This is a genomic window from Bacillus sp. FMQ74 (genome assembly GCF_001875785.1).
GTDB classification, from domain to species: Bacteria; Bacillota; Bacilli; order Bacillales; family Bacillaceae; genus Bacillus; species Bacillus stercoris.
This window is the reverse complement of sequence record NZ_MOEO01000016.1, coordinates 1-55,222: the sequence shown is the minus strand read 5'-3', so window position 1 is coordinate 55,222 and position 55,222 is coordinate 1. Positions and strand designations below refer to the sequence as shown.

72 protein-coding genes, 1 rRNA gene, 1 pseudogene and 2 other annotated features (1 of these 76 cut by a window edge) are annotated in these 55,222 nt (G+C 42.5%); of the genes and pseudogenes, 72 read left to right on the top strand and 2 right to left on the bottom strand.

The genetic code is table 11. From position 1 onward, the window contains the following. The 70 genes and pseudogenes from clpC to salA form a co-directional block, all read left to right on the top strand. Positions 1-235, top strand: the end of a protein-coding gene (gene clpC / locus BLL41_RS20560) for an ATP-dependent protease ATP-binding subunit ClpC (RefSeq protein WP_014475592.1). Its footprint begins 2,198 nt before the window's first position; the window shows 235 of its 2,433 coding nt (coding positions 2,199-2,433); its start codon lies beyond the left edge, outside the window; it ends in the stop codon at positions 233-235. A 91-nt stretch (positions 236-326) separates the two neighbouring features. Next, positions 327-1,703 carry a DNA repair protein RadA gene (gene radA, locus BLL41_RS20555; protein WP_015252992.1) on the top strand — a complete coding sequence of 459 codons (1,377 nt, stop codon included), beginning with the start codon at positions 327-329 and terminating at the stop codon, positions 1,701-1,703. A 3-nt stretch (positions 1,704-1,706) separates the two neighbouring features. Further along, positions 1,707-2,789, top strand: coding sequence for a DNA integrity scanning diadenylate cyclase DisA (disA, locus tag BLL41_RS20550; RefSeq protein WP_003225736.1), 1,083 nt, complete (start codon positions 1,707-1,709; stop codon positions 2,787-2,789). A gap of 115 nt (positions 2,790-2,904) precedes the next feature. Continuing rightward, on the top strand, positions 2,905-4,005 hold the full coding sequence (locus tag BLL41_RS20545; RefSeq protein WP_071579240.1) for a PIN/TRAM domain-containing protein: 1,101 nt from the start codon (positions 2,905-2,907) through the stop codon (positions 4,003-4,005). Positions 4,006-4,019: 14 nt separating this feature from the next. Beyond that, entirely contained in the window at positions 4,020-4,718 is a 699-nt protein-coding gene (gene ispD, locus BLL41_RS20540) for a 2-C-methyl-D-erythritol 4-phosphate cytidylyltransferase (protein WP_071579239.1), read from the top strand. Further along, complete coding sequence (ispF, locus tag BLL41_RS20535; protein WP_071579238.1) at positions 4,711-5,187, top strand: 2-C-methyl-D-erythritol 2,4-cyclodiphosphate synthase; 477 nt, start codon at positions 4,711-4,713, stop codon at positions 5,185-5,187. Before ispD ends, ispF begins: the two co-directional genes overlap by 8 nt. Before the next feature lie 90 nt (positions 5,188-5,277). Further along, on the top strand, positions 5,278-6,729 hold the full coding sequence (gltX, locus tag BLL41_RS20530) for a glutamate--tRNA ligase (protein ID WP_071579237.1): 1,452 nt from the start codon (positions 5,278-5,280) through the stop codon (positions 6,727-6,729). A gap of 2 nt (positions 6,730-6,731) precedes the next feature. Further along, positions 6,732-6,962, top strand: a binding site (T-box leader). A gap of 68 nt (positions 6,963-7,030) precedes the next feature. Next, on the top strand, positions 7,031-7,684 hold the full coding sequence (gene cysE, locus BLL41_RS20520; RefSeq protein WP_071579236.1) for a serine O-acetyltransferase: 654 nt from the start codon (positions 7,031-7,033) through the stop codon (positions 7,682-7,684). After that, positions 7,681-9,081, top strand: a complete 1,401-nt coding sequence (gene cysS / locus BLL41_RS20515; protein ID WP_014478619.1) for a cysteine--tRNA ligase — start codon at positions 7,681-7,683, stop codon at positions 9,079-9,081. The genes cysE and cysS overlap by 4 nt, the downstream gene beginning before the upstream one ends. Before the next feature lie 3 nt (positions 9,082-9,084). Next, the gene (locus BLL41_RS20510) at positions 9,085-9,516 is read left to right on the top strand and encodes a mini-ribonuclease 3 (protein ID WP_071579235.1); all 432 of its coding nucleotides are present in this window, start codon (positions 9,085-9,087) and stop codon (positions 9,514-9,516) included. Next, complete coding sequence (rlmB, locus tag BLL41_RS20505; protein ID WP_003225755.1) at positions 9,500-10,249, top strand: 23S rRNA (guanosine(2251)-2'-O)-methyltransferase RlmB; 750 nt, start codon at positions 9,500-9,502, stop codon at positions 10,247-10,249. The genes BLL41_RS20510 and rlmB overlap by 17 nt, the downstream gene beginning before the upstream one ends. Before the next feature lie 6 nt (positions 10,250-10,255). After that, entirely contained in the window at positions 10,256-10,768 is a 513-nt protein-coding gene (gene rae1, locus BLL41_RS20500) for a ribosome-dependent mRNA decay endonuclease Rae1/YacP (protein WP_003225756.1), read from the top strand. A 62-nt stretch (positions 10,769-10,830) separates the two neighbouring features. Then, positions 10,831-11,487: an RNA polymerase sporulation sigma factor SigH gene (gene sigH / locus BLL41_RS20495; protein ID WP_003225758.1), complete on the top strand. Its 657-nt coding sequence runs from the start codon at positions 10,831-10,833 to the stop codon at positions 11,485-11,487. A 92-nt stretch (positions 11,488-11,579) separates the two neighbouring features. Then, complete coding sequence (gene rpmG, locus BLL41_RS20490; RefSeq protein ID WP_003156421.1) at positions 11,580-11,729, top strand: 50S ribosomal protein L33; 150 nt, start codon at positions 11,580-11,582, stop codon at positions 11,727-11,729. Positions 11,730-11,762: 33 nt separating this feature from the next. Then, positions 11,763-11,942: a preprotein translocase subunit SecE gene (secE, locus tag BLL41_RS20485; RefSeq protein ID WP_004399676.1), complete on the top strand. Its 180-nt coding sequence runs from the start codon at positions 11,763-11,765 to the stop codon at positions 11,940-11,942. Positions 11,943-12,120: 178 nt separating this feature from the next. Beyond that, positions 12,121-12,654, top strand: a complete 534-nt coding sequence (nusG, locus tag BLL41_RS20480; RefSeq protein ID WP_003225764.1) for a transcription termination/antitermination protein NusG — start codon at positions 12,121-12,123, stop codon at positions 12,652-12,654. A 167-nt stretch (positions 12,655-12,821) separates the two neighbouring features. After that, entirely contained in the window at positions 12,822-13,247 is a 426-nt protein-coding gene (gene rplK / locus BLL41_RS20475; RefSeq protein ID WP_003156430.1) for a 50S ribosomal protein L11, read from the top strand. Between the two features lie 94 nt (positions 13,248-13,341). Continuing rightward, entirely contained in the window at positions 13,342-14,040 is a 699-nt protein-coding gene (rplA, locus tag BLL41_RS20470) for a 50S ribosomal protein L1 (RefSeq protein ID WP_071579234.1), read from the top strand. A gap of 45 nt (positions 14,041-14,085) precedes the next feature. After that, positions 14,086-14,226, top strand: a sequence feature (ribosomal protein L10 leader region). A gap of 65 nt (positions 14,227-14,291) precedes the next feature. After that, the gene (gene rplJ / locus BLL41_RS20465) at positions 14,292-14,792 is read left to right on the top strand and encodes a 50S ribosomal protein L10 (RefSeq protein WP_014662526.1); all 501 of its coding nucleotides are present in this window, start codon (positions 14,292-14,294) and stop codon (positions 14,790-14,792) included. Between the two features lie 46 nt (positions 14,793-14,838). Then, positions 14,839-15,210, top strand: coding sequence for a 50S ribosomal protein L7/L12 (gene rplL / locus BLL41_RS20460; RefSeq protein WP_003156436.1), 372 nt, complete (start codon positions 14,839-14,841; stop codon positions 15,208-15,210). Positions 15,211-15,299: 89 nt separating this feature from the next. Then, positions 15,300-15,905 carry a class I SAM-dependent methyltransferase gene (locus BLL41_RS20455; RefSeq protein WP_071579233.1) on the top strand — a complete coding sequence of 202 codons (606 nt, stop codon included), beginning with the start codon at positions 15,300-15,302 and terminating at the stop codon, positions 15,903-15,905. A 245-nt stretch (positions 15,906-16,150) separates the two neighbouring features. Beyond that, positions 16,151-19,732 carry a DNA-directed RNA polymerase subunit beta gene (gene rpoB / locus BLL41_RS20450; protein WP_071579232.1) on the top strand — a complete coding sequence of 1,194 codons (3,582 nt, stop codon included), beginning with the start codon at positions 16,151-16,153 and terminating at the stop codon, positions 19,730-19,732. Positions 19,733-19,793: 61 nt separating this feature from the next. Then, positions 19,794-23,393 (top strand): DNA-directed RNA polymerase subunit beta', encoded by a 3,600-nt coding sequence (gene rpoC, locus BLL41_RS20445; RefSeq protein WP_004399688.1) that lies wholly within the window; start codon positions 19,794-19,796, stop codon positions 23,391-23,393. A 177-nt stretch (positions 23,394-23,570) separates the two neighbouring features. After that, positions 23,571-23,819 (top strand): 50S ribosomal protein L7ae-like protein, encoded by a 249-nt coding sequence (locus tag BLL41_RS20440; protein WP_003242012.1) that lies wholly within the window; start codon positions 23,571-23,573, stop codon positions 23,817-23,819. A gap of 113 nt (positions 23,820-23,932) precedes the next feature. Beyond that, positions 23,933-24,349 carry a 30S ribosomal protein S12 gene (gene rpsL, locus BLL41_RS20435; RefSeq protein WP_003225781.1) on the top strand — a complete coding sequence of 139 codons (417 nt, stop codon included), beginning with the start codon at positions 23,933-23,935 and terminating at the stop codon, positions 24,347-24,349. 41 nt (positions 24,350-24,390) lie between these two features. Beyond that, positions 24,391-24,861, top strand: a complete 471-nt coding sequence (rpsG, locus tag BLL41_RS20430) for a 30S ribosomal protein S7 (protein WP_003225784.1) — start codon at positions 24,391-24,393, stop codon at positions 24,859-24,861. 53 nt (positions 24,862-24,914) lie between these two features. Continuing rightward, the gene (gene fusA / locus BLL41_RS20425) at positions 24,915-26,993 is read left to right on the top strand and encodes an elongation factor G (RefSeq protein ID WP_003235056.1); all 2,079 of its coding nucleotides are present in this window, start codon (positions 24,915-24,917) and stop codon (positions 26,991-26,993) included. A gap of 119 nt (positions 26,994-27,112) precedes the next feature. Next, complete coding sequence (gene tuf / locus BLL41_RS20420) at positions 27,113-28,303, top strand: elongation factor Tu (protein ID WP_003235058.1); 1,191 nt, start codon at positions 27,113-27,115, stop codon at positions 28,301-28,303. 98 nt (positions 28,304-28,401) lie between these two features. Further along, the gene (locus BLL41_RS20415) at positions 28,402-29,358 is read left to right on the top strand and encodes an alpha/beta fold hydrolase (RefSeq protein WP_071579231.1); all 957 of its coding nucleotides are present in this window, start codon (positions 28,402-28,404) and stop codon (positions 29,356-29,358) included. Between the two features lie 236 nt (positions 29,359-29,594). Then, a complete protein-coding gene (gene rpsJ / locus BLL41_RS20410) occupies positions 29,595-29,903 on the top strand; it encodes a 30S ribosomal protein S10 (RefSeq protein WP_003156464.1) in 309 nt (102 codons plus the stop codon). Positions 29,904-29,942: 39 nt separating this feature from the next. Continuing rightward, positions 29,943-30,572 (top strand): 50S ribosomal protein L3, encoded by a 630-nt coding sequence (rplC, locus tag BLL41_RS20405; protein WP_004399671.1) that lies wholly within the window; start codon positions 29,943-29,945, stop codon positions 30,570-30,572. Between the two features lie 27 nt (positions 30,573-30,599). Beyond that, positions 30,600-31,223: a 50S ribosomal protein L4 gene (rplD, locus tag BLL41_RS20400; RefSeq protein ID WP_004399658.1), complete on the top strand. Its 624-nt coding sequence runs from the start codon at positions 30,600-30,602 to the stop codon at positions 31,221-31,223. Beyond that, a complete protein-coding gene (gene rplW / locus BLL41_RS20395) occupies positions 31,223-31,510 on the top strand; it encodes a 50S ribosomal protein L23 (protein ID WP_003156467.1) in 288 nt (95 codons plus the stop codon). The genes rplD and rplW overlap by 1 nt, the downstream gene beginning before the upstream one ends. 31 nt (positions 31,511-31,541) lie before the next feature. Then, complete coding sequence (rplB, locus tag BLL41_RS20390; protein WP_003225795.1) at positions 31,542-32,375, top strand: 50S ribosomal protein L2; 834 nt, start codon at positions 31,542-31,544, stop codon at positions 32,373-32,375. 57 nt (positions 32,376-32,432) lie between these two features. Further along, positions 32,433-32,711 carry a 30S ribosomal protein S19 gene (gene rpsS / locus BLL41_RS20385; RefSeq protein WP_003156472.1) on the top strand — a complete coding sequence of 93 codons (279 nt, stop codon included), beginning with the start codon at positions 32,433-32,435 and terminating at the stop codon, positions 32,709-32,711. Between the two features lie 16 nt (positions 32,712-32,727). Further along, complete coding sequence (gene rplV / locus BLL41_RS20380) at positions 32,728-33,069, top strand: 50S ribosomal protein L22 (RefSeq protein ID WP_003156475.1); 342 nt, start codon at positions 32,728-32,730, stop codon at positions 33,067-33,069. Between the two features lie 3 nt (positions 33,070-33,072). Then, positions 33,073-33,729: a 30S ribosomal protein S3 gene (gene rpsC / locus BLL41_RS20375; RefSeq protein WP_003242001.1), complete on the top strand. Its 657-nt coding sequence runs from the start codon at positions 33,073-33,075 to the stop codon at positions 33,727-33,729. Position 33,730: 1 nt separating this feature from the next. Next, entirely contained in the window at positions 33,731-34,165 is a 435-nt protein-coding gene (gene rplP / locus BLL41_RS20370; protein ID WP_003225801.1) for a 50S ribosomal protein L16, read from the top strand. Next, positions 34,155-34,355: a 50S ribosomal protein L29 gene (rpmC, locus tag BLL41_RS20365; protein WP_003156482.1), complete on the top strand. Its 201-nt coding sequence runs from the start codon at positions 34,155-34,157 to the stop codon at positions 34,353-34,355. The genes rplP and rpmC overlap by 11 nt, the downstream gene beginning before the upstream one ends. 22 nt (positions 34,356-34,377) lie before the next feature. Then, complete coding sequence (gene rpsQ, locus BLL41_RS20360) at positions 34,378-34,641, top strand: 30S ribosomal protein S17 (RefSeq protein WP_003225804.1); 264 nt, start codon at positions 34,378-34,380, stop codon at positions 34,639-34,641. A 40-nt stretch (positions 34,642-34,681) separates the two neighbouring features. Continuing rightward, a complete protein-coding gene (gene rplN, locus BLL41_RS20355) occupies positions 34,682-35,050 on the top strand; it encodes a 50S ribosomal protein L14 (protein ID WP_003225805.1) in 369 nt (122 codons plus the stop codon). Between the two features lie 36 nt (positions 35,051-35,086). Beyond that, positions 35,087-35,398: a 50S ribosomal protein L24 gene (gene rplX, locus BLL41_RS20350; protein WP_003156486.1), complete on the top strand. Its 312-nt coding sequence runs from the start codon at positions 35,087-35,089 to the stop codon at positions 35,396-35,398. A gap of 26 nt (positions 35,399-35,424) precedes the next feature. Further along, on the top strand, positions 35,425-35,964 hold the full coding sequence (gene rplE, locus BLL41_RS20345) for a 50S ribosomal protein L5 (RefSeq protein WP_003225809.1): 540 nt from the start codon (positions 35,425-35,427) through the stop codon (positions 35,962-35,964). A 22-nt stretch (positions 35,965-35,986) separates the two neighbouring features. Then, positions 35,987-36,172 carry a 30S ribosomal protein S14 gene (gene rpsN / locus BLL41_RS20340; RefSeq protein ID WP_003156488.1) on the top strand — a complete coding sequence of 62 codons (186 nt, stop codon included), beginning with the start codon at positions 35,987-35,989 and terminating at the stop codon, positions 36,170-36,172. Positions 36,173-36,203: 31 nt separating this feature from the next. Beyond that, positions 36,204-36,602, top strand: coding sequence for a 30S ribosomal protein S8 (gene rpsH / locus BLL41_RS20335; RefSeq protein WP_003241998.1), 399 nt, complete (start codon positions 36,204-36,206; stop codon positions 36,600-36,602). 29 nt (positions 36,603-36,631) lie between these two features. Then, a complete protein-coding gene (gene rplF, locus BLL41_RS20330; RefSeq protein WP_004399690.1) occupies positions 36,632-37,171 on the top strand; it encodes a 50S ribosomal protein L6 in 540 nt (179 codons plus the stop codon). 32 nt (positions 37,172-37,203) lie between these two features. Beyond that, positions 37,204-37,566 carry a 50S ribosomal protein L18 gene (rplR, locus tag BLL41_RS20325; protein WP_071579230.1) on the top strand — a complete coding sequence of 121 codons (363 nt, stop codon included), beginning with the start codon at positions 37,204-37,206 and terminating at the stop codon, positions 37,564-37,566. Between the two features lie 24 nt (positions 37,567-37,590). Beyond that, complete coding sequence (gene rpsE / locus BLL41_RS20320; protein ID WP_003328273.1) at positions 37,591-38,091, top strand: 30S ribosomal protein S5; 501 nt, start codon at positions 37,591-37,593, stop codon at positions 38,089-38,091. Between the two features lie 13 nt (positions 38,092-38,104). Beyond that, positions 38,105-38,284: a 50S ribosomal protein L30 gene (gene rpmD, locus BLL41_RS20315; protein ID WP_003156497.1), complete on the top strand. Its 180-nt coding sequence runs from the start codon at positions 38,105-38,107 to the stop codon at positions 38,282-38,284. Between the two features lie 30 nt (positions 38,285-38,314). After that, positions 38,315-38,755 (top strand): 50S ribosomal protein L15, encoded by a 441-nt coding sequence (gene rplO, locus BLL41_RS20310; RefSeq protein ID WP_003225819.1) that lies wholly within the window; start codon positions 38,315-38,317, stop codon positions 38,753-38,755. A 1-nt stretch (position 38,756) separates the two neighbouring features. Continuing rightward, on the top strand, positions 38,757-40,052 hold the full coding sequence (gene secY, locus BLL41_RS20305) for a preprotein translocase subunit SecY (protein ID WP_071579229.1): 1,296 nt from the start codon (positions 38,757-38,759) through the stop codon (positions 40,050-40,052). A gap of 54 nt (positions 40,053-40,106) precedes the next feature. Next, entirely contained in the window at positions 40,107-40,760 is a 654-nt protein-coding gene (locus tag BLL41_RS20300; RefSeq protein WP_003241987.1) for an adenylate kinase, read from the top strand. Continuing rightward, positions 40,757-41,503, top strand: coding sequence for a type I methionyl aminopeptidase (gene map / locus BLL41_RS20295; protein ID WP_003225828.1), 747 nt, complete (start codon positions 40,757-40,759; stop codon positions 41,501-41,503). The genes BLL41_RS20300 and map overlap by 4 nt, the downstream gene beginning before the upstream one ends. A 59-nt stretch (positions 41,504-41,562) precedes the next feature. Continuing rightward, positions 41,563-41,837: pseudogene (locus tag BLL41_RS20290) on the top strand (ribosome-binding protein ybzG). Further along, positions 41,815-42,033 (top strand): translation initiation factor IF-1, encoded by a 219-nt coding sequence (infA, locus tag BLL41_RS20285; protein WP_003156508.1) that lies wholly within the window; start codon positions 41,815-41,817, stop codon positions 42,031-42,033. Before BLL41_RS20290 ends, infA begins: the two are co-directional and overlap by 23 nt. A 33-nt stretch (positions 42,034-42,066) precedes the next feature. Beyond that, on the top strand, positions 42,067-42,180 hold the full coding sequence (gene rpmJ, locus BLL41_RS20280) for a 50S ribosomal protein L36 (RefSeq protein ID WP_003156543.1): 114 nt from the start codon (positions 42,067-42,069) through the stop codon (positions 42,178-42,180). 22 nt (positions 42,181-42,202) lie between these two features. After that, a complete protein-coding gene (gene rpsM / locus BLL41_RS20275) occupies positions 42,203-42,568 on the top strand; it encodes a 30S ribosomal protein S13 (protein WP_003235095.1) in 366 nt (121 codons plus the stop codon). 20 nt (positions 42,569-42,588) lie between these two features. Beyond that, positions 42,589-42,984 (top strand): 30S ribosomal protein S11, encoded by a 396-nt coding sequence (gene rpsK, locus BLL41_RS20270; protein WP_009966385.1) that lies wholly within the window; start codon positions 42,589-42,591, stop codon positions 42,982-42,984. 176 nt (positions 42,985-43,160) lie between these two features. Continuing rightward, a complete protein-coding gene (locus tag BLL41_RS20265; protein WP_003225835.1) occupies positions 43,161-44,105 on the top strand; it encodes a DNA-directed RNA polymerase subunit alpha in 945 nt (314 codons plus the stop codon). A gap of 77 nt (positions 44,106-44,182) precedes the next feature. Further along, entirely contained in the window at positions 44,183-44,545 is a 363-nt protein-coding gene (gene rplQ / locus BLL41_RS20260) for a 50S ribosomal protein L17 (RefSeq protein WP_003225836.1), read from the top strand. 129 nt (positions 44,546-44,674) lie between these two features. Next, positions 44,675-45,520, top strand: a complete 846-nt coding sequence (locus tag BLL41_RS20255) for an energy-coupling factor ABC transporter ATP-binding protein (protein ID WP_071579228.1) — start codon at positions 44,675-44,677, stop codon at positions 45,518-45,520. Next, the gene (locus BLL41_RS20250) at positions 45,496-46,365 is read left to right on the top strand and encodes an energy-coupling factor ABC transporter ATP-binding protein (protein WP_071579227.1); all 870 of its coding nucleotides are present in this window, start codon (positions 45,496-45,498) and stop codon (positions 46,363-46,365) included. The genes BLL41_RS20255 and BLL41_RS20250 overlap by 25 nt, the downstream gene beginning before the upstream one ends. Further along, complete coding sequence (locus BLL41_RS20245; RefSeq protein WP_071579226.1) at positions 46,362-47,159, top strand: energy-coupling factor transporter transmembrane component T family protein; 798 nt, start codon at positions 46,362-46,364, stop codon at positions 47,157-47,159. Before BLL41_RS20250 ends, BLL41_RS20245 begins: the two co-directional genes overlap by 4 nt. 9 nt (positions 47,160-47,168) lie before the next feature. Beyond that, complete coding sequence (truA, locus tag BLL41_RS20240; RefSeq protein ID WP_069148834.1) at positions 47,169-47,912, top strand: tRNA pseudouridine(38-40) synthase TruA; 744 nt, start codon at positions 47,169-47,171, stop codon at positions 47,910-47,912. 161 nt (positions 47,913-48,073) lie between these two features. After that, positions 48,074-48,511 (top strand): 50S ribosomal protein L13, encoded by a 438-nt coding sequence (rplM, locus tag BLL41_RS20235; RefSeq protein WP_003241966.1) that lies wholly within the window; start codon positions 48,074-48,076, stop codon positions 48,509-48,511. 20 nt (positions 48,512-48,531) lie between these two features. Continuing rightward, complete coding sequence (gene rpsI / locus BLL41_RS20230; RefSeq protein ID WP_004399691.1) at positions 48,532-48,924, top strand: 30S ribosomal protein S9; 393 nt, start codon at positions 48,532-48,534, stop codon at positions 48,922-48,924. A gap of 476 nt (positions 48,925-49,400) precedes the next feature. After that, complete coding sequence (locus tag BLL41_RS20225; RefSeq protein ID WP_071579225.1) at positions 49,401-50,168, top strand: class I SAM-dependent methyltransferase; 768 nt, start codon at positions 49,401-49,403, stop codon at positions 50,166-50,168. A gap of 184 nt (positions 50,169-50,352) precedes the next feature. Continuing rightward, the gene (locus tag BLL41_RS20220; RefSeq protein ID WP_014662543.1) at positions 50,353-50,796 is read left to right on the top strand and encodes a YbaK family protein; all 444 of its coding nucleotides are present in this window, start codon (positions 50,353-50,355) and stop codon (positions 50,794-50,796) included. A gap of 59 nt (positions 50,797-50,855) precedes the next feature. Then, the gene (cwlD, locus tag BLL41_RS20215; RefSeq protein WP_014662544.1) at positions 50,856-51,569 is read left to right on the top strand and encodes an N-acetylmuramoyl-L-alanine amidase CwlD; all 714 of its coding nucleotides are present in this window, start codon (positions 50,856-50,858) and stop codon (positions 51,567-51,569) included. 94 nt (positions 51,570-51,663) lie between these two features. Then, positions 51,664-52,722, top strand: coding sequence for an iron-sulfur carrier protein/transcriptional regulator SalA (salA, locus tag BLL41_RS20210; RefSeq protein WP_071579224.1), 1,059 nt, complete (start codon positions 51,664-51,666; stop codon positions 52,720-52,722). Positions 52,723-52,759: 37 nt separating this feature from the next. Here the strand turns inward: salA and gerD are convergent, their stop codons facing one another. After that, a complete protein-coding gene (gerD, locus tag BLL41_RS20205; protein WP_014662546.1) occupies positions 52,760-53,317 on the bottom strand; it encodes a spore germination lipoprotein GerD in 558 nt (185 codons plus the stop codon). A 109-nt stretch (positions 53,318-53,426) separates the two neighbouring features. Between gerD and kbaA the strand changes: the two genes are divergently transcribed. Beyond that, positions 53,427-54,023 carry a KinB-signaling pathway activation protein gene (kbaA, locus tag BLL41_RS20200; RefSeq protein WP_071579223.1) on the top strand — a complete coding sequence of 199 codons (597 nt, stop codon included), beginning with the start codon at positions 53,427-53,429 and terminating at the stop codon, positions 54,021-54,023. On the opposite strand, the gene pdaB is transcribed toward kbaA, so the two are convergent. Beyond that, entirely contained in the window at positions 54,024-54,788 is a 765-nt protein-coding gene (gene pdaB, locus BLL41_RS20195; protein ID WP_071579222.1) for a polysaccharide deacetylase family sporulation protein PdaB, read from the bottom strand. It abuts the gene before it with no gap. Positions 54,789-55,139: 351 nt separating this feature from the next. Here pdaB and BLL41_RS20190 point away from each other — a divergent pair. Beyond that, positions 55,140-55,222, top strand: a 16S ribosomal RNA gene (locus BLL41_RS20190); the annotation flags it as partial.

The window sequence follows — 55,222 nt, the reverse complement described above, 5'->3', positions numbered from 1 at the left end:
CCTGAAAGAACAGGATCTTTCTATCGAATTGACTGATGCTGCAAAAGCAAAAGTCGCGGAAGAGGGCGTTGACCTGGAGTACGGAGCCCGTCCGTTAAGAAGAGCCATCCAAAAACATGTAGAGGATCGTTTATCTGAAGAACTCCTCAGAGGAAATATTCATAAAGGACAGCATATTGTTCTTGATGTAGAAGATGGCGAATTTGTCGTAAAAACGACTGCTAAAACGAATTAATATATAAGACAGAAATGAGGCATACAGCATGTAAGTGTATGCCTCACTTTCATATCAAGAAATAGAACAAGGGAGAGGTCTTACACTATATATGGCTAAAACAAAATCGAAATTCATCTGCCAATCCTGCGGCTACGAGTCTCCAAAATGGATGGGGAAATGTCCGGGCTGCGGTGCTTGGAATACAATGGTGGAAGAAATGATTAAAAAAGCACCGGCCAATCGGAGAGCGGCTTTTTCTCATTCTGTTCAAACTGTACAGAAACCTTCACCTATTACATCAATCGAAACATCAGAAGAACCCCGCGTTAAAACCCAGCTTGGCGAGTTTAACAGAGTACTCGGCGGAGGTGTCGTTAAAGGCTCCCTCGTTTTAATCGGCGGTGATCCTGGTATCGGAAAGTCAACGTTATTACTGCAGGTTTCCGCTCAATTATCAGGCTCATCAAACAGTGTGCTGTATATTTCGGGAGAAGAGTCTGTAAAGCAAACGAAGCTTCGAGCTGACCGCCTCGGCATTAATAATCCTTCACTGCATGTTTTGTCTGAAACCGATATGGAGTATATTTCGTCTGCTATACAAGAGATGAATCCAGCCTTTGTCGTTGTTGACTCTATTCAAACGGTATACCAAAGCGATATCACATCGGCACCGGGCAGTGTGTCACAGGTCAGAGAATGTACCGCTGAGCTGATGAAAATTGCAAAAACAAAAGGTATCCCGATTTTTATCGTGGGACACGTGACGAAAGAAGGGTCTATTGCAGGGCCGAGACTGTTGGAGCATATGGTTGACACTGTTTTATATTTTGAAGGAGAACGCCACCATACTTTCCGTATTTTGCGGGCTGTAAAAAACCGTTTTGGATCTACAAACGAAATGGGCATATTTGAAATGCGGGAAGAGGGGCTTACTGAGGTTTTGAATCCTTCAGAAATTTTCTTGGAAGAACGCTCTGCGGGTTCCGCGGGCTCGAGTATCACTGCTTCTATGGAGGGCACTAGACCGATTCTCGTTGAAATTCAGGCGCTCATCTCGCCAACAAGCTTTGGAAACCCAAGGCGTATGGCAACGGGAATAGACCACAACAGGGTTTCTCTGTTAATGGCTGTGTTAGAAAAAAGAGTTGGGCTGCTGCTGCAAAATCAGGATGCTTATTTGAAAGTGGCTGGCGGCGTTAAGCTTGATGAACCGGCAATTGATCTTGCCATTGCGATCAGTATCGCATCAAGCTTTAGAGACACACCTCCAAATCCTGCAGATTGTTTTATTGGAGAAGTGGGATTAACCGGAGAAGTCCGGCGGGTTTCAAGAATTGAACAGCGTGTGAAAGAAGCGGCAAAGCTTGGTTTTAAACGCATGATCATACCCGCGGCTAATCTGGATGGATGGACAAAACCAAAAGGGATTGAGGTTATCGGAGTAGCAAATGTTGCAGAGGCGCTTCGTACTTCATTAGGAGGATAATAGATGGAAAAAGAGAAAAAAGGGGCGAAACACGAGTTAGACCTGTCATCTATACTGCAGTTTGTTGCTCCGGGTACACCGCTCAGAGCGGGGATGGAGAACGTCTTGAGAGCAAATACAGGCGGTCTGATCGTTGTTGGATATAATGATAAAGTAAAAGAAGTGGTGGATGGAGGATTTCACATCAACACGGCTTTTTCTCCGGCGCATTTGTATGAGTTGGCTAAAATGGATGGAGCGATCATTTTAAGTGATTCGGGTCAAAAGATCCTATATGCGAATACACAGTTGATGCCGGATGCCACAATTTCTTCATCAGAAACAGGAATGCGGCATAGAACTGCCGAAAGAGTAGCTAAGCAGACTGGCTGTCTTGTGATCGCTATTTCTGAAAGAAGAAATGTCATAACGTTATATCAGGAAAACATGAAGTATACACTAAAGGACATAGGATTCATTTTAACCAAGGCGAACCAAGCCATTCAAACACTTGAAAAATACAAGACAATCCTCGATAAAACGATTAATGCACTGAATGCGTTAGAGTTTGAGGAGCTTGTTACCTTTAGCGATGTCTTGTCTGTCATGCATCGTTATGAAATGGTGTTGAGAATCAAAAACGAAATTAATATGTATATCAAAGAGCTGGGGACAGAAGGACATTTGATCAAACTGCAAGTCATTGAATTGATTACGGATATGGAAGAAGAGGCCGCTTTATTTATTAAGGATTATGTAAAAGAAAAGATTAAAGATCCGTTTGTTCTTTTGAAGGAGCTGCAGGATATGTCCAGTTATGATCTGCTGGATGATTCCATTGTGTATAAGCTTCTCGGTTACCCTGCTTCTACTAATCTTGATGATTATGTATTGCCTAGAGGATACAGGCTGTTAAATAAGATACCGCGTCTTCCGATGCCAATTGTTGAAAATGTTGTAGAAGCATTTGGAGTCCTTCCAAGGATTATTGAGGCGAGTGCAGAAGAATTAGATGAAGTAGAGGGAATCGGTGAAGTACGAGCCCAAAAAATCAAAAAAGGATTAAAACGCCTGCAAGAGAAGCATTATTTAGACCGGCAGCTGTGATTTCGGTTAAAACCTGGTGAATACGGGTATATTAATGTTGGTTTTTGTTTATTCTGATATTCGTAGGGTGCATAAGACTTTGTGAAATAAAAATGTTTAAAAAGGAGGTGGGGGTATGTTAAAACGAATAGTTCAGGCGTTCTTCATTATTTTTGGCGGCGTTGTTGGTATATTTCTAATACCTGAATTGTTTGTACTGTTAAATATACAGGACATACCTTTAATAACAAACGCATATACGTCTGCGGCAATTGGGGCAATTATTTTTTTTCTCATCAGTATATGGGGTACAGAATACGTTGTGAACTGGATGAAGTGGATAGAGGATTCATTGTTAAAAGCGCCGGTTCCAGATTTGTTATTTGGAAGTCTTGGCCTAGTTTTTGGACTTATAATTGCTTATCTTATCGTAAATGTTATTCCTTTAGACAATATACCTTACCGCATATTCAGCACAATTATCCCTGTATTTTTGGCTTTCTTCCTCGGTTATCTCGGCTTCCAGGTGGGCTTTAAGAAAAAGGATGAATTGATCAGCCTGTTTTCCATTTCCGCCAGAATGCAAAAGAAAAAAGGATCAGCTGAAGAAGAACATGAGGTTCAAGACAAGAAGCTGAAAATTTTGGACACTAGTGTTATTATTGATGGGAGAATAGCAGATATTTGTCAGACTGGATTTTTAGAGGGAGTTATCGTGATTCCGCAGTTTGTCCTTGAGGAATTGCAGCATATTGCCGACTCTTCCGATGTGTTAAAACGAAACAGAGGACGCCGCGGTCTTGATATCCTGAACCGCATTCAGAAAGAATTAGACATTGAAGTTGAAATTTACGAAGGTGACTTTGAGGATATTCAGGAGGTTGACAGCAAGCTCGTCAAACTTGCTAAGCTGACATCCGGGGTCGTTGTGACGAATGATTTTAATTTAAATAAAGTATGCGAGCTTCAGAAGGTAGCAGTATTAAACATTAATGACCTTGCCAATGCGGTCAAGCCTGTTGTGCTTCCTGGCGAGGAAATGAATGTTCAGGTCATTAAGGATGGGAAAGAGCATAATCAGGGAGTTGCCTACTTGGATGACGGTACGATGATTGTCGTTGAAGAAGGACGCAATTATATCGGCAAGCATATTGATGTACTCGTCACAAGTGTGCTGCAGACAGCAGCGGGACGAATGATTTTTGCGAAGCCTAAGCTGTTGGAGAAGGCGCTGTAGAGGGAGAAGAAACAATGAGTTATGATGTGGTGATTCCTGCAGCCGGACAGGGAAAGCGGATGAAGGCAGGGAGAAATAAACTGTTCATTGAGCTGAAAGGAGACCCGGTGATCATACACACGTTAAGAGTGTTTGACAGCCACCGGCAGTGCGATAAAATCATTTTGGTGATTAACGAGCAGGACCGGGAGCACTTTCAGCAATTGCTGTCCGATTACCCGTTTCAAACTTTAATTGAGCTTGTTGCAGGCGGAGATGAGCGTCAGCACAGTGTATACAAGGGGCTGAAAGCCGTAAAGCAAGAAAAGATTGTCCTTGTACATGACGGTGCCCGCCCATTTATAAAACATGAACAAATTGACGAACTGATCGCAGAGGCGGAACAGACAGGAGCGGCCATCCTCGCTGTCCCGGTAAAAGATACGATTAAACGCGTTCAAGATTTACAAGTCAGTGAGACGATTGAACGTTCAAGCTTGTGGGCTGTCCAAACGCCACAAGCTTTTCGTCTTTCTTTATTGATGAAGGCTCATGCTGAGGCCGAGCGCAAGGGATTTTTAGGGACGGATGACGCCAGCCTCGTTGAACAGATGGAGGGCGGTTCGGTCCGTGTTGTAGAAGGCAGCTATACAAATATTAAGCTGACGACGCCAGACGATTTGACGTCAGCCGAAGCTATCATGGAATCAGAAAGTGGGAATAAACATGTTTAGAATTGGACAAGGATTTGATGTGCATCAATTAGTGAAGGGCCGTCCTCTCATTATTGGCGGAATTGAAATCCCGTACGAAAAAGGGCTGCTTGGCCATTCTGATGCAGACGTATTGCTGCATACCGTCGCTGACGCGTGCCTGGGAGCTGTGGGTGAAGGAGACATCGGCAAGCATTTTCCTGACACAGATCCCGAGTTCAAGGACGCAGATTCTTTCAAATTACTTCAGCATGTCTGGGGAATCGTGAAACAAAAAGGGTATGTCCTTGGGAACATTGATTGCACCATCATAGCGCAAAAGCCGAAGATGCTGCCGTACATAGAAGATATGAGAAAAAGAATTGCTGAAGGCCTTGAGGCAGATGTTTCTCAAGTAAATGTAAAAGCAACAACGACAGAAAAGCTTGGATTTACAGGCCGGGCGGAAGGAATAGCGGCTCAGGCGACAGTACTGATACAAAAAGGCTAACTTGTTTTGATGCCGGGTCTATTTGGTGGTAGAATAGATTCATACATTTTTGCCTGAGGCCATACATGACATGAAAGGAAGTATTTGAAAATGGGAAACGAAGTACGCGTCCGTTATGCACCGAGTCCAACCGGACATTTGCATATTGGAAATGCCAGAACGGCGCTTTTTAATTATTTATTTGCCCGCAATCAAGGCGGTAAGTTTATCATTCGAGTTGAGGATACAGATAAAAAGCGCAATATTGAGGGCGGAGAACAAAGCCAGCTGAATTATCTGAAGTGGCTGGGTATTGACTGGGATGAGAGTGTGGATGTCGGCGGAGAGTACGGCCCATACCGTCAGTCAGAGCGTAACGATATCTATAAAGTGTACTATGAAGAGCTCCTTGAAAAAGGGCTTGCTTATAAATGCTACTGTACGGAAGAAGAGCTTGAAAAAGAGCGTGAAGAACAGATTGCCCGCGGAGAAATGCCGCGTTATTCTGGGAAACACAGAGATTTGACTCAGGAAGAAGAGGAGAAATTTATTGCTGAAGGCAGAAAGCCGAGTATTCGTTTCCGCGTGCCGGAAGGAAAAGTCATCGCCTTCAACGATATCGTAAAGGGCGAAATTTCTTTTGAATCAGATGGCATTGGCGACTTCGTTATTGTGAAAAAGGACGGAACGCCTACTTATAACTTCGCGGTAGCTATTGATGACTACTTAATGAAAATGACACACGTGCTGCGCGGTGAGGACCATATTTCTAACACACCGAAACAGATTATGATTTATCAAGCATTCGGGTGGGATATTCCTCAGTTCGGGCATATGACGCTGATCGTAAACGAAAGCCGTAAAAAGCTCAGCAAACGTGATGAATCCATTATTCAATTCATCGAGCAGTACAAGGAGCTTGGCTACTTGCCTGAAGCGCTGTTCAACTTTATCGGGCTGCTAGGCTGGTCACCGGTTGGTGAAGAAGAGCTTTTCACAAAAGAGCAGTTTATTGAAATTTTTGATGTAAATCGTTTATCTAAATCACCAGCTTTGTTTGATATGCATAAGCTAAAATGGGTTAACAACCAATATGTGAAGAAGCTGGATCTTGATCAGGTTGTTGAACTTACGCTTCCGCATTTGCAAAAAGCCGGCAAAGTTGGCACTGAGCTTTCTGCTGAAGAACAAGAGTGGGTTCGTAAATTGATTTCCCTGTATCATGAGCAATTAAGCTACGGTGCGGAAATTGTTGAGCTGACTGATTTGTTCTTTACGGATGAGATCGAGTATAATCAAGAAGCAAAAGCTGTTCTGGAAGAAGAACAGGTTCCTGAAGTGCTCAGCACATTCGCTGCGAAGCTTGAAGAGCTTGAAGAGTTCACTCCAGATAATATCAAAGCATCGATCAAAGCAGTGCAGAAAGAAACTGGCCACAAAGGGAAAAAACTGTTTATGCCGATTCGTGTTGCTGTAACAGGGCAAACTCACGGTCCGGAACTGCCGCAATCAATCGAATTGATCGGTAAAGAGACTGCAATTCAGCGTTTGAAAAATATCTAAATAAACGATTGTTGAGAGGGAAGAGTATAAAGCTTTAGGCCATTACAGAAAGGATCTTCATTGGCTGAGAGAGATCCATGAGCCGGGTTTTAGAAGTGCGCCCTTAAGACCTTTGAAGAACGTTTTTTAAAATCAGTATTCAAAGGCGGCCGCCGCCGTTACAGGCTGAAGTTGGGAGAGCAGAAGTCTGCTTTTCAAACAGAGTGGAACCGCGCGGTTAAAGCGTCTCTGTCATGTTTACATGCAGAGACGCTTTTTTTATTGGGCAGAGGAAATCAGATAGAGAAACGGGGGGAAGCATGTGTTTTTTAGAATGCTCAAAGAAGACATTGATACTGTGTTCGATCAAGATCCTGCAGCAAGAAGCTATTTTGAAGTGATTTTAACTTATTCCGGTTTACATGCTATATGGGCGCATCGGATTGCACATGCTTTATATAAACGAAAATTTTATTTCCTTGCACGCCTTATATCTCAAGTAAGCCGATTTTTTACCGGGATAGAAATCCACCCCGGCGCTACAATCGGGAGAAGGTTTTTCATAGACCACGGCATGGGGGTTGTCATTGGGGAGACATGTGAAATCGGCAATAACGTAACCGTTTTTCAGGGGGTTACCCTCGGGGGAACGGGGAAAGAAAAGGGAAAAAGGCACCCAACGATTAAAGATGACGCATTGATAGCCACAGGTGCTAAAGTGCTCGGTTCTATTACGGTCGGTGAAGGCTCAAAGATTGGCGCTGGTTCAGTAGTGCTGCATGATGTTCCTGATTTTTCAACAGTTGTCGGTATCCCTGGACGGGTCGTTGTACAAAATGGCAAGAAAGTAAGACGCGATTTAAACCACCAGGATTTGCCCGATCCGGTTGCTGACCGCTTTAAGGCTTTGGAACAGCAGATTTTAGAGCTGAAGGCAGAACTTGAAGACAGAAAAGAAAGGATCAATCAAAAATGACAATCACACTTTATAATACATTGACTAGACAGAAGGAAACATTCGTTCCTCTTGAAGAGGGGAAAGTGAAAATGTACGTATGCGGACCGACAGTTTACAATTACATTCACATCGGGAACGCGCGTCCGGCTATCGTTTACGATACGGTTCGAAACTATTTGGAGTATAAAGGCTATGATGTGCAGTATGTCTCTAACTTCACAGACGTAGACGATAAATTAATTAAAGCGGCAAATGAACTTGGTGAGGATGTGCCTACCATTTCAGAGCGTTTTATTAAAGCATACTTTGAAGATGTAGGTGCGCTCGGATGCCGAAAAGCCGACCTTCATCCGCGAGTGATGGAAAATATGGATGCCATTATTGAATTCGTAGATCAGCTCGTGAAAAAGGGCTACGCTTATGAATCAGAAGGTGACGTTTATTTCAAAACAAGAGCGTTTGAAGGATACGGAAAGCTTTCTCAGCAATCAATCGATGAACTAAGATCAGGTGCACGCATCCGGGTCGGCGAGAAAAAAGAAGATGCTCTTGATTTCGCACTGTGGAAAGCGGCAAAAGAAGGGGAAATCTCTTGGGATAGCCCTTGGGGAAAAGGACGTCCGGGCTGGCACATTGAATGCTCAGCAATGGTGAAAAAATATCTGGGTGACCAGATTGATATCCATGCGGGGGGACAGGATTTAACATTCCCTCACCACGAAAACGAAATTGCGCAATCAGAGGCGCTGACAGGCAAAACGTTTGCGAAGTACTGGCTTCATAATGGCTATATCAATATTGATAATGAAAAAATGTCAAAATCACTGGGCAACTTTGTTCTTGTGCATGACATCATTAAACAGCATGATCCGCAGCTTTTGAGATTCTTTATGCTATCTGTTCATTATCGCCATCCGATTAACTATTCAGAAGAGCTTCTGGAGAATACGAAAAGCGCATTTAACCGTTTAAAAACAGCGTACAGCAATCTTCAGCACCGTCTGAACAGCAGTACGAATTTAACGGAAGATGACGATCAATGGCTTGAAAAAGTTGAAGAACACCGCAAAGCATTTGAAGAAGCGATGGACGATGATTTTAATACGGCAAATGCGATTTCTGTCTTGTTCGACTTAGCGAAACACGCCAATTATTATCTTCAGAAAGATCATACGGCTGATCATGTAATTACGGCGTTTATCGAGATGTTTGACCGTATTGTTTCTGTTCTCGGTTTTTCATTGGGTGAGCAGGAACTTCTCGATCAAGAGATTGAAGACTTAATCGAAAAACGAAATGAAGCGCGCCGGAATCGCGATTTTGCATTGTCAGACCAGATTCGCGACCAGCTGAAAAGCATGAATATCATTCTTGAAGATACGGCTCAAGGCACTCGCTGGAAACGGGGAGAATAACGGATGCTTGAATTTGATACGATAAAAGATTCAAAGCAGCTTAACGGTCTTGCGCTTGCTTATATAGGTGATGCCATTTTTGAAGTGTATGTAAGGCATCACCTGCTTAAGCAGGGCTTTACCAAACCAAATGATCTTCATAAGAAATCAAGCCGGATTGTTTCGGCAAAGTCACAGGCTGAGATCCTATTTTTTCTGCAGGATCAATCATTTTTTACGGAAGAAGAGGAAGCGGTGCTGAAAAGAGGCAGAAATGCCAAGTCTGGAACAACACCTAAAAATACAGATGTTCAGACGTACCGCTATAGTACAGCATTTGAAGCGCTTCTGGGCTACCTTTTTTTAGAGAAAAGAGAGGAACGGCTTAGTCAGCTCGTAGCCGAAGCTATACAATTCGGGACGTCAGGGAGGAAAACAAATGAGTCAGCAACATGATTACGTCATAGGGAAGAATGCAGTGATCGAGACGTTAAAATCTGATCGGAAGCTGTATAAGCTGTGGATGGCGGAAAACACCGTAAAGGGACAAGCACAGCAAGTGATTGAGCTTGCGAAAAAGCAGGGAATCACGATTCAATACGTCCCGAGAAAAAAACTCGATCAAATGGTAACAGGACAGCATCAAGGCGTAGTGGCACAGGTTGCAGCGTATGAATATGCAGAACTGGACGATTTATATAAAGCAGCCGAAGAAAGAAATGAACAGCCTTTCTTCCTCATTCTGGACGAGCTTGAAGACCCTCATAATCTTGGTTCCATTATGAGAACAGCGGATGCGGTCGGCGCTCATGGCATCGTCATTCCAAAACGGAGAGCTGTCGGGCTGACAACAACAGTGGCAAAAGCTTCAACAGGGGCAATTGAGCACATTCCTGTAGCAAGAGTCACCAATTTGGCACGGACGTTAGAAGAGATGAAAGAGCGGGGAATTTGGGTTGTCGGAACGGATGCGTCCGCGCGTGAGGATTACCGCAATATGGACGGCAATATGCCTTTGGCTTTAGTCATCGGAAGTGAAGGAAAAGGGATGGGCCGCCTCGTGAAGGAAAAGTGTGATTTTCTCATTAAACTCCCGATGGCCGGAAAGGTAACTTCATTAAATGCATCTGTCGCGGCTGGTCTTTTGATGTATGAAGTCTACCGGAAACGAAACCCTCTGGGAGAATAAAGACCCATGGATATCCTGTTAGTAGACGGGTACAACATGATTGGAGCCTGGCCGCAGCTAAAGGATTTAAAAGCGAACAGTTTCGAAGAGGCGAGAGACGTACTGATTCAGAAAATGGCGGAATATCAATCGTATACAGGAAACAGGGTTATTGTTGTTTTTGACGCGCATCTCGTAAAAGGGCTTGAGAAAAAACAGACCAACCATCGAGTTGAAGTGATTTTTACAAAGGAAAATGAGACGGCTGATGAACGGATAGAAAAGCTCGCTCAGGCTTTGAATAATATCGCGACTCAAATTCACGTTGCGACCTCTGACTATACTGAGCAATGGGCGATTTTCGGACAGGGGGCATTGCGGAAATCGGCCCGGGAGCTTTTGAGAGAGGTAGAAGCGATTGAAAGGCGAATAGAGAGACGGGTAAGAAAAATCACTTCCGAAAAGCCGGCGGGTAAAATTGCTTTATCGGAAGAGGTTTTGAAAACGTTTGAAAAGTGGAGGCGGGGAGACTTAGATTAAGTTGACGCTTTTTTGCCCAATACTGTATAATATTTCTATCTACGTGCGCCGGGGGGATCGGAGTGAATCTACAGAACAACAAGGGAAAATTCAACAAAGAGCAGTTTTGCCAGTTGGAGGACGAGCAGGTCATTGAAAAGGTTCATGTTGGGGACAGTGATGCGTTAGATTACTTGATTACGAAGTACCGAAACTTTGTTCGGGCGAAAGCAAGATCCTATTTCTTAATAGGGGCGGACAGAGAAGATATTGTTCAGGAAGGTATGATAGGCCTCTACAAGTCTATTCGTGACTTCAAAGAGGACAAGCTTACCTCTTTCAAAGCTTTTGCAGAATTATGTATTACCCGCCAAATTATTACCGCAATAAAGACAGCTACTCGCCAGAAACACATTCCTTTGAATTCCTACGTCTCATTAGATAAACCGATTTTTGATGAAGAATCAGACCGAACGCTGCTTGATGTCATTTCAGGGGCGAAAACCTTAAATCCTGAGGAAATGATCATTAATCAGGAAGAATTTGATGACATTGAAATGAAAATGGGAGAACTATTAAGTGATTTAGAGAGAAAAGTACTCGTCTTATATCTCGACGGGAGAAGTTACCAAGAGATTTCCGATGAACTGAACCGACATGTGAAATCGATCGACAATGCCCTTCAGCGTGTGAAACGCAAGCTGGAGAAGTACTTGGAAATTCGCGAAATCAGTTTGTAATAGGAATTTATGCTATATTGACAGTATTTTTCTGACTATGATATGTTACTAAAGATAAGAACTAATGTCTATTTAGAAAAAGGTGTAATGACATGAGAAAAAAGATTACGTTAGCATGCAAGACATGCGGAAACCGTAATTATACGACAATGAAGAGCTCTGCATCAGCGGCTGAGCGATTAGAAGTAAAGAAATACTGCAGTACTTGCAATTCACATACAGCTCATCTTGAAACAAAATAGTTTTTGCGCTTTTAAATTGTGGAGGTCTTTTACATGCGTATTATGAAATTCTTTAAAGATGTTGGGAAAGAAATGAAAAAGGTAAGCTGGCCTAAAGGAAAAGAGTTAACGCGTTATACCATTACGGTAATTTCAACAGTTATCTTTTTTGTTATCTTTTTTGCCCTCCTTGACACAGGAATTTCTCAATTAATTCGTTTAATAGTTGAATAATGATCAGCAATACGTGCTATAATAGATCATAATATTACTTGCCAAAACCCGTTCAGCGGGTTTTTTATTGTGGCTTAAAATGAAAGTTATCATAGGCTTGCCGCCTATTTTTTGAAGCGTTATGGTAATTCACTAAAACCAAATGCGGGGAGGGAAGGACTGGACAGTCCTGAAGAGAATGGAAAAGAATTGGTATGTTGTTCACACGTACTCTGGTTATGAGAATAAAGTAAAAGCCAACTTGGAAAAACGTGTTGAATCAATGGGGATGCAGGATAAAATTTTCCGTGTAGTCGTACCCGAAGAAGAAGAAACGGATATCAAAAACGGCAAGAAAAAAGTCGTGAAAAAGAAAGTATTCCCTGGTTATGTGCTTGTTGAAATTGTAATGACAGACGACTCTTGGTATGTTGTCCGCAACACGCCGGGCGTTACTGGATTCGTAGGATCTGCCGGATCAGGTTCAAAACCGACGCCGCTTCTTCCGGGCGAAGCAGAAACCATTCTAAAGAGAATGGGCATGGACGAACGCAAAACTGATATTGACTTTGAATTGAAAGAGACAGTGAAAGTAATAGACGGACCTTTTGCTAACTTTACTGGATCGATTGAAGAGATTGATTATGACAAAAGCAAGGTCAAAGTTTTCGTTAATATGTTCGGCCGCGAAACGCCGGTTGAGCTGGAATTTACCCAAATCGATAAATTGTAATGTGAAAAAACTTGAAATTGCTATATATAAATGATAATATAGCAAAGGTACGTCTTGGACTTATCCAAGGCAACTAGCATGATATTTCGTCATTCATATAAAGAATGAAACCTTGAGTGGGAGGGTTTACCCTATTACCACATCACGGACTTAAGGAGGTGTGTCTCGTGGCTAAAAAAGTAGTAAAAGTTGTAAAATTGCAAATTCCTGCTGGAAAAGCTAACCCAGCACCACCAGTTGGACCTGCACTTGGTCAAGCCGGTGTTAACATCATGGGATTCTGTAAGGAGTTTAACGCTCGTACAGCTGACCAAGCTGGTTTAATCATTCCTGTTGAAATTTCGGTTTACGAAGACCGTTCATTTACATTTATTACAAAAACTCCACCTGCTGCAGTATTGCTTAAAAAAGCAGCTGGAATTGAGTCTGGTTCTGGTGAACCAAACCGTAATAAAGTGGCAACCGTTAAGCGCGATAAAGTACGCGAAATCGCTGAAACGAAAATGCCTGACTTAAACGCAGCAGACGTTGAAGCGGCAATGCGCATGGTTGAAGGTACTGCCCGCAGTATGGGTATTGTAATCGAGGATTAATTTGTTTCTTGTCGGGTTGCGAGTTTTAACAAGTTCGCAACCCTTATTCGTGGGAGGTTATTCCGCTATAACCACATAAGGAGGAAATTTTAAAATGGCTAAAAAAGGTAAAAAGTACGTTGAAGCTGCTAAGCTTGTAGACCGTTCTAAAGCTTACGACGTTTCTGAAGCAGTAGCTCTCGTTAAAAAAACAAATACAGCTAAATTCGACGCTACAGTTGAAGTGGCTTTCCGTTTAGGGGTTGACCCTCGTAAAAATGACCAGCAAATCCGCGGAGCAGTTGTGCTTCCAAACGGAACTGGTAAAACTCAGCGCGTTCTCGTTTTCGCAAAAGGCGAAAAAGCGAAAGAAGCTGAAGCTGCTGGTGCAGATTTCGTAGGCGATACTGACTACATCAACAAAATTCAACAAGGCTGGTTCGATTTCGATGTAATCGTAGCTACACCTGACATGATGGGTGAAGTTGGTAAAATCGGTCGCGTACTTGGACCAAAAGGTTTAATGCCAAACCCTAAAACTGGTACAGTTACTTTCGAAGTTGAAAAAGCTATCGGCGAAATCAAAGCTGGTAAAGTTGAATACCGCGTTGATAAAGCTGGAAACATTCATGTTCCTATCGGTAAAGTTTCTTTCGAGGATGAAAAACTTGTTGAGAACTTCACAACAATGTACGATACAATCCTGAAAGCTAAACCTGCTGCAGCTAAAGGCGTTTACGTGAAAAATGTTGCTGTAACTTCTACTATGGGACCTGGTGTCAAAGTAGACGCTTCAACTTTTAACGTAAAATAATATTGACATGACATCAACATTCTGATATGATTCAAAATGTTGTAAAATAGAATATCATTTATACCGTAGACAGTAGGGGCCTAACCGCTTAATCATCCTACCGAGGTGTATATTATCACAGCTATTACGTTACGTATGCTTGTATATACAGCCTCCATGTCTCATGGAGGCTTTTTATATGGAATCCGTCGTCTCAGTCGTGATCACCTAACGGTATAAGTGTTACACAAGAATCTACAGGAGGTGTAACCATGAGCAGCGCAATTGAAACTAAAAAAGTTGTTGTTGAAGAGATTGCTTCTAAACTGAAAGAAAGTAAATCAACGATCATCGTTGACTATCGCGGACTTAACGTTTCTGAAGTAACTGAACTTCGTAAACAGCTTCGCGAAGCTAACGTTGAGTTCAAAGTTTACAAAAATACGATGACTCGCCGTGCGGTTGAACAAGCTGAACTTAATGGTTTGAATGATTTCTTAACTGGACCGAACGCGATCGCATTCAGCACTGAAGATGTTGTCGCTCCGGCTAAAGTTCTGAATGACTTCGCTAAAAATCACGAAGCTCTTGAAATCAAAGCTGGCGTTATCGAAGGTAAAGTTTCTACTGTTGAAGAAGTGAAAGCTCTTGCTGAACTTCCATCACGCGAAGGCTTGCTTTCTATGTTGCTTAGCGTACTTCAAGCTCCAGTTCGCAACTTTGCTCTTGCTGCAAAAGCTGTGGCAGAACAAAAGGAAGAACAAGGCGCTTAATCTAATCAGTTTTTCATAAATTAAAACAAAAATGGAGGAATTACAAATGGCTTTAAATATCGAAGAAATCATTGCTTCCGTTAAAGAAGCAACTGTACTTGAATTGAACGACCTAGTAAAAGCAATTGAAGAAGAATTTGGCGTAACTGCTGCTGCTCCTGTAGCTGTAGCTGGCGGAGCTGCTGCAGGCGGAGCTGCTGAAGAGCAAAGCGAATTCGACCTTATCCTTGCTGGTGCAGGATCTCAAAAAATCAAAGTTATCAAAGTTGTACGTGAAATCACTGGTCTTGGCTTGAAAGAAGCTAAAGAACTTGTTGACAACACTCCAAAACCACTTAAAGAAGGTATTGCTAAAGAAGAAGCTGAAGAGCTTAAAGCTAAACTTGAAGAAGTTGGCGCTTCTGTAGAAGTTAAGTAATCTTCACTTACCTGGAGGGGAAGCTCGCTTTTATGAGGCGAGCTTTTTCTTTGCCATTCTTTAAGCCATGAAAAAAGGAGGTTCTAATAATGAGTGAGCACTATTATTCAGAAAAACCTTCAGTAAAAAGCAACAAGCAAACCTGGTCTTTTAGGCTTCGGAATAAAGATTTCACGTTTACCAGCGACAGCGGGGTTTTTTCTAAAAAAGAAGTTGATTTCGGCTCCCGCCTGCTGATTGATTCTTTTGAAGAGCCTGAGGTTGAGGGCAGCTTTCTGGATGTAGGCTGCGGGTACGGCCCGATTGGTTTATCGTTGGCCAGCGACTTTAAAGACCGGACTATCCACATGATTGACGTTAATGAGAGAGCCGTAGAACTATCAAATGAAAATGCGGAACATAACGGAATAACAAACGTTAAGATTTATCAAAGCGATTTGTTTTCAAACGTTGATTCTGCTCAAACATTTGCTTCTATTCTTACAAATCCCCCAATCCGAGCCGGAAAAAAAGTTGTCCATGCTATCTTTGAGAAAAGCGCTGAACACTTAAAAGCTTCAGGTGAGTTGTGGATCGTCATACAGAAAAAGCAAGGCGCGCCTTCTGCCATTGAAAAACTCGGGGAACTGTTCGATGAAGTTTCCGTCGTTCAAAAAAAGAAAGGCTATTATATCATAAAAGCAAAAAAAATTTGACTCGGTATTTTAACTATGTTAATATTGTAAAATGCCAATGTATATATTTTGCTTGATATGATGAATTGTCAATATCTATGTATAAATTATACAAGTATGGAAATGCTAATAAAATCGGTATTTGTTTTTGGATGTGGTTTTCTTAATTAGAAACCCTTTTTTCTTTTGTCTTGTAAAAGTATTTTCTTTCTTTGGAAGAAATGCTTATTACACATATAATACGCATGATTTGAGGGGTGAATCAGTTGACAGGTCAACTAGTTCAGTATGGACGACACCGCCAGCGCAGAAGCTATGCTCGCATTAGCGAAGTGTTAGAATTACCAAATCTCATTGAAATTCAAACCTCTTCTTATCAGTGGTTTCTTGATGAGGGTCTTAGAGAGATGTTTCAAGACATATCACCAATTGAGGATTTCACTGGTAACCTCTCTCTTGAGTTCATTGATTATAGTTTAGGTGAGCCTAAATATCCTGTAGAGGAATCAAAAGAACGTGATGTGACTTACTCAGCTCCGCTAAGAGTGAAGGTTCGTTTAATTAACAAAGAAACTGGAGAGGTAAAAGACCAAGATGTCTTCATGGGTGATTTCCCTATTATGACAGACACAGGTACTTTTATCATTAACGGTGCGGAACGCGTTATCGTTTCCCAGCTTGTTCGGTCTCCAAGTGTATATTTCAGTGGTAAAGTAGACAAGAACGGTAAAAAAGGTTTTACCGCAACTGTCATTCCAAACCGTGGCGCATGGTTAGAATACGAAACTGATGCGAAAGATGTTGTTTATGTCCGCATTGATCGCACACGTAAGTTGCCGGTTACGGTTCTTTTGCGTGCTCTCGGCTTCGGCTCCGATCAAGAGATTCTTGATCTTATAGGAGAAAACGAATACCTGAGAAATACGCTTGATAAAGATAACACAGAAAACAGCGACAAAGCGTTGCTTGAAATTTACGAGCGTCTCCGTCCTGGAGAGCCGCCTACAGTAGAAAATGCGAAAAGCTTGCTTGATTCTCGTTTCTTTGATCCGAAACGATACGATCTTGCCAATGTAGGACGCTATAAAATTAATAAAAAACTTCATATTAAGAATCGCCTCTTCAATCAGAGACTTGCTGAAACGCTCGTTGATCCTGAAACAGGAGAAATCCTTGCTGAAAAAGGTCAGATTCTTGATAGAAGAACACTTGATAAAGTACTGCCATACTTAGAAAACGGAATCGGTTTCAGAAAGCTGTATCCGAATGGCGGTGTTGTTGAAGATGAAGTGACTCTTCAATCCATTAAAATCTTTGCTCCGACTGATCAAGAAGGAGAACAGGTTATTAATGTAATCGGGAATGCTTACATCGAAGAAGAGATTAAAAACATCACGCCTGCTGATATTATTTCTTCAATCAGCTACTTCTTCAACCTGCTGCACGGAGTAGGCGACACAGATGATATCGATCATCTTGGAAACCGCCGTTTACGTTCTGTAGGCGAGCTTCTCCAGAACCAATTCCGTATCGGTTTAAGCCGTATGGAGCGTGTGGTTCGTGAGAGAATGTCAATTCAAGATACGAATACAATTACGCCTCAGCAGCTGATCAATATTCGTCCTGTTATTGCATCCATTAAAGAGTTCTTTGGAAGCTCTCAGCTTTCTCAATTCATGGATCAGACGAACCCGCTTGCTGAATTAACGCACAAGCGCCGTCTGTCAGCATTAGGACCGGGCGGATTGACACGTGAGCGTGCCGGAATGGAAGTACGTGACGTTCACTACTCCCACTATGGCCGTATGTGTCCGATTGAAACGCCTGAGGGCCCGAACATCGGTTTGATCAACTCACTATCATCTTATGCAAAAGTAAACCGTTTTGGCTTTATTGAAACGCCATATCGCCGCGTTGACCCTGAAACAGGGAAGGTAACGGGCAGAATCGATTACTTAACTGCTGATGAAGAGGATAACTATGTTGTCGCTCAAGCGAACGCTCGCCTCGATGACGAAGGCGCCTTTATTGATGACAGCATCGTAGCTCGTTTCCGCGGGGAGAACACCGTTGTTTCCAGAAACCGTGTAGACTACATGGATGTATCGCCTAAGCAGGTTGTATCTGCTGCGACAGCATGTATCCCGTTCTTAGAAAACGATGACTCCAACCGTGCCCTCATGGGAGCGAACATGCAGCGTCAGGCTGTGCCTTTGATGCAGCCAGAAGCGCCATTTGTTGGAACTGGTATGGAATACGTATCAGGAAAAGACTCTGGTGCCGCTGTTATTTGTAAACACCCTGGTATCGTTGAACGCGTAGAAGCGAAAAACGTTTGGGTTCGCCGTTATGAAGAAGTGGACGGTCAAAAAGTAAAAGGAAACCTGGATAAATACAGCCTGCTGAAATTTGTCCGCTCTAACCAAGGTACGTGCTACAACCAGCGTCCGATCGTAAGTGTCGGCGATGAAGTGGTAAAAGGAGAAATCCTTGCTGACGGTCCTTCTATGGAGCTTGGTGAACTTGCACTTGGCCGTAACGTAATGGTCGGCTTCATGACATGGGATGGCTACAACTATGAGGATGCCATCATCATGAGTGAACGCCTTGTGAAAGATGATGTTTATACATCTATCCACATTGAAGAATACGAATCAGAAGCACGTGATACGAAACTTGGACCTGAAGAAATCACTCGCGATATTCCAAACGTCGGTGAAGATGCGCTTCGCAATCTTGATGACCGCGGAATCATCCGTATCGGGGCAGAAGTAAAAGACGGAGATCTTCTTGTTGGTAAAGTAACGCCTAAAGGCGTAACTGAACTGACTGCAGAAGAACGCCTGCTTCACGCCATCTTTGGCGAGAAAGCCCGCGAGGTTCGTGATACTTCTCTTCGTGTGCCTCACGGCGGCGGAGGAATTATCCATGACGTTAAAGTCTTCAACCGTGAAGACGGAGACGAACTTCCTCCAGGTGTTAACCAGTTAGTCCGCGTATATATCGTTCAGAAACGTAAGATTTCTGAAGGGGATAAAATGGCCGGTCGTCACGGTAACAAAGGTGTTATCTCTAAGATTCTTCCTGAAGAGGATATGCCTTACCTTCCTGACGGCACACCAATTGATATCATGCTTAACCCGCTAGGCGTACCATCACGTATGAACATCGGGCAGGTATTAGAACTTCATATGGGTATGGCCGCTCGTTACCTCGGCATTCACATTGCATCTCCTGTATTTGACGGAGCGCGTGAAGAGGATGTCTGGGAAACACTTGAAGAAGCCGGCATGTCTCGTGACGCCAAAACAGTGCTTTACGACGGACGTACTGGAGAGCCGTTTGATAACCGCGTATCTGTCGGTATCATGTACATGATCAAACTGGCTCACATGGTTGACGATAAACTTCATGCACGCTCCACAGGTCCTTACTCACTTGTTACGCAGCAGCCTCTTGGCGGTAAAGCTCAATTTGGCGGACAGCGTTTCGGTGAGATGGAAGTTTGGGCACTTGAAGCTTACGGTGCGGCTTACACTCTTCAAGAAATTCTGACTGTTAAGTCTGATGACGTGGTTGGACGTGTGAAAACATACGAAGCCATCGTTAAAGGCGACAATGTTCCTGAACCAGGTGTTCCGGAATCATTCAAAGTATTAATCAAAGAACTTCAAAGCTTAGGTATGGATGTTAAAATCCTTTCCAGCGATGAAGAAGAAATAGAAATGAGAGATTTAGAAGACGAAGAAGATGCAAAACAAGCTGACGGCCTGGCATTATCAGGTGATGAAGAGCCGGAAGAAACAGCATCTGCAGACGTTGAACGTGATGTAGTAACAAAAGAATAATCTCTAGTTATAAAGGCAAGTGACATCGGTTAATCCGAAGATAAAAAGGGAGGTAGGCCCCTTGCTAGATGTGAACAATTTTGAGTATATGAACATCGGTCTTGCTTCACCGGATAAAATCCGTTCATGGTCTTTTGGTGAAGTGAAAAAGCCTGAAACGATAAACTATCGTACGTTAAAACCTGAAAAGGACGGTCTATTCTGCGAACGCATTTTCGGACCGACTAAGGACTGGGAATGTCATTGCGGGAAGTACAAGCGAGTTCGTTATAAAGGCGTAGTTTGTGACCGTTGCGGAGTCGAAGTAACACGGGCTAAAGTCCGTCGTGAGAGAATGGGGCACATTGAACTGGCTGCCCCAGTTTCTCACATTTGGTATTTCAAAGGTATTCCAAGCCGTATGGGTCTTGTGCTGGATATGTCACCTCGTGCTTTAGAAGAAGTTATTTACTTTGCTTCTTACGTTGTAACTGACCCGGCAAATACACCGCTTGAAAAGAAACAGCTTCTGTCTGAGAAAGAATACCGTGCTTATCTTGATAAATACGGTAATAAATTCCAAGCGTCTATGGGTGCTGAAGCAATTCATAAACTTCTTCAAGATATTGATCTTGTAAAAGAAGTTGATATGTTAAAAGAAGAGCTGAAAACTTCACAAGGACAACGCCGTACTCGTGCGATCAAACGTCTTGAAGTTTTAGAAGCCTTCCGTAACTCAGGAAACAAGCCTTCTTGGATGATCCTTGATGTGCTTCCTGTTATTCCTCCGGAGCTTAGACCGATGGTTCAGCTAGATGGCGGACGTTTTGCGACTTCTGATTTGAACGATCTTTATCGTCGTGTCATCAACCGTAACAATCGTTTGAAACGCCTTTTGGACCTTGGTGCGCCTAGCATCATCGTTCAAAACGAAAAGCGTATGCTTCAAGAGGCTGTCGATGCCTTAATTGACAACGGCCGCCGCGGACGCCCTGTAACAGGTCCTGGTAACAGACCGTTAAAATCTCTTTCTCACATGCTGAAAGGGAAGCAAGGCCGTTTCCGTCAAAACCTTCTTGGTAAACGTGTTGATTACTCCGGACGTTCTGTAATCGTTGTTGGTCCTCATTTGAAAATGTACCAATGCGGATTACCGAAGGAAATGGCGCTTGAACTCTTCAAGCCTTTCGTTATGAAAGAACTTGTTGAAAAGGGTCTTGCACACAACATTAAGAGTGCGAAACGCAAAATTGAGCGCGTACAGCCTGAAGTTTGGGATGTATTAGAATCAGTAATTAAGGAGCACCCAGTACTGCTGAACCGTGCCCCTACACTTCACAGATTAGGTATTCAGGCGTTTGAACCAACGCTTGTTGAAGGACGCGCAATCCGCCTTCACCCGCTCGTATGTACAGCTTACAACGCTGACTTTGATGGTGACCAAATGGCGGTTCACGTACCATTATCTGCAGAAGCACAAGCTGAAGCACGCATCTTGATGCTTGCTGCTCAAAACATCTTGAACCCTAAAGATGGTAAACCGGTTGTAACACCGTCTCAGGATATGGTACTTGGTAACTATTACCTGACACTTGAGCGTGCCGGTGCTGTCGGTGAAGGTATGGTTTTCAAGAATACAGACGAAGCGCTTCTTGCTTATCAAAACGGATATGTTCACCTTCATACGAGAGTAGCTGTTGCAGCTAACTCCCTTAAGAATGTGACATTTACCGAAGAACAGCGCTCAAAATTGTTAATTACAACTGTCGGTAAGCTTGTCTTCAATGAAATTCTTCCGGAATCATTCCCTTATATGAATGAACCAACGAAGAGCAACATTGAAGAGAAAACACCTGACCGTTTCTTCTTGGAAAAAGGTGCTGACGTTAAAGCTGTCATCGCACAGCAGCCAATTAATGCACCGTTCAAAAAAGGTATTCTGGGTAAAATCATCGCGGAAATCTTTAAACGATTCCATATCACGGAAACGTCTAAAATGCTTGACCGCATGAAAAACCTGGGTTTCAAATATTCAACAAAAGCTGGTATTACAGTTGGGGTTTCTGACATCGTCGTACTCGATGATAAACAAGAAATTCTTGAAGAAGCGCAAAGCAAAGTTGACAACGTTATGAAGCAGTTCCGCCGCGGTCTTATCACTGAAGAAGAACGTTATGAGAGAGTCATCTCTATCTGGAGTGCTGCAAAAGACGTTATCCAAGGCAAACTGATGAAATCACTTGATGAACTCAACCCGATCTACATGATGAGTGACTCTGGTGCCCGTGGTAACGCATCTAACTTTACGCAGCTTGCCGGAATGCGCGGCCTGATGGCCAACCCGGCTGGACGTATCATTGAGTTGCCGATCAAATCAAGTTTCCGTGAAGGTCTGACAGTATTGGAGTACTTTATCTCCACACACGGTGCGCGTAAAGGTCTTGCCGATACAGCTCTTAAAACTGCTGACTCAGGTTACCTTACACGCCGTCTCGTTGACGTTGCGCAGGATGTTATCATTCGTGAAACTGATTGCGGAACTGACCGAGGCATTCTTGCTAAGCCTCTTAAAGAAGGAACCGAAACAATTGAGCGCTTAGAAGAACGCTTAATCGGACGTTTTGCACGAAAACAAGTGAAGCACCCTGAAACAGGTGAAGTGCTTGTGAATGAAAACGAACTGATCGATGAAGATAAGGCGCTGGAGATTGTCGAAGCCGGCATTGAAGAAGTGTGGATCCGTTCTGCCTTCACATGTAATACGCCTCATGGTGTATGTAAACGATGCTATGGCAGAAATCTTGCAACTGGCTCCGATGTTGAAGTCGGTGAAGCTGTCGGAATCATTGCTGCCCAATCAATCGGTGAGCCTGGTACACAGTTAACAATGCGTACATTCCATACAGGCGGGGTTGCCGGAGATGATATCACACAGGGTCTTCCGCGTATCCAAGAGCTTTTCGAAGCGCGTAATCCGAAAGGTCAGGCAACAATTACAGAAATCGACGGTACAGTCGTTGAGATCAATGAAGTTCGTGATAAGCAACAGGAAATTGTGGTTCAAGGCGCAGTGGAAACACGTTCTTATACGGCACCTTACAACTCCCGCCTGAAAGTAGCGGAAGGAGATAAAATTACTCGAGGCCAAGTGCTTACAGAAGGTTCAATCGATCCGAAAGAACTTCTTAAAGTGACTGACCTGACGACTGTTCAAGAGTATCTTCTCCATGAGGTTCAAAAGGTTTACCGTATGCAGGGTGTTGAAATCGGTGATAAACACGTAGAAGTAATGGTTCGCCAGATGCTTCGCAAAGTACGCGTAATTGATGCCGGTGACACTGATGTGCTTCCAGGTACATTGCTTGATATTCACCAATTTACTGAAGCGAACAAAAAGGTATTGCTTGAAGGCAATCGCCCTGCTACAGGCCGTCCTGTCTTACTCGGTATTACAAAAGCATCTCTTGAGACTGACTCATTCTTATCTGCTGCTTCCTTCCAGGAAACAACGCGTGTCCTTACAGATGCAGCGATCAAAGGTAAGCGTGATGAGCTTCTCGGCTTGAAAGAGAATGTTATCATCGGTAAGCTTGTTCCAGCTGGTACAGGTATGATGAAATACCGTAAAGTAAAACCAGTATCAAATGTTCAGCCGACTGACGATATGGTTCCGGTTGAATAACTGATTCCATTCTGCTGAAAGACTGCAAAACAGTCTTTCAGCAGATATATTTATTAAAAAGTCACTCTATGAGAAGATAGAAACTAAAAAATGTCATACCTTGTTGACATTCGTCTCCTAGAATGATAATATAACCAAGGTGCTCGAAATAAACCTGTTACTTTGGAGGATATGTTTATGTCTTATGATAAAGTATCACAGGCCAAATCAATTATTATTGGTACGAAGCAAACAGTGAAAGCTCTAAAGCGAGGTTCAGTAAAGGAAGTAGTCGTTGCAAAGGACGCAGATCCGATACTCACGTCAAGTGTTGTTTCACTTGCGGAAGATCAAGGTATCTCTGTCTTAATGGTTGAATCCATGAAAAAGCTCGGCAAAGCCTGCGGAATTGAGGTAGGAGCAGCCGCTGTTGCCATTATTTTATAACGTACTTTTGTTTTTGCGTAAGATTCCATCTTGTGTAAAGACATTGTTTTTTGCCTTTTGATGAACCACCTGGGTATGTGGGTTATAAAACGTAATGAAGGGAGGAAAATATCATGCCTACAATTAATCAGCTAATTCGCAAAGGACGCGTGAGTAAAGTAGAAAACTCAAAGTCTCCTGCACTTAACAAAGGATACAACAGCTTTAAAAAAGAGCACACTAACGTATCTTCTCCACAAAAACGCGGGGTATGTACTCGTGTTGGTACAATGACACCGAAAAAACCGAACTCAGCACTTCGTAAATATGCTCGTGTTCGTTTGACTAACGGAATCGAGGTTACTGCTTACATTCCTGGTATCGGTCACAACCTGCAAGAGCACAGTGTTGTACTTATCCGCGGTGGACGTGTAAAAGACTTACCAGGGGTACGTTACCACATCGTTCGTGGTGCGCTTGATACTGCTGGAGTTGAAAACCGTGCACAAGGCCGTTCTAAATACGGTACGAAAAAACCTAAAGCAAAATAATAAACGAAAATACGCATAATTGATGAAGGGAGGATATTCAGATGCCACGTAAAGGTCCTGTAGCAAAAAGAGATGTTTTACCTGATCCGATTTACAACTCTAAGCTTGTATCTCGTCTAATCAACAAAATGATGATCGATGGTAAAAAAGGTAAGTCTCAAACAATCCTATACAAGTCATTCGATATCATTAAAGAACGTACTGGCAATGATGCAATGGAGGTTTTCGAACAAGCATTGAAAAACATCATGCCTGTACTTGAAGTAAAAGCACGCCGTGTAGGTGGTGCGAACTACCAAGTTCCTGTAGAAGTTCGTCCTGAACGTCGTACGACTCTTGGACTTCGCTGGTTAGTTAACTACGCTCGTCTTCGCGGAGAAAAAACGATGGAAGAGCGTTTAGCTAACGAAATCCTTGACGCAGCTAACAACACTGGTGCTGCTGTTAAGAAACGTGAAGACACTCATAAGATGGCTGAAGCAAACAAAGCATTTGCTCACTATCGCTGGTAGGATTTATAGATTAACAAAACACAATTTCCTAATAAGGAAGGAGAAATTACCCAATGGCAAGAGAGTTCTCCTTAGAAAAAACTCGTAATATCGGTATCATGGCTCACATCGATGCCGGTAAAACGACTACTACAGAACGTATCTTGTTCTATACTGGTCGTATCCACAAAATTGGTGAAACTCATGAAGGAGCTTCACAAATGGACTGGATGGAGCAGGAACAAGAACGTGGTATCACAATCACTTCCGCTGCGACAACTGCACAGTGGAAAGGATACCGCGTAAACATCATCGATACTCCAGGACACGTAGACTTCACAGTTGAAGTTGAACGTTCTCTTCGTGTACTTGATGGTGCTGTTGCTGTACTTGACGCGCAATCAGGCGTTGAGCCTCAAACAGAAACTGTTTGGCGTCAGGCAACAACTTATGGAGTACCACGTATCGTTTTTGTTAACAAAATGGACAAAATCGGTGCAGACTTCCTATACTCTGTAGGAACTTTAAGAGACCGTCTTCAAGCAAACGCTCATGCAATCCAATTGCCGATCGGTGCTGAAGATAACTTCGAAGGCATCATCGACCTTGTAGAGAACGTTGCGTATTTCTACGAAGATGACCTCGGAACTCGTTCTGATGCAAAAGAAATCCCTGAAGAGTACAAAGAGCAAGCTGAAGAGCTTCGCAACAGCCTTATTGAAGCTGTATGTGAGCTTGATGAAGAGCTTATGGATAAATACCTTGAGGGTGAAGAAATCACAATTGACGAGTTAAAAGCAGGAATCCGTAAAGGTACATTAAATGTTGAATTCTACCCTGTTCTTGTTGGTTCTGCCTTCAAAAACAAAGGTGTTCAACTCGTACTTGATGCTGTTCTTGACTACCTTCCTGCACCAACTGACGTTGCTGCAATCAAAGGTACACGTCCTGATACAAATGAAGAGATTGAGCGTCATTCTTCTGATGAAGAGCCATTCTCTGCATTAGCATTTAAAGTTATGACTGACCCTTACGTTGGTAAGTTGACGTTCTTCCGTGTGTACTCTGGAACACTTGATTCCGGTTCATACGTGAAAAACTCTACTAAAGGCAAACGTGAGCGTGTTGGACGTATTCTTCAAATGCACGCTAACAGCCGTGAAGAAATCTCTACTGTATACGCAGGGGATATCGCAGCTGCTGTAGGTCTAAAAGATACAACTACTGGAGATACTCTATGTGATGAGAAGGATCTTGTTATCCTTGAGTCAATGGAATTCCCAGAACCAGTTATCGACGTTGCTATTGAGCCTAAATCAAAAGCTGACCAAGATAAAATGGGTATCGCTTTAGCGAAACTTGCTGAAGAAGATCCTACATTCCGTACTCAAACAAACCCAGAAACTGGCCAAACGATCATCTCTGGTATGGGTGAACTTCACCTTGACATCATTGTTGACCGTATGAAACGCGAATTTAAAGTAGAAGCCAATGTTGGTGCTCCTCAGGTTGCGTACCGTGAAACATTCCGTACCGGTGCAAAAGTTGAAGGTAAATTCGTACGTCAGTCTGGTGGACGCGGTCAGTTCGGACACGTTTGGATCGAATTCGAACCAAACGAAGAAGGCGCTGGCTTTGAATTTGAAAATGCGATTGTCGGTGGGGTCGTTCCTCGTGAATACATCCCAGCTGTTCAAGCAGGTCTGGAAGATGCACTTGAAAATGGTGTACTAGCAGGCTTCCCGCTTATCGACATTAAAGCTAAACTTTTCGACGGTTCTTACCATGATGTTGACTCAAACGAAATGGCATTTAAAGTTGCTGCTTCTATGGCATTGAAAAATGCAGTCAGCAAATGTAACCCAGTTCTTCTTGAACCAATCATGAAAGTAGAAGTGGTTATTCCAGAAGAATACATGGGAGATATCATGGGTGATATCACTTCACGTCGCGGACGCGTAGAAGGTATGGAAGCACGCGGTAACGCTCAAGTTGTTCGCGCTATGGTTCCTCTTGCTGAAATGTTCGGTTACGCTACTGCACTTCGTTCTAATACGCAAGGTCGCGGTACGTTCACTATGCACATGGATCACTACGAAGAAGTGCCGAAGAGCGTTGCAGAAGAAATTATCAAAAAAAATAAAGGCGAATAATTGATTTTGCCGCTTAACTCAAGTATAACTACTATTGTAAGATGAGGAAGTGAAAGCTTTCTTTCACTTCCTATCACTCTATACATTACTAATTAAAAGCTCTTAAGGAGGATTTTAGAATGGCTAAAGAAAAATTCGACCGTTCCAAATCACATGCCAATATTGGTACAATTGGACACGTTGACCATGGTAAAACAACTTTAACTGCTGCTATCACAACAGTACTTCATAAGAAATCTGGTAAAGGTACAGCTATGGCGTACGATCAAATTGATGGTGCTCCAGAAGAACGTGAGCGCGGTATCACAATCTCTACTGCACACGTTGAGTACGAAACTGAAACTCGTCACTATGCACACGTTGACTGCCCAGGACACGCTGACTATGTTAAAAACATGATCACTGGTGCTGCGCAAATGGACGGAGCTATCCTTGTAGTATCTGCTGCTGATGGCCCAATGCCACAAACTCGTGAGCACATCCTTCTTTCTAAAAACGTTGGTGTACCATACATCGTTGTATTCTTAAACAAATGCGACATGGTAGACGACGAAGAGCTTCTTGAACTAGTTGAAATGGAAGTTCGCGATCTTCTTAGCGAATACGACTTCCCTGGTGATGATGTACCAGTTGTTAAAGGTTCTGCTCTTAAAGCTCTTGAAGGAGACGCTGAGTGGGAAGCTAAAATCTTCGAACTTATGGATGCGGTTGATGAGTACATCCCAACTCCAGAGCGCGACACTGAAAAACCATTCATGATGCCAGTTGAGGACGTATTCTCAATCACTGGTCGTGGTACAGTTGCTACTGGCCGTGTAGAACGTGGACAAGTTAAAGTCGGTGACGAAGTTGAAATCATCGGTCTTCAAGAAGAGAACAAGAAAACAACTGTTACAGGTGTTGAAATGTTCCGTAAGCTTCTTGACTACGCTGAAGCTGGTGACAACATTGGTGCCCTTCTTCGCGGTGTATCTCGTGAAGAAATCCAACGTGGTCAAGTACTTGCTAAACCAGGTACAATCACTCCACACAGCAAATTCAAAGCTGAAGTTTACGTTCTTTCTAAAGAAGAGGGTGGACGTCATACTCCATTCTTCTCTAACTACCGTCCTCAGTTCTACTTCCGTACAACTGACGTAACTGGTATCATCCATCTTCCAGAAGGCGTAGAAATGGTTATGCCTGGAGATAACACTGAAATGAACGTTGAACTTATCTCTACAATCGCTATCGAAGAAGGAACTCGTTTCTCTATTCGTGAAGGCGGACGTACTGTTGGTTCAGGCGTTGTTTCTACAATCACTGAGTAATAGTATGCTTTTAAACGAGACCCCTGCGGGTCTCGTTTTTTGTTTGCTTATCTTTTTCTTGTATAATAGGATCTATCATATTCGAGGGGCTACTATCTATGATTCCTGAAAAGAGATCAATCGCAGTCATGAAAGAACTGAGTATTGAAAATACAAAGCAAATGCTGATGATAAATGGAGCTGATGTTGAAAATCCATTGCTGCTTTTTTTACATGGGGGGCCGGGAACGCCGCAAATCGGATACATTAGACATTATCAAAAAGAGTTGGAACAGTATTTCACTGTAGTTCATTGGGATCAGAGAGGATCAGGGCTTTCATATTCTAAACGAATTTCGCAACACTCCATGACAATAAATCACTTCATTAAAGATACAATCCATGTCACTCAATGGCTCTTAGCGCACTTTTCAAAAACAAAACTATATCTGGCTGGTCATTCTTGGGGGTCAATGTTGGCGCTTCATGTAGTGCAGCAGTGCCCGGATTTGTTTTACGCTTATTATGGAATCAGTCAGGTTGTTAGCCCTCACGATGAAGAATCAACTGCTTATCAACATATTCGTGATATTTCTGAAACAAAGAAAGCCAGCATATTATCTTTGCTCACACGTTTCATTGGGGCTCCGCCTTGGAAGCAGGATATCCAGCATCTTATCTATCGGTTTTGTGTTGAGATAAGCAGAGGAGGATTCACTCGCCTACATCGGCAATCTCTTGCTGTTTTATTTCAAATGCTTACTGGTAATGAGTATGGTGTGCGAAACATTCATAGCTTCCTCAATGGACTGCGCTTCAGCAAAAAACATTTATCTGATGAGTTGTATCGGTTTAATGCATTTAGATCTGTTCCTTCTATTAAAGTACCGTGTGTTTTCATTTCAGGGAAACATGACTTAATTGTTCCCGCTGAAATATCAAAACAGTATTATCAAGAACTTGTGGCGCCCGAAAAGCGCTGGGTTCAATTTGAGAATTCAGCTCATACCCCGCATATTGAGGAGCCGTCATTATTCGCTAGTACACTAAGTCGTCATGCACGGCACCATTTATGATAGGTCCTTGATAAATAAGAAAAACCCCTGTATAATAAAAAAAGTGTGCAAACCATGCATATTTTAAATAAGTCTTGCAACATACGCCTATTTTCTGTATAATGGTGTATGTTGGTCTTTGACTGCGATGAAGTGAGAGGTTGCTGACACACCCGGCCGCTTTGCCATGGCAAGGTGTTCAGGTTTTTCTCACGGAGAACTGTCTAACGTGATGTAGGCGAAAAGGAGGGAAAATAATGGCAAAACAAAAAATTCGTATTCGTTTGAAAGCATATGATCATAGAATCCTTGATCAATCTGCAGAGAAGATTGTTGAAACGGCAAAACGTTCTGGTGCCAGCGTATCTGGTCCGATTCCGTTGCCAACTGAAAAATCAGTTTACACAATCCTTCGTGCGGTGCACAAATACAAAGATTCTCGTGAGCAATTTGAAATGCGTACACATAAACGTTTAATCGACATTGTGAACCCAACACCACAAACTGTTGATGCTCTTATGCGATTAGACTTACCATCTGGTGTCGATATCGAAATTAAACTTTAATTCTAAAATATAGAATGATCTTAATAGGAGGTGTGACGAATGACCAAAGGAATCTTAGGAAGAAAAATTGGTATGACGCAAGTATTCGCTGAGAACGGTGATCTTATTCCGGTAACTGTTATCGAGGCTGCTCCAAACGTTGTTCTTCAAAAGAAAACAGCTGAAAACGACGGTTACGAAGCAATCCAGCTTGGTTTTGACGACAAGCGTGAAAAGCTTTCTAACAAACCTGAAAAAGGGCACGTTGCAAAAGCGGAAACTGCTCCTAAGCGCTTCGTTAAAGAATTACGCGGAGTGGAAATGGATGCGTATGAAGTTGGTCAGGAAGTCAAGGTTGAAATTTTCTCTGCTGGAGAAATCGTAGATGTAACAGGAGTATCTAAAGGTAAAGGTTTCCAAGGTGCGATCAAGCGCCACGGACAATCTCGCGGACCTATGTCTCACGGTTCACGCTACCACCGTCGTCCTGGTTCAATGGGACCTGTAGATCCTAACCGTGTATTCAAAGGTAAATTATTACCTGGACGTATGGGCGGAGAGCAAATCACTGTTCAAAACCTTGAAATCGTAAAAGTTGATGCAGAGCGCAATCTTCTTTTGATCAAAGGTAACGTACCTGGTGCGAAGAAATCTTTAATCACTGTTAAAAGTGCTGTTAAATCTAAATAACTCTCTTAGGAAAGGAGGAAATTGATCATGCCAAAAGTAGCATTATACAACCAAAACGGTTCTACTGCTGGTGACATCGAATTAAATGCTTCTGTATTTGGTATCGAACCAAATGAGAGTGTTGTATTCGACGCTATTCTTATGCAAAGAGCTTCCTTACGTCAAGGAACTCACAAAGTAAAAAATCGTTCTGAAGTACGCGGCGGAGGTCGTAAACCATGGCGTCAAAAAGGTACAGGACGTGCCCGTCAAGGTTCAATCCGTTCACCGCAATGGCGCGGAGGTGGTGTCGTATTCGGCCCAACACCACGCAGCTATTCTTATAAATTACCTAAAAAAGTTCGCCGCTTGGCAATCAAATCAGTATTGTCTTCTAAAGTGATCGACAACAACATCATCGTTCTTGAAGATCTTACTCTTGATACGGCTAAAACAAAAGAAATGGCAGCTATCCTTAAAGGATTATCTGTTGAGAAAAAAGCTTTAATCGTAACTGCGGATGCAAACGAAGCAGTAGCTTTATCTGCTCGTAACATTCCTGGAGTTACTGTTGTTGAAGCTAACGGAATCAACGTTTTAGACGTTGTCAACCACGAGAAGCTTCTGATTACAAAAGCAGCGGTTGAAAAAGTAGAGGAGGTGCTTGCATAATGAAAGATCCTCGTGATGTTCTAAAGCGCCCCGTCATTACTGAACGTTCTGCTGATTTAATGACTGAAAAGAAATATACTTTTGAAGTTGATGTAAGAGCTAACAAAACAGAAGTGAAAGACGCGGTTGAAAGCATCTTTGGAGTGAAAGTTGACAAAGTCAACATCATGAACTACAAAGGTAAATCAAAACGTGTTGGACGCTACACTGGTATGACTAGCCGTCGCAGAAAAGCGATCGTAAAACTTACTGCAGACAGCAAAGAAATCGAAATTTTTGAAGCTTAATTATCTGTAAAAAGAAGGAGGGAAATTCAAAATGGCGATTAAAAAGTATAAACCGACCTCTAATGGACGTCGTGGCATGACAACTTCAGATTTTGCTGAAATCACGACTGACAAGCCGGAAAAATCCTTGCTTGCTCCCCTTCACAAAAAAGGCGGACGTAACAACCAAGGTAAATTGACTGTACGTCACCAAGGTGGCGGACATAAACGCCAATACCGTGTTATCGACTTCAAACGCGATAAAGATGGTATACCTGGACGCGTTGCTACAGTTGAATACGATCCAAACCGTTCAGCTAACATCGCTCTAATCAACTATGCAGACGGAGAAAAACGTTACATTCTTGCTCCTAAAGGAATTCAAGTGGGTACTGAAATCATGTCAGGTCCTGAAGCTGACATTAAAGTAGGTAATGCACTTCCACTTATCAACATCCCTGTTGGTACAGTTGTGCATAACATTGAATTAAAACCTGGTAAAGGCGGACAGCTTGTACGTTCAGCTGGTACATCTGCTCAGGTTCTTGGTAAAGAAGGTAAATACGTTCTTGTACGTCTTAACTCTGGTGAAGTTCGCATGATCCTTTCTGCTTGCCGTGCTTCTATCGGTCAAGTAGGTAACGAACAGCACGAACTTATCAACATTGGTAAAGCTGGACGTTCTCGCTGGAAAGGCATCCGTCCTACAGTTCGTGGTTCTGTAATGAACCCTAACGATCACCCACACGGTGGTGGTGAAGGACGTGCGCCAATCGGACGCAAATCACCAATGTCTCCATGGGGTAAACCAACTCTTGGATTCAAGACTCGTAAGAAAAAGAACAAATCCGATAAATTTATCGTACGTCGTCGTAAAAATAAATAACGGGGTTGTCTACGGTTCTTTTCGGACCGTAGTGCAATCACGAAGGGAGGTTCCAAAATGGCTCGCAGCTTGAAAAAAGGACCATTTGTCGATGGACACTTGATGACTAAAATCGAGAAATTAAATGAAACAGACAAGAAACAAGTCGTAAAAACTTGGTCTCGTCGTTCTACTATTTTCCCACAGTTTATTGGTCACACAATCGCAGTCTATGACGGACGTAAACACGTGCCTGTATTCATCTCTGAAGATATGGTAGGGCACAAGTTGGGTGAATTCGCTCCAACACGTACGTACAAAGGTCATGCTAGTGATGACAAAAAAACAAGACGCTAAGAGAGGAGGCTTTTAAATGCAAGCTAAAGCTGTTGCAAGAACAGTCCGTATTGCTCCTCGTAAAGCACGTCTAGTAATGGACCTGATTCGAGGCAAGCAAGTAGGTGAGGCAGTATCAATCTTGAACCTTACACCAAGAGCTGCTTCTCCAATTATCGAGAAAGTATTAAAATCCGCTATTGCAAATGCTGAGCATAACTATGAAATGGACGCTAACAACCTGGTTATTTCTCAAGCATTCGTTGACGAAGGCCCTACGTTAAAAAGATTCCGCCCACGTGCTATGGGACGTGCGAGCCAAATCAACAAACGTACGAGCCACATTACAATCGTTGTATCAGAAAAGAAGGAGGGATAAGTAGTGGGTCAAAAGGTAAATCCAGTCGGTCTTCGTATCGGAGTCATTCGTGATTGGGAATCTAAGTGGTACGCTGGTAAAGATTACGCTGACTTCCTGCACGAAGATTTAAAAATTCGTGAATACATTAGCAAACGCCTTTCTGACGCTTCTGTTTCTAAAGTAGAAATCGAGCGTGCAGCAAACCGCGTTAACATTACGATCCACACAGCTAAGCCTGGTATGGTTATCGGTAAAGGCGGTTCTGAAGTTGAAGCACTTCGCAAAGCCCTTAACAGCCTTACTGGCAAGCGTGTACACATTAACATTCTTGAAATCAAAAGAGCAGATCTTGATGCACAGCTAGTTGCTGACAACATCGCTCGTCAATTAGAAAACCGTGTTTCTTTCCGCCGTGCGCAGAAACAACAAATCCAACGTACTATGCGTGCTGGAGCACAAGGTGTGAAAACAATGGTTTCTGGTCGTCTTGGCGGTGCAGATATCGCTCGTTCTGAATACTACAGTGAAGGAACTGTTCCATTGCACACATTACGTGCGGACATTGACTATGCAACATCTGAAGCTGACACTACTTACGGTAAGCTTGGTGTGAAAGTCTGGATCTATCGTGGAGAGGTTCTTCCTACTAAGAAGAAAACTGAGGAAGGAGGAAAATAATATGTTATTACCAAAACGCGTTAAATATCGCAGAGAGCATCGCGGAAAAATGCGTGGCCGTGCGAAAGGCGGTACTGAAGTACATTTCGGTGAATTCGGTATCCAAGCTCTTGAAGCTTCTTGGATTACTAACCGTCAAATCGAAGCTGCACGTATTGCGATGACTCGTTACATGAAACGTGGCGGTAAAGTTTGGATCAAAATTTTCCCTTCTAAACCTTACACTGCTAAACCACTTGAGGTACGTATGGGATCCGGTAAAGGGGCTCCAGAAGGTTGGGTAGCTGTTGTAAAACCGGGCAAAGTTTTATTTGAAATTTCTGGTGTGTCTGAAGAGGTTGCTCGTGAAGCGCTTCGTCTTGCATCTCACAAATTGCCAATTAAAACGAAGTTCGTAAAACGTGAAGAAATTGGTGGTGAATCAAATGAAAGCTAATGAAATTCGTGACCTTACCACTGCTGAAATTGAACAAAAAGTAAAGTCTCTTAAAGAAGAACTTTTCAATCTTCGCTTTCAATTAGCGACAGGACAACTTGAAAATACTGCTCGCATTCGTGAAGTGCGCAAAGCTATCGCGCGCATGAAAACTGTGATTCGTGAAAGAGAAATTGCTGCTAATAAATAATCACTGAGGGGAGGTCGTGAGCATGAGCGAACGTAACCAACGCAAGGTTTACCAAGGCCGTGTTGTTTCTGACAAAATGGATAAAACCATCACTGTTGTTGTTGAAACATACAAAAAACATACACTTTACGGTAAACGCGTAAAATACTCAAAAAAATTCAAAGCACATGATGAAAATAATCAAGCTAAAATCGGTGACATCGTTAAGATCATGGAAACTCGTCCATTGTCTGCAACTAAGCGTTTCCGTCTAGTTGAAGTTGTCGAAGAAGCTGTTATTATCTAATAAAGTTCGGAATTCTTTTTCCGAAGGGAGGTAACAAATAATGATTCAACAAGAGACTCGTTTAAAAGTAGCTGACAACTCTGGCGCACGTGAAGTACTTACTATTAAAGTTCTTGGTGGTTCTGGACGTAAAACAGCTAACATTGGTGATGTAATTGTTTGCACGGTTAAACAAGCAACACCAGGAGGCGTTGTCAAAAAAGGTGAAGTCGTAAAAGCTGTTATCGTTCGCACTAAAAGCGGAGCGCGCAGAAGTGACGGTTCATACATCAGCTTCGATGAGAATGCATGTGTTATCATCCGTGACGACAAGAGCCCACGCGGAACTCGTATCTTCGGACCAGTTGCTCGTGAATTGCGTGAAAACAACTTTATGAAAATTGTTTCTCTAGCTCCAGAAGTTATCTAATGAAATAAATGCCTTACTCAAGGAGGTGCGATCAGGATGCATGTAAAAAAAGGCGATAAAGTTATGGTTATCTCTGGTAAAGATAAAGGCAAACAAGGAACAATCCTTGCTGCTTTCCCTAAAAAGGACCGCGTTTTAGTTGAAGGTGTTAACATGGTAAAGAAACACTCTAAACCAACTCAAGCTAACCCTCAAGGCGGTATTTCTAATCAAGAGGCGCCAATTCATGTATCAAACGTTATGCCGCTCGATCCTAAAACAGGTGAAGTGACTCGCGTAGGATACAAAGTGGAAGATGGCAAAAAAGTTCGTGTAGCAAAAAAATCTGGGCAAGTTCTAGATAAATAGTATTAAAAGGAAGGGAGGTCTATCTCATGAACCGCCTTAAAGAAAAGTACAATAAAGAAATTGCACCTGCTTTAATGACTAAGTTCAACTATGATTCAGTCATGCAAGTGCCTAAAATCGAAAAAATCGTAATCAACATGGGTGTTGGTGACGCTGTTCAAAACGCAAAAGCAATCGACAGTGCTGTTGAAGAATTAACGTTTATCGCAGGTCAAAAACCTGTCGTTACTCGTGCGAAGAAATCAATTGCTGGATTCCGTCTTCGTGAGGGAATGCCTATCGGTGCGAAAGTAACTCTTCGCGGAGAGCGCATGTATGATTTCCTTGATAAACTTATTTCTGTATCTTTACCGCGTGTACGTGACTTCCGCGGGGTTTCTAAAAAATCTTTCGACGGTCGCGGTAACTACACACTTGGTATCAAAGAACAGTTAATCTTCCCTGAAATTGACTACGATAAAGTAACAAAGGTTCGAGGAATGGACATCGTTATCGTAACAACTGCTAATACTGACGAAGAAGCTCGTGAGCTATTAACTCAAGTAGGTATGCCGTTCCAGAAATAATCAATGAAAGGGAGGCGAAATCGTGGCTAAAAAGTCTATGATTGCGAAACAACAACGTACACCAAAGTTTAAAGTACAAGAGTACACACGCTGTGAACGCTGCGGACGTCCGCATTCAGTCATTCGTAAATTTAAACTTTGCCGTATTTGTTTCCGTGAGCTTGCATATAAAGGACAAATTCCTGGCGTGAAAAAAGCCAGCTGGTAATCCCCAAGAAAGGGAAGGAGGTAATTATATAATGGTTATGACAGATCCAATTGCAGATATGCTAACTCGTATTCGCAATGCAAACATGGTACGTCATGAGAAGCTTGAAATTCCTGCTTCTAAATTGAAAAGAGAAATTGCTGAAATTTTAAAGCGTGAAGGTTTCATTCGTGACGTTGAGTTCGTAGAAGACAGCAAACAAGGTATCATCCGCGTTTTCTTGAAATACGGACAAAACAACGAGCGCGTTATCACTGGTCTTAAAAGAATCAGCAAGCCTGGTTTGCGTGTTTATGCTAAATCTAATGAAGTACCTCGCGTACTTAACGGTCTTGGAATCGCGATTATTTCTACATCACAAGGTGTTTTAACGGACAAAGAAGCCCGTGCAAAACAAGCTGGTGGAGAAGTTCTAGCATACGTTTGGTAAGAAGTTTAACATGAATGGAGGTGTTTGGTATGTCTCGTGTAGGTAAGAAGCTACTTGAGATTCCTTCTGATGTTACAGTAACGTTAAATGATAACAACACTGTAGCTGTGAAAGGACCAAAAGGAGAATTAACTCGTACGTTTCACCCTGATATGGAGATTAAAGTAGAGGACAATGTGCTTACAGTCGCTCGTCCTTCTGATCAAAAAGAGCACCGTGCCCTGCATGGTACGACTCGCAGTCTGCTTGGCAACATGGTTGAGGGTGTATCTAAAGGATTTGAAAGAGGTTTGGAATTAGTCGGTGTCGGTTACCGTGCTTCTAAATCCGGAAATAAACTTGTTTTAAACGTTGGATACTCTCATCCTGTTGAGATCGTTCCTGAAGAAGGCATCGAAATCGAAGTTCCTTCTCAAACTAAAGTAGTTGTAAAAGGTACAGACAAAGAACGCGTAGGAGCTATTGCTGCTAACATCCGCGCTGTACGTTCTCCAGAGCCTTACAAGGGTAAAGGAATCCGCTACGAAGGTGAAGTTGTTCGCCGTAAAGAAGGTAAATCTGCTAAGTAAGATCGCTTAAAGTGAAGAAAGGAGTGACCTAGATGATTACGAAAACTAGCAAAAATGCTGCTCGTCTTAAAAGACACGCTCGTGTTCGCGCTAAACTTTCCGGAACTGCTGAAAGACCGCGTCTGAACGTTTTCCGTTCTAACAAGCACATTTACGCTCAAATCATCGATGATGTAAATGGTGTAACACTTGCTAGTGCATCTACTCTCGATAAAGACTTGAACGTTGAAAGCACTGGAGATACTACTGCTGCTACTAAAGTTGGAGAATTAGTTGCAAAACGCGCTGCTGAAAAAGGCATTTCTGACGTAGTATTTGACCGTGGCGGATACTTATACCATGGACGTGTAAAAGCTTTGGCTGATGCTGCTCGTGAAGCTGGACTTAAATTTTAATAAAAGAAGGAGGGACACATGATTATGCGTCGTATTGACCCAAGCAAATTAGAGTTAGAAGAACGCTTAGTTACGGTTAACCGCGTAGCGAAAGTTGTTAAAGGTGGTCGTCGTTTCCGCTTCGCAGCTCTAGTCGTTGTCGGTGACAAAAACGGACACGTAGGATTCGGTACTGGTAAAGCACAAGAAGTACCAGAAGCGATCCGCAAAGCTGTTGAAGATGCGAAAAAGAATTTGATTGAAGTACCAATGGTTGGAACTACAATTCCACACGAAATCATCGGACGTTTCGGTGCAGGTAACATCTTGTTAAAACCTGCTTCTGAAGGTACTGGAGTTATCGCTGGAGGCCCTGTACGTGCGGTACTTGAGCTAGCTGGTGTAGCTGATATCCTTTCTAAGTCTTTAGGTTCTAACACACCGATCAACATGATTCGTGCAACACTTCAAGGTTTAAGTGAACTTAAACGCGCTGAAGACGTTGCGAAGCTTCGTGGAAAATCTGTAGAAGAACTGTTAGGATAAGGAGGGAACATTAATGGCTAAATTAGAAATTACCCTCAAACGAAGTGTAATCGGTCGCCCGGAAGACCAACGCGTTACTGTAAGAACACTTGGTTTAAAGAAAACAAACCAAACTGTTGTTCATGAAGACAACGCTGCGATCCGTGGCATGATTAATAAAGTATCTCATTTAGTTTCTGTTAAAGAACAATAAAAATATTTGATCGGATAAGGAGGTGTCCTAATGAAACTTCATGAATTAAAACCTTCAGAAGGTTCACGCAAAACGCGTAATCGCGTAGGTCGTGGTATTGGTTCTGGCAACGGTAAAACAGCTGGTAAAGGTCACAAAGGTCAAAACGCTCGTTCTGGCGGCGGTGTACGCCCTGGATTCGAGGGGGGACAAATGCCTTTATTCCAACGTCTTCCTAAACGCGGTTTCACTAACATCAACCGCAAGGAATACGCTGTAGTCAACCTAGACAAATTGAACGGTTTTGCAGAAGGAACGGAAGTCACTCCTGAACTTCTTCTAGAGACTGGTGTTATTAGCAAACTTAATGCAGGAGTAAAGATTCTTGGCAACGGTAAATTAGAGAAAAAATTAACTGTAAAAGCCAATAAATTCTCTGCTTCTGCGAAAGAAGCTGTTGAAGCTGCTGGCGGTACAGCTGAGGTGATCTAACTTGTTTAAAACAATCTCCAACTTTATGCGTGTGAGTGATATCAGGAATAAAATCATATTCACTTTACTCATGCTTATCGTCTTTCGCATAGGTGCGTTTATTCCTGTGCCTTATGTTAACGCTGAAGTGTTACAGGCACAGTCTCAAATGGGTGTTTTTGATCTCCTTAATACATTTGGCGGCGGTGCGCTTTACCAATTTTCCATTTTTGCAATGGGAATTACTCCTTATATCACGGCTTCGATCATCATTCAGCTGCTTCAGATGGATGTTGTACCGAAGTTTACCGAGTGGTCTAAGCAAGGTGAAGTTGGCCGCCGTAAATTAGCTCAGTTCACAAGGTACTTTACGATTGTGCTTGGTTTCATCCAAGCGTTAGGTATGTCATATGGATTCAACAATCTGGCAAACGGTATGCTGATCGAAAAATCCGGTGTATCGACATATCTTATCATTGCTTTAGTGCTCACTGGCGGAACTGCCTTTTTAATGTGGCTTGGGGAACAAATTACGTCTCATGGAGTAGGCAACGGAATATCGATCATTATCTTCGCGGGGATTGTGTCTAGTATTCCAAAAACAATTGGGCAAATATATGAGACTCAATTTGTCGGCAGCAACGATCAGTTGTTTATTCATATTGTGAAAGTCGCACTTCTTGTGATTGCGATTTTAGCAGTTATTGTTGGAGTTATTTTCATTCAGCAAGCCGTACGGAAAATTGCGATTCAATATGCTAAAGGCACAGGTCGTTCACCTGCTGGCGGAGGTCAGTCTACACACCTTCCATTGAAAGTGAATCCTGCAGGGGTTATTCCGGTAATCTTTGCGGTTGCGTTTTTGATAACGCCGCGGACGATCGCGTCATTCTTTGGTACAAACGATGTGACAAAGTGGATTCAAAACAACTTTGATAATACGCATCCGGTGGGTATGGCGATATATGTTGCGTTGATTATTGCCTTTACGTACTTTTATGCTTTTGTACAGGTAAACCCTGAACAAATGGCTGATAACCTTAAAAAACAGGGTGGCTATATCCCGGGGGTTCGTCCAGGGAAAATGACTCAAGATAGAATTACGAGCATTTTGTATCGACTTACGTTTGTGGGTTCTATATTCTTAGCCGTGATTTCCATTCTTCCTATCTTTTTCATTCAATTCGCTGGATTGCCTCAAAGTGCACAAATTGGCGGAACATCTTTGTTAATTGTTGTCGGGGTAGCCTTGGAGACAATGAAACAACTAGAAAGCCAGTTGGTGAAACGAAACTACCGTGGATTTATGAAAAACTAGAGGAAATGGATTTATCCATTCCCTCTTAATAAAGAGAGGACGGGGGAAATCCGAATGAACTTAGTCTTAATGGGGCTTCCTGGTGCCGGCAAAGGCACACAGGGCGAACGAATTGTTGAGGATTATGGGATTCCTCATATCTCAACAGGAGATATGTTCCGTGCTGCTATGAAAGAAGAAACACCACTCGGACTCGAAGCAAAATCTTATATTGATAAGGGAGAGCTCGTACCTGACGAAGTCACAATCGGAATTGTAAAAGAAAGACTTGGCAAAGATGATTGTGAAAGAGGTTTTCTTCTGGACGGATTTCCGCGAACAGTCGCTCAAGCCGAAGCTCTTGAAGAAATTCTTGAGGAATACGGCAAGCCGATTGATTATGTCATTAACATTGAAGTCGACAAAGACGCTCTTATGGAACGTCTGACTGGACGCAGAATTTGCAGTGTTTGCGGCACAACCTATCATTTAGTTTTTAATCCGCCGAAAACGCCGGGTATTTGTGATAAAGACGGAGGCGAACTCTATCAACGGGCAGATGATAATGAGGAAACCGTCTCTAAACGGCTTGAGGTAAACATGAAGCAAACTCAGCCTTTACTAGATTTCTATTCAGAGAAAGGTTATCTTGCAAACGTGAATGGCCAACAGGACATTCAAGACGTTTATGCAGATGTGAAGGATCTTCTTGGAGGATTAAAAAAATGATTATCTGTAAAACCCCACGTGAACTTGGTATCATGCGGGAAGCAGGGCGAATCGTGGCTTTAACTCATGAAGAGTTAAAAAAGCACATTAAACCAGGAATCTCGACAAAAGAATTGGATCAAATTGCCGAACGTTTTATTAAGAAGCAGGGTGCAATCCCATCTTTTAAGGGGTATAATGGGTTTCGCGGGAGCATTTGCGTATCAGTTAATGAAGAACTCGTTCACGGCATTCCTGGCAGCAGGGTGCTGAAGGACGGTGACATCATCAGTATTGATATCGGTGCTAAATTAAATGGTTATCATGGTGACTCTGCATGGACATATCCGGTAGGAAACATCAGCGATGATGACAAAAAACTTCTGGAAGTGACAGAGGAGTCTTTATATAAAGGCTTGCAGGAAGCAAAACCAGGTGAACGTTTGTCGAATATTTCCCACGCAATACAAACGTATGTCGAAAATGAGCAGTTTTCAGTTGTTAGGGAGTATGTCGGACATGGTGTTGGTCAAGACTTGCATGAGGACCCGCAAATTCCTCATTACGGTCCGCCCAACAAAGGACCACGGCTCAAACCTGGCATGGTTCTCGCTATTGAGCCTATGGTGAACGCTGGCAGCCGCTACGTGAAAACATTGGCTGATAACTGGACGGTTGTAACGGTAGATGGGAAAAAGTGTGCTCATTTTGAACATACGATTGCGATTACGGAAACGGGTTTTGATATACTGACGAGAGTCTAGATGATGAAAATAATTCCGAAGACAGATGTTTTTTCGACTTGATAGGGCAGAAAGCTTGGATGAACATTGGCAGGACTGAATTCATCTTGTCGCTTGTCATTGGAATTTTGACCATCATCAATGTACTAACAGCAGACGGAGAAAAGCGTACATTTCATTCTCCTAAGAAAAAGAATATCAATCATGTAACCCTTTATGATTGCGTATCTCCGGAAGTTCAGAACAGTATAAACGAAACAGGGCGTGTGACAAACTTCTTTTGAAATTTGTCAGAAAGCAAGTTACTGATTTGAAGAAGGGAGAACACTTGAATGGCGAAAGACGATGTAATTGAAGTGGAAGGTACTATAGTCGAAACACTGCCAAACGCGATGTTCAAAGTTGAACTTGAGAATGGCCACACTGTTTTGGCTCATGTATCTGGTAAAATCCGCATGCACTTCATTCGCATTTTACCTGGAGACAAAGTTACGGTAGAATTATCTCCATATGACTTAACTCGTGGCAGGATTACGTACCGTTACAAATAAAGCACTCCGGAAACTGAAGGAGGTTGGAAACACATGAAAGTGAGACCATCAGTTAAACCAATCTGCGAAAAATGTAAAGTTATTCGCAGAAAAGGAAAAGTAATGGTGATCTGTGAAAATCCAAAGCATAAACAAAAACAAGGATAATTTATAAGGAGGTGCCCAGAGAATGGCTCGTATTGCTGGTGTAGATATCCCACGTGACAAACGTGTTGTTATTTCTTTAACATACATCTTCGGAATTGGCCGCACAACGGCTCAGCAAGTTTTAAAAGAAGCTGGAGTTTCAGAAGATACTCGTGTGCGCGATCTTACTGAAGAAGAACTTGGTAAAATCCGTGATATTATTGATAAACTGAAAGTAGAAGGTGACCTTCGCCGTGAAGTTTCTCTTAATATCAAACGTCTGATCGAAATCGGAAGCTACCGCGGAATCCGTCATCGCAGAGGATTACCTGTTCGCGGACAAAACTCTAAAAACAACGCGCGTACTCGTAAAGGTCCGCGTCGTACTGTAGCTAACAAGAAAAAATAAGTAAGGGAGGTTCTTAAACAATGGCTGCTGCTCGTAAATCTAACACGCGTAAACGTCGCGTGAAAAAGAATATTGAGTCTGGTATTGCTCATATTCGTTCAACTTTCAATAACACGATCGTTACGATCACTGACACTCATGGTAATGCTATTTCTTGGTCTAGTGCCGGAGCTTTAGGATTCAGAGGTTCTCGTAAATCTACTCCTTTCGCTGCGCAAATGGCTGCAGAAACAGCTGCTAAAGGTTCAATCGAACATGGTCTTAAAACTCTAGAGGTTACTGTTAAAGGACCTGGTTCAGGCCGTGAAGCTGCAATCCGTGCACTTCAAGCTGCTGGACTAGAAGTCACTGCTATCAGAGACGTAACTCCTGTTCCTCATAACGGATGCCGTCCACCAAAACGTCGCCGCGTGTAATTTGTTTGTATAGATTTTGTGTCCCTGTCAATAATGGGTTATGATACAGTTATTTATGAAACGAATGCACCGACTCGTTGCCTGAGCACATACGGGACTAAACAATGGGGAATTTCGGATGGAATCTCATATGATTCTATTCGAGGTTTCGACGTTTTGAAGGAGGGTTTTAAGTAATGATCGAGATTGAAAAACCAAAAATCGAAACGGTTGAAATCAGCGACGATGCCAAATTTGGTAAGTTTGTCGTAGAGCCACTTGAGCGTGGATATGGTACAACTCTGGGTAACTCCTTACGTCGTATCCTCTTATCCTCACTCCCTGGTGCCGCTGTAACATCAATCCAGATAGATGGTGTACTGCACGAATTCTCGACAATTGAAGGCGTTGTGGAAGATGTTACAACGATTATCTTACACATTAAAAAGCTTGCATTGAAAATCTACTCTGATGAAGAGAAGACGCTAGAAATTGATGTACAGGGTGAAGGAACTGTAACGGCAGCTGATATTACACACGATAGTGATGTAGAGATCTTAAATCCTGATCTTCATATCGCGACTCTTGGTGAGAATGCGAGTTTCCGAGTTCGCCTTACTGCTCAAAGGGGACGTGGGTATACGCCTGCTGACGCAAACAAGAGAGACGATCAGCCAATCGGCGTGATTCCGATCGATTCTATCTATACGCCAGTTTCTCGTGTATCTTATCAGGTAGAGAACACTCGTGTAGGCCAAGTTGCAAACTATGATAAACTTACACTTGATGTTTGGACTGATGGAAGCACTGGACCGAAAGAAGCAATTGCGCTTGGTTCAAAGATTTTAACTGAACACCTTAATATATTCGTTGGTTTAACTGACGAAGCTCAACATGCTGAAATCATGGTTGAAAAAGAAGAAGATCAAAAAGAGAAAGTTCTTGAAATGACGATTGAAGAATTGGATCTTTCTGTTCGTTCTTACAACTGCTTAAAGCGTGCGGGTATTAACACGGTTCAAGAGCTTGCGAACAAGACGGAAGAAGACATGATGAAAGTTCGTAATCTAGGACGCAAATCACTTGAAGAAGTGAAAGCGAAACTAGAAGAACTTGGACTCGGACTTCGCAAAGACGATTGACTAGTTTCCCTTGTGAACTAGGATTTTCGTGTGTTTATTATTCAGAAACAGCATTCCAATAAAGGAGGGGACATCACATGTCATACAGAAAACTAGGACGTACGAGTGCACAGCGTAAGGCTATGCTTCGTGATCTTACAACTGATTTGATCATCAACGAAAGAATCGAAACAACTGAAACACGTGCGAAAGAACTTCGCTCTGTAGTTGAAAAAATGATCACGCTTGGCAAACGCGGTGATCTTCACGCTCGCCGTCAAGCTGCTGCATACATCCGCAACGAGGTTGCAAACGAAGAAAATAACCAAGATGCACTTCAAAAATTATTCTCTGACATTGCAACTCGTTACGAGGAGCGCCAAGGCGGATACACACGTATTATGAAGCTTGGTCCTCGCCGTGGTGACGGAGCACCAATGGCAATTATCGAATTGGTTTAATCACATATTTTTGTGTATCTAAAGAAGGGCGGGACAGTTTCTAACTGGATCTATGCCCTTTTTTTAGATACTGCAACTTTTAATATAGAGAGAAAAGCAGAGCATTAGCTGAGAGGAGGCCGGTTTTCCATGAATCAAAATCAGTTGATATCGGTAGAGGATATCGTATTTCGATATCGGAAGGACGCAGAAAGACGAGCACTAGACGGCGTCTCCCTGCAGGTGTATGAGGGTGAATGGCTTGCAATTGTAGGTCATAACGGTTCAGGGAAATCAACACTGGCCCGGGCATTGAATGGTTTAATTCTTCCTGAATCAGGTGACATCGAGGTTGCCGGGATTCAATTGACAGAGGAATCAGTTTGGGAAGTGCGTAAGAAGATAGGTATGGTCTTTCAAAATCCGGATAACCAATTTGTCGGAACGACTGTTCGCGATGATGTGGCTTTTGGTTTAGAAAACAATGGTGTACCGCGGGAAGAAATGATTGAGAGAGTAGACTGGGCAGTAAAACAGGTAAATATGCAAGATTTTCTCGATCAAGAGCCGCACCATCTCTCCGGAGGCCAAAAGCAGAGAGTTGCGATTGCGGGAGTTATTGCCGCACGTCCTGATATTATTATCTTAGATGAAGCAACATCCATGCTTGATCCGATCGGGCGAGAAGAAGTGCTTGAAACGGTAAGACATTTAAAAGAACAGGGCATGGCGACTGTCATATCCATTACACATGATCTGGATGAGGCAGCAAAAGCAGACAGGATCATTGTCATGAATGGCGGTAAAAAATATGCTGAAGGGCCGCCTGAAGAGATTTTTAAATTGAATAAAGAACTTGTTCAAATCGGGCTTGATTTACCCTTCTCATTCCAGCTTAGCCAGCTATTAAGAGAAAATGGACTGGCTTTGGAAGAAAACCATTTGACTCAGGAAGGGCTGGTGAAAGAGCTATGGACATTACAATCAAAGATGTAGAGCATCGCTATCAGATGAAGACGCCGTTTGAGCGCCTGGCACTGTATGATATCAATGCATCGATTAAAGAAGGTAGCTACGTAGCCGTTATCGGACATACAGGCTCTGGCAAGTCCACTCTTCTTCAGCACTTAAATGGTCTCCTGAAGCCGACGAAGGGACAGATATCACTAGGCAGCACTGTCATTCAGGCAGGGAAAAAGAATAAAGACCTGAAAAAACTTCGTAAAAAAGTCGGAATCGTTTTCCAATTTCCTGAGCATCAATTATTCGAAGAAACAGTTCTTAAAGATATATCGTTCGGACCGATGAACTTTGGGGTAAAAAAAGAGGATGCTGAACAAAAAGCGAGGGAGATGCTAGAGCTTGTAGGTTTATCAGAAGAGCTTCTGGACAGATCCCCTTTTGAATTAAGCGGCGGACAAATGCGCAGAGTTGCAATTGCCGGCGTACTTGCAATGGATCCTGAGGTGCTTGTTCTGGATGAACCGACTGCAGGATTGGACCCAAGAGGGCGAAAAGAGATAATGGACATGTTTTATGAGCTTCATCAACGTGGGAACCTGACGACGATCCTTGTGACACACAGCATGGAGGATGCAGCTGCATACGCTGATGAAATGATTGTTATGCACAAAGGAACGATACAAGCATCAGGCAGTCCGCGTGAACTGTTTTTAAAGGGTGAAGAGATGGCTGGCTGGGGGCTGGATCTTCCGGAAACGATAAAATTCCAAAGACATCTTGAAGCTGCACTGGGTGTGAGATTTAATGAGCCTATGCTCACAATTGAAGATGCCGCTGCTGAAATTCGCGCTCTTTTTCAGGGGGAGAAGACCTTATGATGGACAGCATGATTATCGGCAAGTATGTACCGGGCTCCTCACTTGTGCACCGGCTTGACCCCAGAACAAAGCTTATCACGATCTTTTTATTTGTCTGCATCGTATTCTTAGCCAATAATGCGCAGACATATGCGCTGCTTGGATTATTTACAGTTGGCGTCGTTTCTTTAACAAGAGTTCCTTTCTCTTTTTTAATGAAAGGGCTGAAGCCTATCATCTGGATTGTCCTCTTTACGTTCCTTCTTCACATTTTTATGACACATGAAGGACCGGTTATCTTTCAAATAGGTTTTTTCAAAGTCTATGAGGGCGGTCTGGTTCAGGGGATATTCATTTCCCTTAGATTCGTCTACCTGATTTTAATCACAACCTTATTAACGCTTACGACAACACCGATTGAGATTACCGATGGAATGGAGCAGCTGCTGAATCCACTGAAAAAATTAAAACTTCCTGTCCACGAGCTGGCACTAATGATGTCCATTTCTTTGCGGTTTATTCCGACACTGATGGAGGAAACAGATAAGATCATGAAGGCTCAGATGGCGCGAGGCGTTGATTTTACAAGCGGGCCTGTTAAAGATAGGGTGAAGGCTATTGTTCCGCTTCTTGTCCCCCTTTTCGTCAGTGCTTTTAAACGTGCTGAAGAGCTTGCGGTGGCAATGGAAGCAAGAGGCTATCAGGGCGGAGAAGGGCGTACGAAATATAGAAAGCTTGTATGGACAGGAAAAGACACTTCTGTCATTGCCAGCTTGATGGTATTAGCTGCTTTGTTATTTTTCTTAAGGGCTTAGAGGTGCTGTATGAGACTGAAATGTACGATTTCTTATGACGGACATTTGTTTAACGGTTATCAGGTTCAGCCGGGCAAAAGAACGGTTCAGGATGAACTGGAGAAGGCTTTGGCTGTCTTGCATAAGTCAAAAGAAAGAATTCCTGTCGTTTCGTCTGGAAGAACAGACAGCGGGGTTCACGCAGCCGGACAGGTGATTCATTTTGACACTCCGCTGGCTATCCCGGCGGAAAGATGGCCTTATGCCTTAAATGCACTGCTTCCGGACGATATCGCAGTCAAACAGGCAGAAATTGCGGATGATGGGTTCCATGCACGATTTAGCGCAGTCAAAAAAGAATATCGCTATTTTGTATACACGGAAAAACACCCGGACGTATTTAAACGGCATTACGCTTACCATTTTTCATATCGCCTTAATGTGCAGGACATGAGAGAAGCGGCAAAGCATCTTATAGGGACACATGATTTTACGAGCTTTTGCGCGGCAAAAACAGAAGTGCAGGACAAGGTAAGAACGATTTACGAGCTTGATTGGACTGAGACGGATGACGGCCTGCAAATGCGGATCACAGGCAGCGGTTTCTTATATAATATGGTCAGAATTATTGTCGGTACTTTGCTTGATGCAGGTATTGGAAAAATTTCTCCCGATGATGTGAAATCTATGCTGGAAGCGAAGGATCGCGAAGCGGCAGGGCGCACAGCACCTGGGCACGGGCTATATTTATGGAACGTTTACTATGACAACTAAACCAGGTGTATAATATTTTCTTGACAGAGTCTGCATAAAGTTATAAGATATCATATGGTATGTATTTCAACCCCACGATAAGCCCCGGAACTTATTGTGTTGTGAAATAGAACGTAATCGAAGTTTATTGAAAATGACAGATCATTTAGGAGGGAAATTCAATGCGTACAACACCTATGGCTAACGCAAGTACTATTGAACGCAAGTGGTTAGTTGTTGATGCTGCTGGCAAGACTTTAGGTCGTCTTTCTTCAGAAGTTGCAGCTATCCTTCGCGGAAAACACAAACCAACTTACACACCACACGTTGATACTGGAGATCATGTGATCATCATCAACGCTGAAAAAATCGAGTTAACTGGTAAAAAGTTAACTGACAAAATCTACTACCGTCACACTCAACATCCAGGCGGATTAAAATCAAGAACTGCTCTTGAAATGCGTACAAACTACCCTGAGAAAATGCTTGAGCTTGCTATCAAAGGCATGCTTCCAAAAGGTTCTCTAGGTCGTCAAATGTTCAAAAAATTGAACGTATACCGTGGTTCTGAGCATCCACACGAAGCACAAAAACCTGAAGTTTACGAACTTCGCGGTTAATTAAAAAGGAGGTTACCAATTTGGCACAGGTTCAATATTACGGTACTGGCCGTCGTAAAAGCTCTGTAGCGCGTGTGCGTTTAGTTCCAGGAGAAGGTCGTATCGTCGTTAATAATCGTGAAATCAGCGAACACATCCCATCTGCAGCTTTAATCGAAGATATCAAACAACCATTAACTTTGACTGAAACAGCTGGCACTTATGATGTTTTAGTAAACGTACATGGAGGCGGCTTATCTGGTCAAGCTGGAGCAATCCGTCACGGTATCGCTCGTGCTTTGCTTGAAGCAGATCCAGAATACCGTACAACTCTTAAACGTGCAGGTCTTCTGACTCGTGACGCTCGTATGAAAGAACGTAAAAAATACGGTCTTAAAGGCGCTCGTCGTGCACCTCAGTTCTCAAAACGTTAATTTTGCGTTTTCAAAAAAGCTCTCGACCTTGTGTTGGGAGCTTTTTCTTTTATTAGAACATGATAGTTCTGCAACAAAAAACAACTAAATGGACGAATGACGGAGATAACAAATTGTTTGCGTATAAACGGTCTGACTTGTAATAATTATAATATCTCACATTTCATGATCACTTATTGAATTCGCAATATGGTCAATGTTTATAATCGTTATGTCATCAGCCGAGCTCTTTCTAACCCCAGTCTCCGTTAAAGTTAACTGCTGATTCTCATCTATTTCTTAACCCAGAGGAACAATAGCTCTTTGCTAATGACATTATTTAAAGAAGTAAGTGTAAATTTTAATGACGTAAATCACATATCTCCTTTGTGATTTTTTTGCGTTTTTATGAACTTTTTTCTAAATATGCAAAGGGAAAGCGATATCAATCTAGAAATATTTGTTATACTCTATACATTAAAGTAAGGAGAAGATTCATGAATGCGTTAGTAGCTCATAATAGCAAAGCCTGGGATAAAAAAGTAGAAACAGGCAATGAATGGACTGTTGCTGTTGAGCAGCAGGTTATCGAACAAGCGAAAAAAGGCAATTGGGATATAAGAGTAACACCAATGAAAGATGTACCGAAGGATTGGTTTCCGTCTGTCAAGGGTCTGAAAATACTCTGTTTAGCATCAGGCGGCGGCCAGCAAGGTCCAATTTTGGCAGCCGCGGGGGCGGATGTCACCGTATTAGATAACTCCGAAAAACAGCTGAATCAGGATAGAATGGTTGCTGAGCGAGATGGTCTTACAATTCACACTGTCAAAGGAAGCATGGATGATCTCAGTGTATTTAATGATGAATCATTTGATATCATTGTACATCCTGTTGCCAATGTTTTTGTTGAGAATGTCCTCCCGGTCTGGAAGGAAGCACACCGTGTGTTGAAAAGAAACGGCGTACTAATCTCAGGGTTTATCAATCCCGTCGTATTTCTGTTTGATGTAGAATTAGAACAACAAGGTATTTTAAAAGTAAAACACTCCATTCCATATGCAGACCCAGAAGATCTTCCGAAACATAAAGTGAAAAAACTAATCGATAATAATGAGGCTCTGGAATTCGGCCATTCCTTAGAAGACCAGATCAAAGGCCAAATAGATGCCGGTTTTATCGTCACTGGTTTTTATGAAGATAAAGGCGGGTTTGTATTAGATCAATATATCCATACATATTCTGCAACAAGAAGCGTGAAAGTATGAAAAGCAGCGACCTGTCAGAGGGGCTGCTTTTTTTATCACTAATTACAGAACACTTGTTCTATACCCTTCAGAAAGCTGCTTTTTTATCAATTCACACCTTCATTTGGGCAAATTTCCAACCGAATTCGGGCATTGTTTCATCATCCAAACCCCAAAATAATCGGTAAAAGGAGAGTGAATTTATATGGCAGAAGTACTGTCTTTTATGGATGTGAAACGGCAAAAGGATTTTGAATTAGAAAAGAACTTGCTCAAAGAACTCTCTCTGAGACAAATTATCCAGTCTGTTAAGGACTGTTTGGAACCACTATTCCCTTTTTTACATGATGAACGAGATATAATTAGCGAAGGCTGTATTGATTTTGCGATTGAAGCCTATTTGTTAGGCGGGCGTTTTGGAATATTCGGCTATTACGGAGAATCCATGCAAAGTATCAGTGCCCGCTCTGCAAGAGAAGAAGAAGAGCTTCGAATGGAGTTTTTTGATTATCTTTATAATTGGATACACGAGCAATACGCAACATTTGATAAAAACACTGTTTATGAAGCGGCACGCAAGTTTATTAAAGATTGGTGGACAGCAGGGTTCGTTCAAAGAGAAAAACAGTGTAAGCTTCGCATGCGGTAATCATATTTCCCGGCCCTGTCCCATAGTTATGTAATAACGGACAAGCGGGAGGGGAAGGGATGAGGAAAAAGCTTAAATGGCTCAGTTTTTTGCTAGGCTTCATCGTATTACTATTTCTGTTCAAGTATCAGTTCAGCAATAACGATTCTTGGAAGCCGTGGAGCCTGCCCTTGAGCGGGAAAATCATTTACCTAGATCCAGGGCATGGCGGGCCTGACGGCGGAGCAGTCGGCGGAAAGCTGTTAGAGAAGGATGTTACCCTGGAAGTCGCGTTTAGAGTCAGGGATTATCTACAAGAACAAGGAGCGCTTGTGATCATGACCAGAGAAAGTGATACTGATCTCGCTCCAGAGGGAACAAAAGGCTATAGCCGAAGAAAAGCTGAGGATCTAAGACAACGAGTCAAATTAATAAACCATTCAGAGGCGGAGCTCTATATCAGTATACATCTCAATGCGATTCCGTCGCAAAAGTGGAGCGGAGCCCAAAGCTTTTATTACGGAAAATATGCGGAAAATGAGAAAGTCGCAAAATACATTCAGGATGAGCTGAGAAGAAACCTGGAAAACACAACCCGGAAAGCAAAGCGGATTCATGGTATTTACTTAATGCAAAACGTCACTAAACCGGGGGCGCTTATAGAAGTCGGATTTTTATCCAATCCAAGTGAAGCAACGCTGCTCGGTAAACCGAAATATCAAGACAAGGTGGCATCTTCCATATATAAAGGCATTTTGCGATATTTCACAGAAAAAGGAGACCCTCCGGAGTAAGGAGGGTTTACTTGCAGTTCTAAGCATAAGACACCCGCCATTTATGTATGATATAATAATAATTGTAAACGAATACACAAAAGGGTGAGGTTCGATGATAAGAGAAGATGAAGTAAGAAAACTAGTCGGAGAAATGCGCGAACCTTTTCTTCAAAGACCTCTGGGAGAATTGGATGCCGTTAAGGAAATTAAAATAAAGCCTGAAAAACGGCATGTCAGTGTAAAAATCGCTCTTGCAAAAACAGGAACCGCAGAACAAATGCAGATTCAGCAAGAGATCGTAAACGCATTAAAAGGGGCAGGAGCTGAGACGGTCGGCCTTCGATTTGAAGAGCTGCCTGAAGAAACGGTTGCTAAATTCCGGGCGCCGTCAGCTGAGAAAAAAACATTATTAAATATGGATAACCCGCCAGTCTTTCTTGCTGTAGCAAGCGGAAAAGGCGGCGTAGGCAAGTCAACTGTGTCAGTAAACCTAGCTATTTCTCTGGCTCGTCTTGGGAAAAAGGTCGGTTTAATTGATGCGGATATTTATGGCTTCAGTGTACCGGATATGATGGGTATCACTGTGCGTCCAACGGTTGAAGGAGAGAAACTTCTTCCTGTTGAGCGCTTCGGAGTAAAGGTCATGTCAATGGGCTTTTTTGTAGAAGAAAATGCTCCGGTCGTATGGAGAGGGCCGATGCTTGGCAAAATGCTGAATAACTTTTTCCACGAAGTAGAGTGGGGAGAAGTAGACTATATCGTACTTGATCTTCCGCCTGGTACAGGGGACGTTGCTCTCGATGTACATACAATGCTTCCGAGCTGCAAAGAAGTCATCGTATCGACGCCGCATCCGACAGCTGCTTTTGTCGCGGCCAGAGCGGGCTCTATGGCGATTAAAACCGATCATGAGGTCGTAGGGGTCATAGAGAACATGGCTTATTATGAAAGTGCAAAGACAGGGGAAAGAGAATATGTCTTTGGTAAAGGCGGGGGAGATAAACTGGCTGAGGAACTAAATGTACCTTTGCTGGGCAGAATCCCATTGAAGCAGCCTGATTGGGATAAGGACCAATTTGCGCCGTCCGTTTATGACGAAAATCATCCCATCGGAGAAATATATCAAGACATCGCAAAAAAAATAGATTCAAAAATGTCAGTGCAAGTATAAAAAAGGTGAACCGGGATTCCAGATCCCGGATTTCCCTTTATTCACTTTCTTTGGCAGTGTCTTTTGCTGCTTTTTTCAGTTCATCTTCGAACTGTTTTTTGTAAAGCGGACTAGAAAGCGTTTCGTTAATAACCTCTTCTAAATAACTGCGGAATTCTTGGCTTTTTGCCAGCTGACTGTACTTTTTATCCATACCGGGATCCTGCATAACGTTCATCAGCATCTTTTGGTAATCTGGATCCTTCATCAGCTTTTTTATCACTTTTTCATGCTCTGTCTGAAGAGTTTTGGCAAAGCCCTCAGCAAAATCAGTGTCTTCAAAGATGTTTTTCCAAAATTCTTCGCCTTTTTTTGATGTGAGTGTTTTTTCTATTGTTCCTTTAATCGCATCTTGGTCAATCACCAGCGCTTCATTCATGGCATCATCATTTAATAATTCCTTAATGGCTTTTTTTCCATCATCAGTTTTTAATATATCAACAACCATTTTTTTGGTCTGATCATAGTCCATATCCGCTGCTTGGTCTTTTGGAGCGCAAGCTGTTACAGATAATAACAAAAAACAGCTTATCAATAGCGTTTTGGCTTTTGACATGCTTAAGCTCCTTTCACATACTTGTCTTACCTTTAATATGATTCATCTGTTAGGAATTATACATAACAAAATATCGCGGTTCGCGATTTTTGAGGGGATGAATAAAGAAATGAAAAGCCGTGGTTTAGTTCGTTTTTTCTTTTCTATTTTAGCTGTCGGAGCGCTTATCACGAGTATTGTGGGTTTTGCTTTAAAATGGGGAGAATACAGAGGGCTGTTTCTAACATTTGAAGCGGGGCAGATTTTCTCTGTTTTATTTTGGTTTATCGGTGTAGGCATGATTTTCAGTGTGATCAGCCAAATGGGGTTTTTCGTGTTTTTAACAGTTCATCGGTTTGCGCTTGAGATATTAAGATCCTCATCTTTATGGAATTTGCTTCAGTTGTTTTTCATCCTGTTTGTTGCTTTTGATTTAATGTACGTGCGTTTTTTATTTTTTGGAGAGAGCGGAGAATCGCTGGCTGGCTATGCGTGGTTACCATTGTTTTTATTGATCTTTGGAGTGATTACAGCTTATATAAAGCAAAAGCAGTCCTCTAAGAAAACGTTTGTATCATCGTTGTTTTTGATGGTTGTGATTACCGCATTAGAATGGTTCCCTGCATTAAGAGTAAATGATGAGGACTGGCTTTATTTAATGCTATTTCCGTTAATGGCATGTAATGCTTTCCAATTGTTGATGCTGCCTAAGTTTGCAGCGAAGTAATTACTTTACCTCTGCGGATTTGGCATCAGAATTTGCGATGAGATCACCCACGGTTACATTTTTTAATCCTTTTTCTTTCAGCTGATGGATGATATCAGGCAACGCTTCTTCTGTTTGTTTTGCCGAATCGGAGGCATGTAAAAGAATAATGTCTCCCCCGGAAACTTGCTTGGTCACATTGTCGATGATTTTTTCAACTCCGGGATTTGTCCAGTCTTGAGAGTTCACACTGTAGTGAACGACTGTATAATTGTATTGCTTTGCGACCTTTAGAACATTCTTATTGAATTGGCCAGTAGGAGGTCTTAATAGCTGTATGTCTTTGACCCCTAACTTTTCAAATGCTGTTTGCGCGCGATTTATGTCCTTTTTTATTTCGCTGCTCTCTAAATTGGCATAGTTTTTATAAGCATAGCCCATGCTCCCGATTTGATGGCCATCCTTTATGATACGAGCCACCGTGTCGGGATGCCGTTCTGCCCAAGAAGCGGAAAGGAAAAACGTCGCATTTTTAATCCCGTTTGCTTTCAGAGTATTAAGTATAGGTTCTGCTCTCTCATCACCCCAGCTGATATCGAAAGTAAGTGAAATATCTTTAGAGTCTGTTTCTCCTTTATAAATGGCTTTAGGCCCGGTGTCAGTTGAAAAAACGGGGAGCGGGACAGCTCTTTGGATATAAAAAAAGCTGGCTGCTGCAAATGCGGCGATAAGTATAATTATTAATTGTTTCACGCGTTTAATATGCCACACATAGAAGTGATTCACTGATGATGCCTCCTTATCTTGTCCATCATTCTTGTTTTACATCTTATGAGCATGGCCAATTGAATATAACCGATAAAATGTCTCTTCACATATAGCCTAAATTGGGTGTTGACCTTTTGATAATATCCGTGATATATTATTATTCGTCGCTGATAAACAGCTGACATCAACTAAAAGCTTCATTAAATACTTTGAAAAAAGTTATTGACTTAAAAGAGGCTAAATGTTATAGTAATAAAGCTGCTTCGTTAAGTGGCTGTAATGATCTTTGAAAACTAAACAAGACAAAACGTACCTGTTAATTCATTTTTTATAAATCGCACAGCGATGTGCGTAGTCAGTCAAACTACTTTATCGGAGAGTTTGATCCTGGCTCAGGACGAACGCTGGCGGCGTGCCTAATACATGCAAGTCGAGCGGACAGATGGGAGCTT

Bases quoted from the DNA above. Each gene is read 5' to 3' on its own strand.
- rae1 (WP_003225756.1), top strand. From the start codon at position 10,256: ATGGATATCCTGTTAGTAGACGGGTACAACATGATTGGAGCCTGGCCG.
- BLL41_RS20250 (WP_071579227.1), top strand. From the start codon at position 45,496: ATGGACATTACAATCAAAGATGTAGAGCATCGCTATCAGATGAAGACG.
- BLL41_RS20220 (WP_014662543.1), top strand. From the start codon at position 50,353: ATGGCAGAAGTACTGTCTTTTATGGATGTGAAACGGCAAAAGGATTTT.
- rpsK (WP_009966385.1), top strand. From the start codon at position 42,589: ATGGCTGCTGCTCGTAAATCTAACACGCGTAAACGTCGCGTGAAAAAG.
- ispD (WP_071579239.1), top strand. From the start codon at position 4,020: ATGAGTTATGATGTGGTGATTCCTGCAGCCGGACAGGGAAAGCGGATG.
- BLL41_RS20415 (WP_071579231.1), top strand. From the start codon at position 28,402: ATGATTCCTGAAAAGAGATCAATCGCAGTCATGAAAGAACTGAGTATT.
- rpsQ (WP_003225804.1), top strand. From the start codon at position 34,378: ATGAGCGAACGTAACCAACGCAAGGTTTACCAAGGCCGTGTTGTTTCT.
- gltX (WP_071579237.1), top strand. From the start codon at position 5,278: ATGGGAAACGAAGTACGCGTCCGTTATGCACCGAGTCCAACCGGACAT.
- tuf (WP_003235058.1), top strand. From the start codon at position 27,113: ATGGCTAAAGAAAAATTCGACCGTTCCAAATCACATGCCAATATTGGT.
- BLL41_RS20265 (WP_003225835.1), top strand. From the start codon at position 43,161: ATGATCGAGATTGAAAAACCAAAAATCGAAACGGTTGAAATCAGCGAC.
- rplA (WP_071579234.1), top strand. From the start codon at position 13,342: ATGGCTAAAAAAGGTAAAAAGTACGTTGAAGCTGCTAAGCTTGTAGAC.
- radA (WP_015252992.1), top strand. From the start codon at position 327: ATGGCTAAAACAAAATCGAAATTCATCTGCCAATCCTGCGGCTACGAG.
- gerD (WP_014662546.1), bottom strand. From the start codon at position 53,317: ATGTCAAAAGCCAAAACGCTATTGATAAGCTGTTTTTTGTTATTATCT.
- rplN (WP_003225805.1), top strand. From the start codon at position 34,682: ATGATTCAACAAGAGACTCGTTTAAAAGTAGCTGACAACTCTGGCGCA.
- rplE (WP_003225809.1), top strand. From the start codon at position 35,425: ATGAACCGCCTTAAAGAAAAGTACAATAAAGAAATTGCACCTGCTTTA.
- nusG (WP_003225764.1), top strand. From the start codon at position 12,121: ATGGAAAAGAATTGGTATGTTGTTCACACGTACTCTGGTTATGAGAAT.
- rplF (WP_004399690.1), top strand. From the start codon at position 36,632: ATGTCTCGTGTAGGTAAGAAGCTACTTGAGATTCCTTCTGATGTTACA.
- rpmG (WP_003156421.1), top strand. From the start codon at position 11,580: ATGAGAAAAAAGATTACGTTAGCATGCAAGACATGCGGAAACCGTAAT.
- ispF (WP_071579238.1), top strand. From the start codon at position 4,711: ATGTTTAGAATTGGACAAGGATTTGATGTGCATCAATTAGTGAAGGGC.
- cwlD (WP_014662544.1), top strand. From the start codon at position 50,856: ATGAGGAAAAAGCTTAAATGGCTCAGTTTTTTGCTAGGCTTCATCGTA.
- disA (WP_003225736.1), top strand. From the start codon at position 1,707: ATGGAAAAAGAGAAAAAAGGGGCGAAACACGAGTTAGACCTGTCATCT.
- rplX (WP_003156486.1), top strand. From the start codon at position 35,087: ATGCATGTAAAAAAAGGCGATAAAGTTATGGTTATCTCTGGTAAAGAT.
- kbaA (WP_071579223.1), top strand. From the start codon at position 53,427: ATGAAAAGCCGTGGTTTAGTTCGTTTTTTCTTTTCTATTTTAGCTGTC.
- secE (WP_004399676.1), top strand. From the start codon at position 11,763: ATGCGTATTATGAAATTCTTTAAAGATGTTGGGAAAGAAATGAAAAAG.
- infA (WP_003156508.1), top strand. From the start codon at position 41,815: ATGGCGAAAGACGATGTAATTGAAGTGGAAGGTACTATAGTCGAAACA.
- rplL (WP_003156436.1), top strand. From the start codon at position 14,839: ATGGCTTTAAATATCGAAGAAATCATTGCTTCCGTTAAAGAAGCAACT.
- rlmB (WP_003225755.1), top strand. From the start codon at position 9,500: ATGAGTCAGCAACATGATTACGTCATAGGGAAGAATGCAGTGATCGAG.
- rpmJ (WP_003156543.1), top strand. From the start codon at position 42,067: ATGAAAGTGAGACCATCAGTTAAACCAATCTGCGAAAAATGTAAAGTT.
- rplO (WP_003225819.1), top strand. From the start codon at position 38,315: ATGAAACTTCATGAATTAAAACCTTCAGAAGGTTCACGCAAAACGCGT.
- salA (WP_071579224.1), top strand. From the start codon at position 51,664: ATGATAAGAGAAGATGAAGTAAGAAAACTAGTCGGAGAAATGCGCGAA.
- BLL41_RS20545 (WP_071579240.1), top strand. From the start codon at position 2,905: ATGTTAAAACGAATAGTTCAGGCGTTCTTCATTATTTTTGGCGGCGTT.
- rplJ (WP_014662526.1), top strand. From the start codon at position 14,292: ATGAGCAGCGCAATTGAAACTAAAAAAGTTGTTGTTGAAGAGATTGCT.
- rpmD (WP_003156497.1), top strand. From the start codon at position 38,105: ATGGCTAAATTAGAAATTACCCTCAAACGAAGTGTAATCGGTCGCCCG.
- rpsH (WP_003241998.1), top strand. From the start codon at position 36,204: ATGGTTATGACAGATCCAATTGCAGATATGCTAACTCGTATTCGCAAT.
- rplR (WP_071579230.1), top strand. From the start codon at position 37,204: ATGATTACGAAAACTAGCAAAAATGCTGCTCGTCTTAAAAGACACGCT.
- rplP (WP_003225801.1), top strand. From the start codon at position 33,731: ATGTTATTACCAAAACGCGTTAAATATCGCAGAGAGCATCGCGGAAAA.
- map (WP_003225828.1), top strand. From the start codon at position 40,757: ATGATTATCTGTAAAACCCCACGTGAACTTGGTATCATGCGGGAAGCA.
- rplW (WP_003156467.1), top strand. From the start codon at position 31,223: ATGAAAGATCCTCGTGATGTTCTAAAGCGCCCCGTCATTACTGAACGT.
- rplC (WP_004399671.1), top strand. From the start codon at position 29,943: ATGACCAAAGGAATCTTAGGAAGAAAAATTGGTATGACGCAAGTATTC.
- BLL41_RS20245 (WP_071579226.1), top strand. From the start codon at position 46,362: ATGATGGACAGCATGATTATCGGCAAGTATGTACCGGGCTCCTCACTT.
- rplQ (WP_003225836.1), top strand. From the start codon at position 44,183: ATGTCATACAGAAAACTAGGACGTACGAGTGCACAGCGTAAGGCTATG.
- rpsE (WP_003328273.1), top strand. From the start codon at position 37,591: ATGCGTCGTATTGACCCAAGCAAATTAGAGTTAGAAGAACGCTTAGTT.
- rplB (WP_003225795.1), top strand. From the start codon at position 31,542: ATGGCGATTAAAAAGTATAAACCGACCTCTAATGGACGTCGTGGCATG.
- rplM (WP_003241966.1), top strand. From the start codon at position 48,074: ATGCGTACAACACCTATGGCTAACGCAAGTACTATTGAACGCAAGTGG.
- rpsJ (WP_003156464.1), top strand. From the start codon at position 29,595: ATGGCAAAACAAAAAATTCGTATTCGTTTGAAAGCATATGATCATAGA.
- BLL41_RS20255 (WP_071579228.1), top strand. From the start codon at position 44,675: ATGAATCAAAATCAGTTGATATCGGTAGAGGATATCGTATTTCGATAT.
- BLL41_RS20440 (WP_003242012.1), top strand. From the start codon at position 23,571: ATGTCTTATGATAAAGTATCACAGGCCAAATCAATTATTATTGGTACG.
- BLL41_RS20510 (WP_071579235.1), top strand. From the start codon at position 9,085: ATGCTTGAATTTGATACGATAAAAGATTCAAAGCAGCTTAACGGTCTT.
- BLL41_RS20455 (WP_071579233.1), top strand. From the start codon at position 15,300: ATGAGTGAGCACTATTATTCAGAAAAACCTTCAGTAAAAAGCAACAAG.
- BLL41_RS20225 (WP_071579225.1), top strand. From the start codon at position 49,401: ATGAATGCGTTAGTAGCTCATAATAGCAAAGCCTGGGATAAAAAAGTA.
- rplV (WP_003156475.1), top strand. From the start codon at position 32,728: ATGCAAGCTAAAGCTGTTGCAAGAACAGTCCGTATTGCTCCTCGTAAA.
- rpmC (WP_003156482.1), top strand. From the start codon at position 34,155: ATGAAAGCTAATGAAATTCGTGACCTTACCACTGCTGAAATTGAACAA.
- rpsG (WP_003225784.1), top strand. From the start codon at position 24,391: ATGCCACGTAAAGGTCCTGTAGCAAAAAGAGATGTTTTACCTGATCCG.
- rpsL (WP_003225781.1), top strand. From the start codon at position 23,933: ATGCCTACAATTAATCAGCTAATTCGCAAAGGACGCGTGAGTAAAGTA.
- rpsM (WP_003235095.1), top strand. From the start codon at position 42,203: ATGGCTCGTATTGCTGGTGTAGATATCCCACGTGACAAACGTGTTGTT.
- BLL41_RS20300 (WP_003241987.1), top strand. From the start codon at position 40,107: ATGAACTTAGTCTTAATGGGGCTTCCTGGTGCCGGCAAAGGCACACAG.
- fusA (WP_003235056.1), top strand. From the start codon at position 24,915: ATGGCAAGAGAGTTCTCCTTAGAAAAAACTCGTAATATCGGTATCATG.
- truA (WP_069148834.1), top strand. From the start codon at position 47,169: ATGAGACTGAAATGTACGATTTCTTATGACGGACATTTGTTTAACGGT.
- rplD (WP_004399658.1), top strand. From the start codon at position 30,600: ATGCCAAAAGTAGCATTATACAACCAAAACGGTTCTACTGCTGGTGAC.
- cysS (WP_014478619.1), top strand. From the start codon at position 7,681: ATGACAATCACACTTTATAATACATTGACTAGACAGAAGGAAACATTC.
- rpsS (WP_003156472.1), top strand. From the start codon at position 32,433: ATGGCTCGCAGCTTGAAAAAAGGACCATTTGTCGATGGACACTTGATG.